This is a genomic window from Nocardiopsis nanhaiensis, from assembly GCF_054778635.1.
Genome location: NZ_BAAGZJ010000059.1, coordinates 1 through 47,543 on the forward strand (window position 1 = coordinate 1; position 47,543 = coordinate 47,543).

A 47,543-nucleotide genomic window follows, 5' to 3' on the forward strand; every position below is an offset into this window, starting at 1 on the left:
CCACTGACGCGCGAAGCGCTCGATGGCGACGACCTTGAGGCGCGTAGCGGAGACGGCCACCATCGGGCGGCAGGAAACGGGGAAACCACCCGCACAAGACCAACACCCCCACGGGCACACCCCGCACACCCCGCCGCTAAGAGCACCGAATACCCAGCACCGAACACCCAGCACCACGACCCATCGAAGCGAAGCAGAATCACCCAGCGCCCTCGGCGGCCTCAGCAGCCTCAGCAGCCTCAAAGAACCACGCCACCGAAACCGCGCCCGGGTCCAGCACGTCCTGTGCGCGCTCCCCCAGGTAGCTGGCTCGGCCGCGGTGGGCGACCATGCCACGCGTCGAGTCAGCCCCCGCGCGGGCCGCGCGGGCCGCCTCGCGCACGGCCTCGCCCCAGGACACCGCGCTACTCGTGGTGAGCGCCTCGGCAGCAGGGGCCATCGCGTCAACCATGGTCTTGTGTCCCACCTCGGCCTTGCCGAGGCGGCGGACGGCACCGGTGGCGGTGTCGAAGGCTTTCGCCAGGTCAACCACGGACCAGGGGGCGGACGGGCCCGCGCCGAGACGGCCGAACCAGAGGCCGAAGAGGGGCCCGCTGGTACCGCCCGAAGCAAGGAAGGTATCGGAAACAGACTGGAAGACCCCGGCCGGGTTCCCGCCCTCCAGGTTGGTGCGGACCCGCTTGAGCGCGGAGCTGATGTTCCAGCCGAAGTCGCCGTCACCTGCCTGTCTGTCGAGTTCGGTGAGCTCGTCCTCGTCCCTGATCACCCGGTCGGCGAAAGCCAGGAGCCAGGCCCTGGTCTCCGCTCCGGTGAGTTCACTGGTTTCCGTCATCGTCATTCCTCCGCTCACCAGACCAGTGCGGGCGTGCGCACCGGTGCGTCCCAGAACTTCACGAGGTCGTCGGTCAGCACGGTGAGCGTGATCGACAGCCCTTTCATGTCCAACGAGGTCACGTAGGGACCGACCAGCGATCGGGCAACGTTCACGCCCAGACCGTCGAGGACCCTGCGTGTCTCGCGGGCCGCAACCCCGAGCTCCAGGCCGTGGGTGGCGCCGAGGCCGTTGACAATGGCGAGTACCGAGTCCCCGCGCCGGATACCCACGGACTCCACGATCGGGTTGACCAGGCTCTCCACCAGGGCGGCGGCCTCTGTCACGGGGCGGGTCTCGATACCGCGCTCCCCGTGGATGCCCACACCGAACTCCATCTCGCCCGGTTCCAGCTCGAAGGACCGCTTTCCGGTCATCGGGTTGGTGCACGCCTCGAAGGCAACGCTGAGCGTCGCCGAGCGGTCCACCACGTCGCGCCCCAGCGCCCGCACGTCGGCGATGGGCGCACCGGCCTCGGCCGCCGCGCCGCACACCTTCTCCACGGCGACGACGGCCGCGGTTCCCCGGCGCCCTGGCCCACCGTCGTCCTCGCTCTGGGTGGCGAGGTCGTCGTCGACCAGTACCTGTTCGACCCGGTGCGTCTCGGCGAGGAGTTCGGCGGCGATGCCGAAATTCAAAACGTCGCCGGTGTAGTTCTTCACCACCACCACCGTTCCCTCGCCGGAGTCGGCGGCCTGGATGGCAGCGCGCACTTGGAGGGCATTGGGGCTGGCGAACACGTCGCCGGGCACGGCCGCGTCGAGCATGCCCGACCCGACGAACCCGGTGTGCAGCGGTTCGTGCCCCGAACCCCCTCCCGATAGCAGGGCGACCTTGCCGGTGGCGGGTGCCCGCCGGGTGACGAACAGGGGGTCGGTGTGGACGTCGACCAGGCCGCCGTGGGCCTCGACGAGTCCCTCCAGTGCCTGTTCGACCAGGGTCTCGCGTTCGTTCATGAAGAACCGGCTCATGCCGCCTCCTGGGTTCGGATCCCTCGGCCGGAGCACAGCGCGACGGAGAGGGCGCCGTGTCCCATCCCCGGCCTACCCACTTCCGGCGGTGCCAGTGCCGACGCCGGTGCCCCCTCTGGAGCCGGTCGGACCCGATCGGGGCCGACCGGACAGGCGGACCGGCCGACCGGTGGTCACGGGACCGCCGATCGGCTGGCCGGTCAGCCGATGCGGTCGGCACCCCTCCAGCTGGAGACTGGATGGCGCAGATCTCCCAAGCGCATGGGCCATGACGGAGCAAGCGGGTCAAGAGAGAGGACAAGTCGACATGTCGGCCACAACGGGGAGCACACCCCCGAGAGCACCGCGCAAGCTGGCGCCGGACCTGGCCCGCGGCTTCATGCTGCTGCTGATCGCCATGGCCTACGCGGGCGTGTACGCCGGGGTCGGTTTCGGCACCGAGATAGCGGACGAACCGCTACAGGACCGGGTGGCGTCGGTGTTCACGACGCTCTTCCTGGACAACCGGGCCTTCCCGATGTTCGCGATCCTCTTCGGCTACGGCATGGCTTGGATGGTCTCGCGACAGCGGGCGCGCGGCACCTCCGAAACGGAGGTCCGGCGGCTGCTGCGCAGGCGCGGCGGCTTCCTGCTGCTGTTCGGCTTCGTGCACGCCTTCCTGGTCTTCCCCGGCGAGATCCTCACCTCCTACGGCCTGGCCGCCCTGGTCACCGGCTGGTTGCTGCTGCGCCCCAACCGGACCATCGTGCGCGCGGCCGTGGTGTTCGCTGTCTTCTACGCCGTCACCGTGCCCGTCGCGATGGTCTTCATGAGCGTGGGCATGCGCACCGAGGGCGCGGAGGCCTTCGCCATGCCCGGCTACCTGGCCCTCGACGACTGGATCGAGCGGCTCGTCGGCCTGCCGTTCGGGCCGGTCTTCATCGCGGTGGCCTACCCGCTGCTGCTCCTGGTGGTCATCGGGTACCGGGCCGGTCGGGCGGGGCTGTTGGACGATCCCGCCGCGCACCGGTCCTTCCTCACCAAGGTCGCGGTCGTCGGTATCACGGTCTCCGTGTTGAGCGCGGTGCCCAGCGCGCTGACCGCGCAGGGCGTGCTGGCGCCGGACGTGGTCACCGAGGGCCTGTTCATGGGGCTTCAGGTCCTGACCGGGGTGTTCGGTGGCGCCGGGTACGCGGCGCTGTTCGCCCTGTGGGGCACGCGTCTGGAGCGCACGCGCGGGCCGCTGACCCGGGCGGTGGCCGCCATGGGCGAGCGGTCGCTGACCTTCTACATCCTGAACTCGGTGCTGGTCGCTGTCGCGCTACAGCCTGACCTGGTGGGTCTGGGGACCGTGGTGGGCGGCGCGGGCGCGCTGCTGGTGGCGGCGCTGGCCTGGTCGGTGAGCCTGGCCTTGGCCGCGTGGCTGGCGGTCCGCAACCGGCCGGGACCGCTGGACCAGATGATGCGCCGCTGCGTGTACGGGGGCCGTAAGGCGCGGCGCCGGGAAGAGGCCGCCCACGGCGAAGGCCCCCGGTCCGCCTGACCGGAGCCCCGGTGCTGCACGGCCGCCTCGGACCTGAGCGGCGGCCGCGTCGGCAGAGGGTGTTCCGACGGGGGTGGGGGCCTCTCGGGTCCTCCCCTTTGACCCGGGCCCGCACCACCCCCGTCGCTCAGCCCGAACAGTCTCCGGTTCGGGCGAGTCCGGGTCAGGCGAGTTGCCTGCCAGAGGGATGGCCGGACACCGAGACGCGCAATACGGTCGGCAGCCGGTCAAGGTCCAGGGATGTACGCAGTCTGACCAAGGCCTCGTTGCGACACCGTTGCCACACGGCCACCGGGTCGGCGTCCTCGGCGAGGACGAGTTCCAGATGCAGGCAGGGTTCGCGCGCGGACTCGGTCATGTGCGCCCTACTCCGGCGAACCCCCGGATAGGCGCTGACTTCCCTGTTCAGTGCTTTGCAAGCGGCGCGGGCGAGGATGTCGGTGCGCCCCCGGTCGCCTTCGTCCAGAAAGAGCGCCGGCACCCGGGCTGAGCGCCCCTGGACGAGCAGCCAGCGGAAGGCGACCAGGGTCACCGCCACGGTCAGTCCCGCGGCCGCGTATGGCACCCAGGGTGCCGCCAGCAGCGGGGCGAGGTCGCCCCACACGGTGTCTTCCGCGGCGAGCGGGCCGAGGGTGCCCGGGGGGCCCAGGACCCCGAAGGGGTCGAACAGCAGCACGGGTGCCACCGCTCCGATGGCGATCAGCAGGAGCCCGACCAGGGCCAGTCCCTGCCGGTTTCCCCGGGCGGTCCTGCGTGCGGCACGGTGCGGATAGCGACTCACCGGAGCTCTCCCTTCACTCTGCGGATCCGGGTGCGCACGCGCACCGGCCGGGCCGGGGCGAGCTCGGCGACCCGTTCCCGAACTGCGCTCGCCACCCTCGTCCGCAGTTCGGGGTCGGGGCGCTCGGGGGCGCGGGCCACGACGCGGACCGAACGGTTCCGCACCCGGGCGTGGACCTCGGTGACCCCGTCCACATCGCGGGCGGCGTGCTCGACCACTCTGCGCAGTCCGCGCTGGGAGAGGCCGACGGCCAGGTCCCGGTCGTCGGTGCGCAGCACCATGTGGCTGCTGACCCCCGGGATGAGGGCGGTGAGGAGCAGGTACAGGCCGACCACCGCACTGACCGCGGACCCGAAGAGCATCTCGGGGCTGTTCCAGTGGGCGTGGACAGCCGGCTCGGAGACCGTGTCCAGCGGGACGAACCGCAGCGGGGCACCGGCCAGCGAACTGATCACCTCGGCCGCGGCCAGGCCGGCGACCAGCACGGTCACGGTACTGACCACCACCGCGGCGAGGGATCGCCGCGGGCGGAAGGTACGGACCGCGACGCGGTGTGCGGCTCGTGCTTCGCTCGGGCTCACGTCGGGCCAGGCGGGCCCGGCCCCGGGCGTGTGTTCTCCGGGCGCGGGGCCCTCGGGCCAGGTCTCCCGGCTCTCCGCCGGCCCTGCTCCGTGGACCGTCGGGCTCACCATCGTGAGCTCCCGTCCTTGCGCGCGAACAGGGTGGACAGGTCCGTCTCCCCCTCATAGGCGCGGCCGACCAGGAACCCGGCGATGCCGAGCGCCAGTACGAGGAGGAAGGCTCCGAACCCGCCGAAGTAGGCCACCAGGCCGAGGAGGGACCCGTAGGCCAGTCCGACGATCGACCACATCGTTCTTGCTCCTTAGTTGTTCAGGGGGATGGTGTTGGGCGTCAGCGGACGCGGGGCTCGGAGGGGGTCTCCTGGCCGCGCACCTCGTCGTCGGGCAGGTGGATGTCGTCGACGGTCACGTTGACCTCGGTGACCTCCAGCCCGGTCATGCGCTCCACACCGGCGGTGACGTTGCGGCGGACCACCGAGGCGAGGTCGGGGATGGAGATGCCGTACTCGACGACCAGGTTGATGTCGACGGCGGCCTGGGTCTGGCCGACCTCCACGGACACGCCGCGGGCGGCGTTGCTGGTGGAGGTGGAACCCGGGATCCGCTCGCGGACGGCGTCGAAGGCACGGGCCGCTCCCCCGCCCATGTGGTGGACGCCGCCGACCTCCCGGGCGGCCATCCCGGCGATCTTGGCGACGACGTCGTCCGCGATCTCGGTGCGGCCGCTGTACTCGGTGCGCGCGGTACCGCGGTCGGTGCGGGCCACATCAGTGCGCGGTGCGTCCGTGCGGGGTGCGTCCGTGCGCCCGGCCGGGGTGTTGTCCAGGACCGCCGGGGTCGGGGCCTCGTGCAGGTCGGCCTTGGCGGTGGCGCTGTTCTTGTCGGCCATCGGGTACTCCTGTGGGTTGTCGGGGGCTCCGGTGTGGTGCCCGTCGTGGGGAAGACACGAGAGGGGCCGGTTGCCTCACGCGAAAATCAATGTGATCTGAGGCACATGTTCCAGCCAGAAAAGAGCTGCGGAATGTAGTTCACTGTTGTCGACAAGTAGTTGCCCCGGCTTCGGGAAAGCTGGACCCGCGTAGATGCACACGGACACCGAACTTCCGGAGAGCGTGCTCGTGGAGCGGGCGCAGGACGGCGACGACGGAGCCTTCGAGTCCCTCGTCCGCCTGCACCAGGACTCCGTGTACCGCATCGCCCTCCGCACCCTCGGCAACGCCGCCGAGGCCAGGGACGCCGCGCAGGAGGCCCTCATCACGGCCTGGCGCAAACTGCCCGAACTGCGGGACCCGCACACGTTCCGGGCCTGGCTCCACCGCATCGTCGGCCGCCTCGCCCTGAACTCCGTGCGCGCCCGCAGGCCAGAGGAGCCCGCTGAGGACGACCACACCGGCCTCCGGGAACGGGAGGCCGGACCCGCCGAGCGGGCCCTGGCCACCGATCTGAACGAGGCCCTGAAGGAAGCCCTGTCCGGATTGCCGCCCCCGCAACGGATCTGCTGGGTTCTGCGGGAGATGGAAGGCTTGAGCTATGAGGAGATAGCGGAGATCGTCGACACGACCCCGACCGCCGTACGCGGCCGAATACACCGCGCACGTACCTATCTCGTGGAGGCGCTTGAGTCATGGCGGTAGACCCGTCCGACGACCACGACCAGCTGCCCTGCGGCACCTCCGCCGACATGCTCTTGGAACACCTCCGGGCGGGCACTGCCACCGGGCACGAACGCACCTGTCCGCACTGCCGTGCCGCCGCGGACGAGTTCCGGCCCCTGCTGGCGGCGTTGCGCGACGCGCCGGAGGTCACCGCGCCGCCCGGCCTCCTGGACGACGTGATGCGGGTGGTGCGCTCCGAGGGTCGTTCCAAGGAGACACTCCAGCTGCCCGGGGGCGGCCCAGGAGACACCCGCATCCGCCATTCCGCCGTGTCCGCGATGCTGCGCTACTGCGTCGACCCCGCGGACGGCCTGGTCCTCGGCCGCTGCCGCATCGAACGGACCCCCGACGGCCTGGTCATCGCCGCCAACGCCCGGGTGCTCGCGGGCACCGTCATCCCCGAAGCCACGGCGGCGGCCCGACGGACCATGTCCGCCTTCGTCGAGGACCGCCTCGGCCTGCGGGTCGCCCGGATCGACATCGACGTCACCGACGTCATCAATCCGCGCTGATCCCCGGTGGTTTTTCTTCCCGAACGGTGAACGCGGAGCGCTCCGGTGACGTAGACACTCTTCCAACACACTTCAGTGGGACCGACCGGCGACCAGGGACGGGGGACGGATGGGCCGTGTGCTTCGACGGCGCCGTCAGCGCGGAGACGGTACCCCTGAACCGGACCTGCGTGACGAGGGCGGTGTCCAGGCCGCCTACAACGCACACGGGCCAGAGCTGTACCGGTTCGCACTACGCCAGCTCGGCGACGAGGTCGCTGCCCAGGACGTGGTGCAGGAGGTCTTCCTCCGCGCATGGCGCGCCGCTGACCGGTTCGATCCAGAGCTGGCCAGCCTGAGGGTCTGGCTGTTCGCCATCGCCCGAAACGTCCTGGTCGACGAAATGCGTCGCGCCGCCAAGCGACCGCTGCCCATGCCGCCGGGCGGGGGCGGACAACTCCCGGAACGCTCCACCGGGCGGAGTCTCGACGAACAGGTGATGCAATCCTGGCTCGTGGAGGAGGCGCTCCAACGGATCGGGGCCGAGCACCGGGCCGCCCTCGTGGAAACCTATCTGCGGGGCCGTCCCTACGCCGAGGTCGCCACCGAGCAGGGCATCCCGGTCGGCACGTTGCGCAGCAGGCTCTTCTACGGGCTCAAGGCCCTGCGCGTGGTCATGGACGAGTTGGGGGTGCGCGAATGAGCAGGGACTCCCACCGAGGGGTACGCGACCTCCTAGGCGCGTACGCACTCGACATGCTCGACGGCGAACAGCGGGCGTCGGTCGCCGCCCATCTCGACGGCTGCGACGAGTGCCGCGCCGAACTCGACTTCATCGGTCCCGCCGCCGAACTCCTCCCGTTGGCCGACTCCGACCGCGTCGCCCAGCAGCCCGCTCCCCCGCCGGAGCTCGGCGAGAGGGTTCTCGCGGCGGTGCGTACCGAACGCGCGCCCCGTCAGCGCGCCCACCGGACCCGCCGTCTCGTGGCCGCCTGCGCCGCCACCCTCCTCGTCGGGATCGGCGCCGGGGTGGCCGCCGGTCACGCCGCCTTCGCACCGGACCCGGTCCCGCTGGAGAGTGTGGCCACCACCGTGCACGACGGTCAGGTGGACGCGGACGCAGAGCTGATCCCGCACACGTGGGGTGTGGAGATCCGGCTGACCGGTTCGGGTTTCGCGGAGGGCGGCACCTACCGGGCCACGCTCCACGACGAGGACGGTGGTACCCACCCGGCGGGCGAGTTCGTAGGGGTGGGCAGCGAGCCCATGGTGTGCAACCTCAACAGCGCCCTGCTCCGGGAGGACGCCGTGGGGTTCGAGATCACCGACGAGAGCGGCGAGCCCGTGATCACGTCGTCCTTCTGAGGGGCGGGTTTCGGGAGCAGCCTCTCCGGAGCGGCCTCTCCTCAGCTGGGCGATTTCGGGGGCAGTCAGGGAGCGTCGCGGCGACCACGCCCCCCGAAGTCACCGCGACGCCGTCTACTCGGCCTCGACCCAGGCCCTACTACCGGGACGAGCCGGGCAGCAGGGATCCCATGCCGCCCTTGCCCTTGTCGTAGCCGCCGTAGCCGTGGTCCACGAGCTGGCCGCGGACCGCACCGGCCGGGAAGTCGGCGGTATGGGTGTCCGCGTAGTAGCTCTCCGGGTCGTCCTCGATCTCGGCCACGGTGAAGCCCAGGCCGGTGTCGTTGCCGTCGTCGCCCTCGAGGCCGGTGGTGAACGGCCCCTGCATACAGCCGGAGCTGCGCAGGACGCCGTCACCGTCGTCCACGGGGTCCGGGAAGGCCAGGCGCGGCGGGCCGAACTCACCGTCGGCGGCCTCGTGGATGTGGGTCGCGGTCTTGGCGGGGCTCTCGTAGGGCGGGGTGACACCGGTGAGCGCGATGTCGTAGCAGATGATGTCCGCATCGCTGTTGAGCCGGAACGCGAACGATCCCCAGGTGCCCTCCTCGCCGACGACCGGGTTTCCCTCGTCGTCGACGACCTCGTCGGGCATGGCCTCGACCCAGAACTCGCTGGTGAACATGTCCGGCTCGGGGACCTCCTCTCCGGCGTGCGCGGCCGCGCCCTGCGTCGCCACCAGGATCCCGGCCGCTGCCGCCGCCACCGCGCCGGCCGTGATCCGCCTCGTCGCTGTTCTCGTCAACTGGTTCCCCCGTATGTCACCGACCGCGAGATCTCCGCGGACACCCCTGCATACGAATGCCAACTACCTTGTGTTCAATACCAAGCACAAAGAGTGCGCAAATTCGTGAGGGGTATCACTCTCCGTCGTTACAGCCTCGACACAGAACAACGATCGGGCGCAACGTCGGATTGGCACCGTCGAAGGCATGGACGTTTCCAGTAGCAGCCATGGAACCGACGACCGCCACGGATTCTTCGGCCGAGAGGTGCTGGAGATGGGGACACTCCTGTTCGCCGCGGGCGCGGCGCACCTGGTGGTGGTCTCCTTGGGACACAGCGACAGCGGTATGCGGACCCTGATCGCGTTGGGGGTCCTTCTCCTCGCGTTCTCCGCGCTGCACCGCTGGCACCGGCACCGCCGGACACGCCGACAGGACACCAGCCGGGCGACGGCGCCCGAACACCCGCGCTCCGCCTCCCCCGTCGAGGACCGGCTCTGGAGTGTGCGGGTCACCGTCGCCGACGTGCCCGGCGGGCTCGCCGCCCTGACCGGCCGGTTCGCAGCGCTCGGGGTCGATATCCGCCTGATGCAGGTCCACCCCGACGGCCCCGACGCCGTCGACGAGTTCTTCGTGAGCGCACCAGCCATCGTCGGCGAGACCGACCTCCACCGGGCAGTGCGGGACGCCGGAGGGCGCGACGCCGTGGTCCGGACCGCCGACGTCCACGAGCTCAGTGACACCACCAGCCGAACCCTCACCATGGTGGACGCACTGATCTCCGGCACGGCAGACCTGGAGCGCTGCCTCCTCGCCCTGGCCGCCGCCCAGGACGTCCGCCACGTCGATTCCTCGGACGGTCACATCCCCCGCGAGGAGCTCTCCGGCACCGCCATGACCCTGCCCTCGCCCGACGGCGCCCTGACCGTCTACCGCGTGGGCGTTCCGTTCACGCCCGTGGAATTCGCCCGCTGCCGCGCGCTGGCCCAGGTGGCGTGCTCCCTGCGCGACCGCGCACCGGAGCGGACGGACTGAGTCGCCGATGACCACCGTGACGCGCCACCGAGCCTTGGGCTCCAACGAGACGGCCGCGGGATTCCGCACCGACCCGGATCCGGTGCACTGCCGAGCTTGTGGGTAAATGGAGCCTATGGTTTCCCCTCGATCGCTCCGCGCCATGCACCCCCTCCGCACGACCACCCTCACCTTCGGTGCGACCTGCGCCCTGACCGTTGGTGCGGCCCTGCTGGCCGCTCCCGCGCAGGCCGCGCCCACGGCGACCGCGCCCGTTTCGGCCGCGTTCGCGACCGCCGCGGCCCCCGTTTCAGCCCATGCGGCCGCTGCACCCAGCGCCCCGGCGGTGACCGAGGACCTTCGCTCCGGTGACTCCGGCGCCCAGGTGACCGCGCTACAAGAACAGCTCGCCGAACTCGGCTACTGGATCGACGGCACGGACGGCGAGTTCGGCCTGCACACCGAGCACGCCGTGCTGGCGCTGCAGAAGGCCGCCGGGATCGACCGGGACGGTGTGGTCGGCCCCGACACCAGGGCCGCGCTCGAGGAGGGGACGGTCCCGTCCGCCACCACGGAGTCCGGTTCGGCGGTGGAGATCGACCTGGAGCGGCAGCTGCTGCTGGTCGTCACCGATGGCGAGGTGGAGAGCGTCATCCACACCTCTACCGGTTCCGGCGAGCCCTACGAGGGCTCCGACGGCTCCGAGCGGATCGCCGCCACGCCGACGGGCACCTATGAGGTCTTCCGCGAGGTCGACGACTGGGACCCGGGTCCCTACGGGGCGCTGTACAAGCCCAAGTACTTCAACGGCGGCATCGCCGTGCACGGGTACCCGAGCGTCCCGGCCCAGCCCGCCTCCAAGGGCTGTGCCCGGGTGAGCCTGGCCGCCATGGACTGGTTGTGGGAGCACGGCCACCTGGACGTGCACGCCACCGTGGTCGTGCGCTGAGTCGCAGGCTCGTGCCCCCGGGCCCCGCACGAACCGTCCCGAGGAGCAGTCCAGGAGCGGTTCGAGAACGCGGGGCCCTTCCGTGTTTCCGGGCCCTGGGCGGGTAAGAGGGTGTCCGTGCCCTTTCTCCTCGCCACCGAACCCGGACGCGCCGGCCACCCGAACGAGGACTTCGCCGCGGTCACCGACACCGCCGCGGTCCTGCTCGACGGCGCCAGCGCCCCCAGCGACGTGGACAACGGCTGCACACACGGGGTGGCCTGGTTCACGCGGCGGCTCGGCTCCCTTCTACTGGCCGGTGCGGACTCCGGGGCGCCCCTCCGGGAGGCGCTGGCGGAGGCGATCACGTTCGTGTCCGCCGCGCACGAGGGGACGTGCGACCTCCGGAACCAGGAAACGCCCTCGACGACCGTGGTGGCGGTCCGGATCGGCGGCAACATGCTCGAGTACCTGGTGCTGTCCGATTCGGTACTGCTCGCGGAGGAGGACGACAAGGTCCGACTGATCGCCGACACCAGACTGGACGAACTGCGCCCCAAGGCGGGTCCGGGGACCGCGATCCGGGAGTGGCGCAATGTGCCCGGCGGGTTCTGGACGGCGGGGGCGGACCCGAGAGCGGCGGAGGAGGCACTGACCGGGGTGCTGCCGATGGGCGCGTTCCTGGCGATGAGCGACGGTGCGACCCGTTCGGTGGAGGTGTTCGGGGACCTGACGTGGGAAGGCGCCTTCGGCCTCGCCCGGGACCGAGGGCCGGGGGCACTGCTGGAGCGTGTCCGTGCGCTGGAGGCCGCGGATCCGACCCGCGAGCGGTATCCGCGCGGCAAGGGCAGCGACGACGCCACCGCCCTTTGGTGGGCCCCACAAGCCCCTCCCTCTTAGTTACGGTCACCCGCAACTCCGCTTTTCGGTCCGGTCATTTCCCGCAGCCAAAAGATCACTCCCCCACCCGTGCCCGAGTGAACAGGGAAAAGAAAGTTTCCGGCATTGCCGACGTTTTTCCTGGGGCTCAAGATCACCTTTGGTCCGCTTTCTGGGAAAAATCCCGAACGGGACAGCACGTGACGAAGGGACCGTGTCGGAAAGAGACGCACGCCTCCCGCAAACCTGGACACCAGGCGCTTCCCCGCACCGACTTCGTCCGGTAGATTTCGCCTTAACCGATCCGTGGGAGTTCCCGCCCGCACCGACCCCCGACGTTCGGCCTTCTTCGAACCCCCTCTTCCGCACCCTCCCCGCAGAGGTGCCGGACCACTTTTCTCATGACACTGGCCGTCTTCTCGACCGCCGAAAAGGAGACCGTGTGAGTGCCCCGGGCGTCCTCGAACCGACCGGCCCCAACCGCTCACTCCTCAAGGACTGTGGGCTGGACCGCGTCCCCTCCGGGCCCGTGCCCTCCCCCGAGGCGGTGTCCCCCACCACCGCTGGGCCCTCCACTGATTCCGGGCGCCCGGCCGAGACCGCACGCCCGGAGCCGGAGCAGCGTCCCGACCCCATGAACTCGGACTCCCCCGCAGAGTTCCTGCTGACCATGCGCCGCTACCTCGCCTGGGCCGGAGACTGGTCGTACCTGGAGCTGGAGTACAAGTGCGGCGGTGTGGTCAGCGCCGCCAAGTTCCAGCGCGCCCTCGAGGGCACAGAGCTGCCCGGATACGTGTTCCTGATGGCCTTCGTGACCGCCTGCGTCGGCACCGACGAGGGCGAACGCCTCCGCTGGGCCACGTCCTGGCACCGCCTCCGCCGCGCCGCCCGTGCCGAGGAGGACGCCCGCCTTCGCGCCTTGCGGGAATCGGGAGCGGAGCAAGCGCTGGATCCGGCCCCGCTGAACCGGCCGGACAGCCGCACTTGAACATCCCGACCATCCGGGGCTCACGGGGCTGACCCCGGGAATCACGGGGACGGAAGAGCGAACGGAACTGCGGGGCGCACGGGCCCGCGGAGCTCACCGGGCCCGCGGGGCGAACGGCCGCACCGACCATGGGCTGGCGGCGGTCTCCGGTAGGTGACAGAGTCGCCTACCGGACCGTCGGGTCGGTGCGCGCCTAGGCTTGGGTGAGCGCCCTCACGGAGCCCGGAAACGCCCACTGGCAGGGGCTTTCGGGCTGTGGTTCGGATCACCGGCCAACTCGGGTCAAGCGGGGATTGCCCTTCGGGGGGCATCCGTTGCACGCGGAGTGTCCCCGCTTGGGACACACATGAGGTGCCCCACCCGAAGGTGGCTCACGGCGCCGCACACCCGCCCCCAGGTCGTACCCGACCTTCCCATGCTCTGGAGAGCTCGTGAGCCTTACCGCCGTGCGCCCGAACGCGCGCCAGAACAGCCACGCGGACGCCGTCGGCGCGACGCCGCGCCGTTCCGTCGTCCTGCTCGTCTTCGTCCTCGGTGTCCTGTCGGCCATCGGCCCGCTCGCCACCGACCTCTACCTGCCGGCGCTCCCCGAGATCGCCGGGGACCTCGGGGCCACCGAAGCCCGGGTCAAGCTGACCCTGACCGCGGTCATGGCGGGTCTGGCCCTCGGACAGCTGGTCGTGGGCCCGCTCAGCGACCGCTGGGGCCGCCGGGCACCGCTGCTGGCGGGGACCGCCGTGTTCACCGTGACGACCCTCGCGATCGTGTTCGTGGACTCGGCCGAAGCGTTCATGGCCCTGCGCTTCCTCCAGGGCCTGTCTGCGGCGGCCGGGCTGGTGGTCTCGCGTGCGGTGGTCCGGGACGTCTTCCACGGCGATACGGCGGCGACCTTCTTCTCGCGGCTCATGCTGCTGACCGGCCTGGCCCCCATGCTCGGCCCGGTCCTCGGCGGTCAGCTGCTGCTGTTCGGCCCGTGGCAGCTGATCTTCGGGGTGCTGGGGCTGGCCGGGGCGGCGGCCTTCGCCCTGGTCCATTTCGCCCTGCCGGAGAGCCTGCCCGTGGAGAAGCGGCAACGGCAGGACCCGCGCGTCCTCGTCCGCACCTTCGCCCTTCTGCTGCGCGACCCGAAGTTCATCGCGCCGACCATGGTCCTCGCGCTGAGCTTCGGGATGAGCTTCACGTACATCTCGGCCTTCTCGTTCGTGTCGCAGGCCCAGCTCGGGGCCAGCGCCCAGCAGTTCAGCCTGATCTTCGGCGTGACCACGCTCGGCATGATCCTCGGCAACCAGGTCAACGTGGCGCTGATCCGGCGGATGGAGCTGCGCCGCCGCCTTGGTCTGGGTCTCTTGGGCGCGATCGTCTCTGTGCTGGTCCTGGCCGCTCTCGCCGCCACCGACTGGGCCAACCTGGTGACCGTCACGGCCGCGCTGTTCGTGATGATGGTCTTCACCGGGCTCATCTCGCCCAACGCGACGGCGCTGGCCCTGTCCGGGCAGCCGTCCGAGATCGCCGGGACCAGCTCCGCCCTGCTGGGGACACTCCAGTTCGGCGTGGGTTCGGCGCTGGCCGCGACCGCCGGGATGACCGGTGCTGCCACCCTCGGGAGCATGGCGGCGGTGATGCTGGCTACGGCGGTGGCCGCCGCGCTGGTGTTCCTGGTCGCCACGGTGCGCGGGCACACGGTGGTCCCGGCCGCCTGAGCCCTGTTCGCTGAAACCGTCCGCTGCCGCCCCGCCGTTTCCGCCAAGGGCCCTGGCCACACCCGCCAGGGCCCTTGGCGCTGTCCGGCTCCGGCCAACTATACACATGGGGTATACTCCGTGTGTATAGTGAGCCCCATGTCACTCGGTCAGACGTTCCTCGGACTACTGGAAACGCGGCCCCAACACGGATACGACCTCAAACGGGCCTACGACGAGCGCTTCGCCACCAAGCGACCGCTCGCCTACGGCCAGGTGTACGCCACCCTCTCCCGACTCCTGAAGTACGGACTGGTCGAGGTGGAGTCGGTGGAACCCGGGGCGGGCCCCGAACGCAAGCGCTACGCCGTGACCGACGCCGGGATCACCGACGTCGCCCGGTGGCTGGCCCAACCGGAGAACCCCGAGCCCTACCTCCAGAGCACCCTGTACACCAAGGTGGTGCTCGCGCTGCTCACCGACCGGTCCGCCGACGACGTCCTCGACATCCAGCGGGCCGAACACCTGAAGCAGATGCGTGTCCTCACCCGCCGCAAGGCCGACGGGGACCTCGCCGAACAGCTCATCTGCGACCACGCCCTGTTCCACATGGAGGCCGACCTCCGGTGGCTGGAGCTGACCGCGGCCCGGCTCAACGACCTCGCCGGGGAGGTGGTCCGCCGATGACCTCCGACCCCCTGCTCTCGGGCACGCCCGGGCACGCCGTGCCCGGGAACACCGGTGCAGCACTCATCACCGCCTCGGGACTGAGCAAGTCGTTCGGCCTCACGCAGGCCCTCCAAGACGCCTCACTGTCCCTGCACGAGGGCGAGGTCGTGGCCGTCATGGGCCCCTCCGGATCCGGAAAGTCCACCCTCATGCACTGCTTGGCCGGCGTGGTCCGCCCGGACGGCGGCGAGATCGACTACGACGGCATCGACCTCGTCGGTGCCCCGGACACCCTGCTCAGCACCCTGCGCCGCGGCGAGTTCGGCTTCCTGTTCCAGTTCGGCCAGCTCGTCCCCGAACTCTCCTGCGTGGAGAACGTCGCCCTGCCCCTGAGGTTGGGCGGGGTGTCCCGGCGCCGTGCCGAACGCTCCGCGACCCGCTGGCTGGACCGGCTGGACGTGGGTGACGTGGCGGCCAAACGCCCCGGTGAGTGTTCGGGTGGCCAGGGCCAACGGGTGGGCGTGGCGCGCGCCCTCATCACCCGGCCGCGCGTGGTGTTCGCCGACGAACCCACCGGTTCGCTGGACTCGCTGAACGGTGAGCGCGTCATCCGCCTCCTCACCGACGCCGCCCGGGAGAGCGGGGCGGCCGTGGTGCTGGTGACGCACGAGCCACGGGTCGCCGCCTACGCCGACCGCGAGGTGATCGTGCGCGACGGCCGGACCCGTGACCTGGGAGGGACCCGGTGAGCCGCGGCGAGCATTCCGAGAGGCCGCACCGGGAACCCCGGCCCTCCGCACTGAACGATCTCCGGATCGGGCTCCGCCTGTCCATGACGGGCGGACGGGAGAGCGTGCTGCGCACCCTGCTCACCGCGGTGGGCGTGGGCCTGGCCGCGGCGATGCTGCTCCTGGGCGCGTCGCTGCCGACCATCCTGGACAACCGCGCGGAGCGGGCCGCCGACCGCCTCGACTACGAGGTCGCCGAACACCCCCAACCGCCCGCCGCCGACGGCACCCTGCTGTCCGCGGTGGCCGACGACTGGTACCTCGACGAAGACATCACCGGGCGGGTGGTCCGTTCGGAAGGGCCGGACGCGCCGCTGCCTCCCGGTGTCGAGACCCTGCCCGGCGACGGCGAGATGGTCGTCTCCCCCGCCCTGGCCGACCTCCTGGAGGACCCGGAACACGAGGTCCTCGAGCGCCGGTTCGACGCCGAGGTGGTCGGGGAGATCGGGCCCGAAGGGCTGGGCGGACCGCAGGAGCTGGCCCACTTCACCGGCAGCGATGACCTGGATGAGGAGCGGGGCACCCGCCTGACCCACTACGGCGGCGAGCCGGATTCCGGCCAGGACGAACCCGTCATCCTGTTGCTGGGCGTGGTCGGGACGGTCGTGATGCTCACCCCGGCCCTGGTGTTCCTCGCGGCGGCGGTGCGCTTCGGCGGAGATCAGCGCGACCGGCGGTTGGCCGCGCTGCGGTTGATGGGCGCGGACCGCGCGGCGACCCGGCGGATCGCCTCCGGGGAGACCCTGGTCGGAACGCTGGCCGGACTGGCGCTCGGCGTCGTGTTCTTCCTGTTGGGACGCCCGATAGCGGAGGTCGTGCCGATCGCCTCGGGTGTGTTCGCCACCGACGTGGTGCCGCGGCCCGTGCTGGCGGCACTGGTATTCCTCGTCGTGCCGGTGCTGTCGTTGTGGGTCGCCCAAGCGGCGCTGCGCAACGTGGTCGTCGAACCGTTCGGGGTGGTGCGCCGGGCCGAGCGCCCCCGGCAACGGCTGTGGTGGCGCCTGGTCCTGCTGGCTCTCGGGGCCGCCATGCTCGTCTACGGGCTCGACGGAAGCCTCCACGGGGTGATGTGGGCCCCCGTGGTCGCCTTCGGTGTCCTGGCGGTCCTCCTGGGCACGACCGCCGTCCTGCCCTGGCTCCTGGACCGGCTCTTCGACCGGGCGTCCGGAGGCCCGCTCTCGCTCCAGCTCGCGCTGCGGCGCTTGGGTACCGGGGGCGGTGGCCCGGTACGCGCGGTGAGCGGGATCGTCGTCACCGTGGCGGGCGCTATCGCGCTCCAGGGCCTGTTCGCCAGCGCCGAGGCCGACATGGAAATCCCCGCCGAAGTCCTCGCGGCACAGGCGTACGAGGACGCGGAGTTCGGCGGCGGAAAATTCAACCTGACAGCGGATCTTCCGTTGCGGGACGCCGACGATCCGGGCGCGCGCTTCGAGGACACTCCGGGGGTCGAGGCGGCGCTCGCCTTCACCGGGAGCGGAGGGAGCTTCGGCGCGGACGGGCACGCGGCCCTGCGGGTCGCGGACTGCTCCACGCTGATGCGCATGGCCGACCTGCCCGGGTGTTCACCGGGTGACGCGTTCTCCGCGTCCGAGCAGCTGGCCCCGGGCGACACTGTCTCAGCCAGCGACCCGGAGGACGACACCGCGCTCTGGCAAGTACCGGAGTTCACCCCGGTCGACGAGGTCACCGTGTCGGCCGACAGCACGGACGCGGAGGTCGTCCTCGCCACCCCGCAGGCGGCGGCCGCCTCCGGGGCCGAGGTCTCCGGCGGTGAGCTCTCCGGAGGGGACACCAGCACCGGTATCTGGCTCCGTGTCGACCACACGGCCCCGGAGATGCAGGAAGAGGTCCGGGCGACCGCGACCGCTATGGATCCGCTGGCCCGGGTCGTCTTCTACGACAGTCCCGGAACCGCCTCGCCCCTGGACGGAATCCGCGACATGCTGCTCGCCGGTGCGGTCGCCGCCGTCGTGCTGGTCGCGGCCGGGATGCTGGTGGGCACCATCGAGCAGGTCCGTGAACGCAAACGGGTGCACGCGGTCCTCACCGCTTTCGGTACCCGGCGGCGCACCCTGGTGGCCTCGGTGCTGTGGCAGACGGCGCTGCCCGTGCTGTTGGGTATCGCCGTGGCGACCGCCGTTGGAACGGCCCTGGGAGCCGCGCTCATGGGGCTGACCGGGCTGCCGGTGGGTTTCGACCTGACCGCCGTCCTGCTCATCGCGGGTTCTGGCACCGGCGCGGTGTTCCTCGCAACCCTGCTCGCCGTGCCCGCACTGCTGCGGACGATGCGCCCGGAAGGGCTGCGTTCGGAGTGAGGGAGGGGCGGTCCCGGACGTCGGACATGGGGTCCGGGGCCGGCCAGCTGCCCCGAAAGGGGCGGGGCCGCCCTCCGCCGCCCGGGTTCGGGACGGTCCGACCTAAGCTGGGTGGATGTCCGAGACGGCACCACCGCTGGCCACCGCAGCCTGGCCGGGCGAGCTCCGCCCCTACCAGCGCGAGGCGCTCACCGCAGTGGACGAACGCTGGCGCGACGGCGGGCGGCGGACGTGGATCGTGCTGCCGCCCGGTTCCGGTAAGACCCTCGTCGGATTGCTGGGCCGCCGCACCGTGGTTCTGGCACCCAACACCGCCATCCAAGGCCAGTGGGTCCGGCACTGGGAAGCCTTCGACCGGCCCGCTGACTGCACCGCCGGGAGCGACCGCGACCTCGGCCACGCCGTCAACGTCCTCACCTACCAGTCCCTCGCCGTCTTCGACCCGGACGCCGAAACGGACGAGGAGGGGCGTTCGGCCACCCCCGTCCGGGATCGGCTGCACCCCAACGGACGGGCCCTGGTGGACGCGCTGCACGCAGCGGGGCCGCTGACCCTCCTCCTCGACGAGTGCCACCACCTCCTCCAGGTGTGGGGGCGCCTGCTCGCCGAGATCCTCGACGAACTCCCCGACGCCCACGTGATCGGGCTGACCGGTACCCCCGCCGGGAGCCTCACGGCCGCGGAGAAGAAGCTGGTCGACCGGCTCTTCGGCCCTCCCGTCACCGGGGCGTCCATCCCCGCGCTGGTCAGGGACGGGTACCTGGCACCGTTCGCCGAACTCGCCTTCGTCACCGAACCCACCCTGACCGAGCACGAGTACCTGGCCGGGCAGGGGGCGCGGTTCGAGGCGATGTGCACGGACCTGCTCGCCCCCGGGTTCGCCACCACCGACTTCCTCCCCTGGCTGGACGCCCGTTTCGTCTCCAGGGACACACGGGAGGGCGGCCGGATCGGATGGACCACGCTCGCCGCCCGCGACCCCGAACTCACCGACGCCGTGCTGCGCCTGCACCACCAGGGACTCATCGCGCCGCCCGACGGCGCCCGCCTCCACGAACGGCACCGGCACCCTCCCCAGGCCGAGGACTGGACGGCGCTGATCGGCGACTACGCCAAGCACTGCCTCGACCCCGACTCCGAGCGGGACGACGAGGCCCGCCAGCGGATCCGTGCAGCGTTGCCGTCCGTGGGCTACCACCTCACCCGGAACGGCATCCGCCGGGGCGCCTCCCCCGTGGACCGGGTCCTCGCCCGCAGCGCCGCGAAGTCACTGGCCACCGTGGAGATCCTCGCCGCCGAGAAGGACGCGGTGGGACCCCGGCTGCGCGCCCTCGTCCTGTGCGACCACGAACGCGCCTCCGCCCGCGCACCCGCCGCACTCCGGGGTGTGCTCGCAGATGATGCGGGTTCGGCCTGGCTCCAGGTGGGCCAGCTCGCCGCCGACCCGCGCACCGCGGCACTGGACCCGGTACTGGTCACCGGGCGCACCGTTGCAACCGGACCGGCTACCAGCGCCGCGTTCCTGGACTTCGCCCGCGAGGAACTGCCCGGGGTGGATCTGTCCGTCCGCGAGACCGAAGGCCTGCACGTGGTGGAGGGCGCCTGGACCTCACGCACCTGGGTGGGTGTGGTGACGCGGTTCCTGGAGTCCGGCTGCTCCCAGGTGCTGGTGGGCACGCGCGCGCTCCTCGGTGAGGGGTGGGACGCGCGCGGGGTGAACACCGTGGTGGACCTGACCACCGCCACCACCCCCACGTCCGTGGTGCAGAGCCGGGGCCGGGCACTGCGGCTGGACCCGGACTGGCCGGAGAAGACCGCGCACACCTGGACGGTGGTGTGCGTCAGCCACGAACACCCGCGCGGGGCGGCCGACTGGGGCAGGTTCGTGCGCAAGCACGAGGGCTACCTCGGGGTGAGCGCCGACGGCGAGGTGATGAGCGGGGTCGCGCACGTGGACCCCGAGCTGTCCCCGTACGAGCCGCCCGCCGAGCCGAAGGCGGTGAACGCGCGCATGCTGGAGCGTGCCGCCGACCGGGAGGGAACCCGGAACCGGTGGCGGCTCGGCGAGGGTTACCAGGACCGGTTGCTGACCACCCTCCGGGTACGCGGGGTCCGGGACGCCGCTGTGGGCACGGACGCCGGGGTCACGGGCGCGGTGGGCGCCGAAGCGTCGGCGGGCGTGAAGACGGCGGGTGTGGACCTCCAGCCGCCGTTCCCGCCCCGGGTACTGACCGGGCCGGACGGGGTCGAGGTTCCGGGCGGAGCGGGCCCGCCCGCGGTAGCGGTGTTTCTGGCACTCGCGACGGCAGTGTGCCTGGTCACGGCGCTGGTCGCGCCCTGGCTGCTGGCCCCGGCCCTCGGCTTCGGGGCAGGCGCGGTGTGGTCGTGGCTTCGGCGCCGGAGGGAGTGCGCGGAGTTCCGCCGGGAAGCTGCTCTGCCGGTGGAGACGGCCCGCTACGCCTGTGCCGTGGCCGACGCCCTGCAGAACGCGGGCCGCTCCCGGGCGGGCGCGGATCGGGTGCGGATCCACGTGGACACCGACGGCGTATACCGGTTCACGCTCGCCGCCCCGGACGCTTCAGAGCTGTTCGCCGAGGCGCTTGACGACGTCCTCGGACCGCTGCTGGGCAGCCCTCGCTACCTGGCGCCCCGCTACGTTCCCGCGGAGCAAGGACCACCGAGCGCCGTCTACCACGCGGTGCCCGCGGTGCTGGCCCGCAACCGGAAGGGGGCCGACGCCTTCGAGGCTGCGTGGAACCTGTGGATCAGCCGGGGACGGGTGGTCCACACCCACACCGACGAGGGCCGCGTACTCCTGTCCGCGCACTTCGGCAGCTCCCCGGTGGAGGTGTCCACGGCCCGCCGCCTCGCCTGGGAGTGAGACCCCGGCGGCCCACCGGTGCCCCCGCATCCCTCCTGAACGGACGAGTGCCCGTGGGGGTAGGCGGGGGCGGACCGGCGCACACCGGGCCATAGCATCGGGCACATGCGCACGTCCCCCGTATACGCCGTGGTTCCGTTGGCGCTTGCGCTGTCCCTCACCGGGTGCTCGGGCACCAACACCGCCGGCTTCGACAGCGCCATCACCGTCTCCCACCCGAAGGGCGCCTACGAGTCCGAATTCCAGTGGGGAAACAACGCCCACGTGCACTACCTCGTCCATGAGGTCACCTTGACCGAACCCGGCCGCGCGGACTTCGAACTCACCGTCACCGTGCCGCGGCTGGGACGGATGTTCGGCTTCGTGAACCTGGACGTCACCTGCGAGGTGGACGGCGAGACCTCGGCGGCGGACACGGACGAACGCCTCGGTGAGGAACACGAAGGGGTCTTCGAGTTCCCCATGTGGTGCGCCGTCCCCGAGAGCGCCGAACACCTGGCCGTCGAGATCGGCCACCACGACGAACACCTGCGCTTCGAGGGCCCGCTCGACTGACCGGGGAGGCAACCAACCCTGAAGCGGTCAGCCCCGTGGGAAGTAGTCGTCGGTGAAGGCGTTGCGGAACTTCCCGGCCGGGTCGAAGCGCTCCAGGAGACCGGCGAAGTCGGCCGCTCGTTCGTAGCCACCGATCACGCTCCGCGGCTCCAGCGTGGTGAGCTTGCCCCAGTGCGGACGGGCTCCCAGCGGAGCGAGCCGTTCCTCCACCGCCTTGAGCACGGGAGCCACCGCGTCCGGTTTCCGGTGCCAGGTGAAGTGGAAGGTCACCGAGTCCCGTCCGTGAGCGGGGCTCAGCCACAGGTCGTCGGCGCGCACCGTGCGCACTTCGGCGATGTACAGCACGGGGGCAACCAGGGAACCGATGCCGCGCAGCGCCGCGAAGGCCTCCGGGGCCGCCTCGCGCGGCAGGTAGAGCTCCGACTGCAGCTCCTCGCCCGCGCTCGGCGGCAGTTCGGGGCGGAAGTGCGGCAGGCGTTCGAACCACGGGGCGCCCACGCCCAGTTGCCCGGTGGCGGGCTCGGGCGGCATCCCGGGTACCGGGTGCTCCGGGCCGCTCGCGGGGCTGCCCCCGCCCCAGGGGCCCTCGGGCTGTCCCACGCGGCGCTTGAGCCACACCCGGCCCGTGTCCCCGGCCCAGTCGGTGAACAGGCTGACGCTGTAGGCGGAGCCGAACACCCCGTCGAAGGCGGCGGCCACCTCGTCCAGAGGCACGTTCAGCCGGACCCGCTGGGACATCTCGAAGGTCGGCTCGATGTCCAGGGTGAGCCGGGAGACGATACCCAGGGCCCCGAGCGCAACCACGGTCCCCGGAAAGGTCTCCGGGTCGCTCTCGCGGCTCAGCCACACGGCCTTGCCGTCCGGACCGATCAGCTCCAGCCCGCGCACGGCGGCGGACAGGCACCTCTGCCCGTCCCCGGAGCCGTGGGTTCCGGTGGCGCAGGAACCGGCCACCGAGATGTGCGGCAGCGAGGCCAGGTTGCCGAGGGCGAAGCCCCGCCGGTGCAGTTCCGCGGCGAGCTCCGTGTACCGGGTCCCGGCGGTGACCGTCACGGTGGACTGGTCAGCGTCGACCTCAATCTCCCGCGGGAGGGCGTCCAGCCGGACCAGGTCGTGCCCGGAGTCCGCGACCCCGTTGAAGGAGTGCCCGCTGCCCAGGGCCCGGATACGCGGGCTGTCCCGGACCAGAGCGGAGAGTTCGTCGTGGCTGCTGGGCCGGTGGATCCGAGGGCTGGCGAAGGTGAGGTTCCCGGCCCAGTTGCGTGCCGGCGCGGAAGAGGTGGGCATGGGGGTCTCCGGAGGGGGCGGTGGCGTGGGGCGACGCCCGAGTCGGCCGGGAGCGATCCCACACCCGGGGACCGCTCACGCTACCGAACCCGGCACCGGAAGGCTGCGGCGCGGGGCGGATAGGCACAGGGTGCGGGTTATCGGTTCTTCACCGCGGTTACCTTCGCCCGATATCTCTTGGAACTACGGTCGACAACCGGTAGAGGCAGGCGGGCCACCCCACGCCTACCGCTACCCAGCACCCCGGCCCGTCGGAGGCCCGTGCGTCACATCCCCCTTCCGGCCGCTCCTCAGGACGCGTCCGGATCCGATCCGAACAAGGATTCTCTTGATCAACTGTTCCCAGAGCCGTGCCCGTCGAGTGCTCCGCGGCGGGATCGCCTTCGCAGCCTTCGGCGCCCTCAGTGTGGCCGCCGCGCTGCCCGCCCAAGCGGACACCGGAGAGGTCGGGTACGTAGCGGCCAACGTCGCCGAAGAGGGGTCCCTCAGCGCGCATTACTCCCAGGGCGGAGACGTCCACGGCACCAATAAGTACCTGGATGCCTTCAACGGAGAGATCTTCGCCGAGTCCAGGACCCACATCCATGCCGACGTGGTGGAGGACGAGCTCCTCGCAGCCGTGTCCTTCGAAGAGCTCCGGATCGAGCTCACCGAGGCCAACGTCGAGGCCATGCGCGATGCGGCCGAGGACGGGGTCTCGCAGCCGGGCCTGGAAACCCCGGAGGACGCATCCGACGAACTGGTCCTCGAGGCCTCCTTCTTCGACGAACAGATCGAGGTCACCCAGAACTGGGCGGGCGAAGAGGTGTTCACCCACACAGAGGGATCCGAGTCCGTCGGGGTGAACGAGGTCGGCGCAGGGTTCTCCCTCGTCACGGACGAGGAGCTCTGGGAGAGTTCCTACGAGGGCCAGGACTACTGGGGTGCCACCCACAGCCTGGACCTGGTCGTGGACTTCCCCGACGAGGGGTTCAGCGTCACCTACGAGGTCGGCCAGGGCTGGGTCGGCGCGGACATCGAACCCGGGGTTCCCGAAGACGACGAGGACGGCTCCGGGGACAAGGACGAGGGCGGCAAGGACGAGGAGGACCAGGGCGAAGGCGACGACAACGGGTCCGGTGGCCAGGGCAGCGACAACGGCGAGGGCCGGGACGAGGGCTCCGAGGGCGGAGCTGCCCCGGACGGCAAGGACTCCACAGGCGAATCCGGCACCGAGTCGGACGACCTGGCCGTGACCGGTTCTTCGGTCGTCGGCCTAGTGGCCGCCGGTGCCGCGATTGCCGCTGGCGGCGGCGCGGCCGTCTACCTGGCCCGCCGCCGGAAGGGGTCCGCGGGCGAGCCCGCCGGGGAGCGCACCGAAAGCTGAGCGCGGGCGACTGTCCGCCACTGAAGCGGCATCCGGGATCCGCCCCGGGTGCCGCCTTCTTCCCTTGGGTTCCCCGGCGGCTACCGGGCTGGGTTTGGGGCAACACAAGAAGAGACCCGGCTTGCCAAAGCAAGTGCCGGGCTGGGTTTGGGGCAACACAAGAAGAGACCCGGCTTGCCAAAGCAAGTGCCGGGTCTCTCCTCCACTGTCTCAAGGTGGCGCACTCGGGAGGACTCGAACCCCCAACCTTCTGATCCGTAGTCAGATGCTCTATCCATTGAGCTACGAGTGCAGGTCTTCAGTTGTGTGTCGCCCGGGTGAACCCTTGGGCTCTCCCTTGCGACGTCTCCGACTCTATCACGGTGCCGGAGTGCCTTCGCGCCCATTTTCGGTGTGACACGGGCCATGCGGACGCCGCCGGGGGTCCGGCGGCGTCCGGCGGCGTCCGGGCTGGTCAGGAGGTTTCCTCCACGGAGGCCGCCCACAGCTCCAGGGCGGTGTCGACCTGGTCGGCGTTGACGACGAGCGCCGGGATGAAGCGCACGACGTTTCCGGCGGGACCGCAGGTCAGGAGCAGGAGACCGTTCTGGGCGGCGGCCTGCTGGGCCCTCTGTGCGGCGGCACCGTCGGGGGTTCCATCGGACTTCACGAACTCGTTGGCCTGCATCAGGCCCCGGCCTCGCACGTCACCGATGGCCGGGTGGGCCTCCGCGATCTTGGCGAGGCCTTGGTGGAGCCGCTCTCCCTGGCGGGCGGAGTTCTCCACGAGGCCTTCCTCCTGGATCACGTCCAGTGTGGCCAGGGCGGCGGCGGTGGACACCGCGTTGCCGCCGTAGGTGCCGCCCTGGGAACCCGGCCAGGCCTTGTCCATGATCGACGCGGGCGCGGCGATGGCGGAGAGCGGGAAACCGCTGGCCAGGCCCTTGGCGGTGATGACGATGTCGGGACGCACACCCGAGTGCTCGTGCCCCCAGAAGGTGCCGGTCCGACCGAAGCCGGTCTGCACCTCGTCCATGACCAGCAGGAACCCGTGCTCGTCAGCCCGCTCGCGCAGGCCTTGGAGGAAGGCGTCGGGCACCGGCACGTAGCCGCCCTCGCCGAGGACCGGTTCGATGAACACCGCGGCGGTGTCCTTCGGGGAGGTCACGGTGGCGAACTGGTAGTCGAGCTCGCGGAGGGCGTAGGCCACGGCGTCTGCCTCGGACATACCCAGCCGGTAGGCGTACGGGAAGGGCGAGACCACGACTCCCGGAACGAGCGGGCCGATGCCCGCGCGGATCTTCACTCCCGAGGTGGTCAGGGATGCGGCCCCCATGGTGCGGCCGTGGAAGGAGCCCTGGAAGACCACGGCGTTCTGTCGTCCGGTGGCCTGGCGGGCCAAGCGCAGGGCGGACTCCACCGCCTCACTGCCGGAGTTCACGTAGAACAGGCGGTCGACTCCCTCGGGGAGCACCTCGCCGAGTCGCTCGGTGAGTCGCAGGAGGGGCCGGTGCATCACGGTGGTGTACTGGCCGTGGATCAGCGTCGCGGCCTGCTCCTGGGCGGCGGCCACCACCTTGGGGTGGCAGTGCCCCGTGCTGGTGACACCGATCCCCGCGGTGAAGTCCAGGTAGCGGCGATCGTCCTCGTCGTAGATGTAGACACCCTCGCCTCGTGCGGCGAGGACCGGGGTCGCCTGCTTGAGGGCCGGGGAGAGCTCCGCCATGCGATGGCCTCAATTCCTTGTATCGAGTTCCGTAGGATTGTTGACAATCGACGCTGCTATGGAAACATCCGGGGCGCGGCGGTGTCCAGCGGGCACACGTCGGGCAGTTCTGACCACAAGGCCACCCGTACCGGGTCGGCCCGTCGACGGAGGAGAGAACATGTCGGATCAGGAAGCACGGGTCGTCGCACAGGTGGACAAGAGGGTCTTCCTGGGTGGGAAATGGCGGGACGCTTCCTCCGGCGCCACCTTCGGTGTCGAGGACCCCTCCACCCGCAAGGTGCTGTGCGAGGTCGCCAACGCCGGCAAGGAGGACGCCCTGGGCGCCCTGGACGTGGCGGCACGCACCCAGCCGAGCTGGGCCAAGGTCCCGCCCCGCCAGCGCAGCGAGATCCTCTACCGGAGCCACCAGCTGCTCATGGAGCGCCAGGATGACCTGGCGGTGCTGATGACCCTCGAGATGGGCAAACCCGTCACCGAGGCCCGCGGCGAGATCGCCTACGCCGCCGAGTTCTTCCGCTGGTTCGCCGAGGAGGCCGTGCGGATCGACGGCGGGTTCTCCACCTCGCCCGACGGCAAGTCACGGTTCCTCGTGATGCACCAGCCGGTCGGCCCCTGCATGCTCATCACCCCCTGGAACTTCCCAATGGCGATGGGGACCCGCAAGATCGGCCCCGCCATCGCCGCCGGGTGCACGATGATCCTCAAGCCCGCCCAGCAGACACCCCTCTGCGCGCTGGCGCTGGCGGACATCCTCGCCGAGGCGGGCCTACCCGAGGGCGTGCTGAGCGTCCTGCCCACCACCGACGCCAGCGGGGTCACCGAGCCCCTCCTCACCGACGGCCGGATCCGCAAGCTGTCCTTCACCGGGTCCACAGCCGTGGGCAGGAAACTGCTGGAGCAGAGCGCCAGCCAGGTGCTGCGCACCTCCATGGAGCTGGGCGGCAACGCGCCGTTCCTGGTGTTCGACGACGCAGACCTGGACGCGGCTGTAGACGGGGCGATGCTCGCCAAGATGCGCAACATCGGTGAGGCGTGCACGGCGGCCAACCGCATCTACGCGCAGACCGGGATCGCCGAGGAGTTCTCCCGGCGCCTCAGCGAGCGCATGGGTGCGCTCCGCCTCGGCCGGGGGCTGGACGACAACGCGGACGTGGGCCCGTTGATCGACGACAAGGCCCGGCAGAAGGTGCAGGACCTGGTGGACGACGCCGTGGAGCGGGGCGCGCGCGTGCTCGTGGGCGGCGGCCCGGGTGACGGACCGGGGCACTTCTACCAGCCGACGGTGCTCGCCGACGTGCCGTTCGCCGCCGAGCTGTCCAACACCGAGATCTTCGGCCCGGTGGCGCCGGTGCTGTCCTTCGAGACGGAGGAGGAAGCGGTCGAGGCCGCCAACGACACCGAGTTCGGGCTGGTCAGCTACCTGTACACCCAGGATCTCAACCGGGCGATGCGAGTCAGTGAGGCCCTGGAGACCGGCATGGTCGGGCTCAATCAGGGCGTGGTCTCCAACCCCGCGGCGCCGTTCGGCGGGGTCAAGCACTCCGGCCTCGGCCGGGAGGGCGGCCGGGTCGGTATCGACGAGTTCCTGGACACCAAGTACGTCGGAATCGGCGGCCTTACCTAGTTCTCGTTCTTACCTGGTTCCCGCTTTTCCGCGCATAGCCCTCCCGACCCCAGAAATAAGGCACCGCAAAAGAAAGCGGGAATGGTCCGTATTTCGAGAAACGGGTCATGGCACCCCGGCTTTCGGGGTGCCATGACGGGGCACGGCCCCGGAGGAGGAACCTGCGTTACCCGCCCAGGCCGCAGACCTCCGATCCCCCTCCAGGGCCGCTGGAGGCACCTCGGACGACGGGGACTCCTCCCGATCCCCGGACCCGCCGGTACGCGCCGTGGACCCCCACGGTCCCACTGGCGCCGCCGTGAATGCGGGCCCGTCCCTGATTGCCGTCCGAGGCCGTGTGCCCCGCCCCAACAGCGGGGGCACACGGTCTTGGGGTGACTAGACCAGGCCGTCGACCAGGTCGGTGTCCACAGCGCCGGTGTCCACGGCGTCCGTGTCGAGGACCTCGGTGTCCACGGCGTCCGTGTCGAGGACCTCGGTGTCCACGATGTCGGTGTCCGCGACCTCGTCGGTCAGGCCGTCCACGTCGGCGCCGCCGACGGTCTCCTCGACGTCACCGACGGCGGGGACCTCGGTGTCCGCGATGTCGGTGTCGACGTCAGGCACGTCCGCCACCTCAGGCACGTCGGCAACCTCGGGCACGTTGGGCACGTCGACGTTGTCCACGACCTCGAGGTCGGCGTCGACGCCGTCCACGGTGCTGCCCGCGGCGAAGGCGGCTTCGGCGACGAGGAATTCGACGTCACGCTGGGCCTCGTTGACCAGGAACTGGGCCGGGAAGGTGGTGGCCTCGGCCGCTTCCAGGTAGGTGTCGGCGTCGATCTCGGGGACGTTCACGCGCGGCACGGTCACGTCGACGCTGTCCACCTGGCTGTGGGCCAGCCCCAGGACGTCGTTGGCCTGCGGGGCGTCGAGTGCGGGGGCGTCGACGGCGCCCAGCTGGGGCAGGTCGGCGGCGGGAACGGCGGTGTCGACGGCGGGGAGCTCCGCCGGAACGCCGGTGTCGATCCCGCCCGCGACGCCTTCGAGGGTGTCGGCGGCGGCGAAGCCGTTGCCCAGGGCAACGAATCCGGCGGCACCGGCGGCTACGAAGAGGGTCTTGGCGGAGGTACGGGCGTTGATGAGCATGAGGATCCTTCCGGATTCCGTTCGCCGGTTCGAGTGGGTGGTCCGGCCGGGGCCCGCGAGGTTGGACGGAAGCGGGGCGTTCCCGGCCGGGGTTTCAGTCGGTGGCCTGGCTGGCCGCTGACTGACGTGGGATCCGCTTTCTCGGGAGAGCGGAGCCCGCGTCAGTCCCCAGAGCTGTCGGCCGGTCGCTCACCGTGGCGGTGCGGGCCGTGGCTGGGCAGGGGCGCGTGCAGGCGGAATGTCGCGGGAAGGCGACGGAGAGAGAGGAGAACCCGTTAGTCGGGTGCGAACGTCGGCTCGTCCGCGCCGGCGCTGGGCACCGCGTACAGGACGTGCCGTGCGGCCTGGTTCAGGCCGGGCTCCGGGGCGGGGGCGCCGGTGACGGGCAGGAAGCCCGCGACGGCCGCGCCGGGCGCCGCGCCGCTGTTCGCGGCGGCGGTGGCCGCGCTGATCTGCGCGGCGTGGTGGTGGGACCCGGTTTCGGCCCCGGAGGCGTCGTCGGTGGCGACGGCCTCGGTGGCGGTGTCGACGGACTCGGGGAGGACGTCCACCACGTGCGGGCCCTCGTGCGGGCGCACAGGGGTCTCGGGCTCGGGCTCGGCGCCGGACTCCTGTGCTTGCTCGTCCCCCTGGTCCGGGTGCTGGGCGGCCTCTTCGCCGTCCTGACCGTTCAGGCCGGTGACGGTGTCGTCGATGTGGCCGTCGAGTTCCGCAGTGACGCCGTCGAGGGTGTCGTGGACCGGATCGACGATGTCGGTGCCCTGGACCGAAACCTCGGGGACGACCGTCTCGGAGACGTCGCGCGCGGTCTCGGTGGTCTCCTCAGTGACGCCGGTGAGGGTTTCACCGACCGGGTCGGTGTCCTCCAGCGGCTCTGTTTCCAGCACCGGCTCGTTCCCTGCCGCCGGTTGGGCGTCCTCCGTCGGCTGGGCCTCATCCACCAGTTCAGCGTCCCCGAACAGCGGGATCTCCTCGGCCTCTGCGGTCGAGGCCCCCAGGATCCAAGCACCGAGGAGGGTCCCCATGAGGAGGCCGACGAGCACCAAGACCCGTCGGAGCGGCGCGGACAGCACGGCGGCACGGGCGCCGGGAGCGCTCGCGGGTCCGTGGGGTCCAAACACCGGGGGTTCCTTCCAGAGGCAGGGGAGGACGGCGTCGCCTGAGGCCCGAAATGGCCTTTATGCGCCGCCCGAAAAGGACGCTAGCACGGAATCCCCACCCCTACGCAACCAATACGGCACATTTCCTCGCAGCGAGTCACCGGGAATTCCCGCGCGGCCCCGGACGGGCCTTGCCGGTCGTTGCAACGGACTCAGGCCCCGGCCTGTTCGTCGTCCTCCTCCGACGACAGGGCACCGGTTGCGCCCGCCGTCTCGGCGTTGATGCGGTCGACGGTGTCGACCATGTGCGACTCGATGAGCTCCAGAAGGCGGTCCTCGGCCCCGTCCACGATCGCGTCGAGAATGCGCTGGTGCTCATCCAGGAGCTCACCGGGTTCGGGGTACACCTCCTGCATCACCGTCAGGCACATCCGGGTCTCCACCAGCAGCGTCTGGGCCATGCGCTCCAGGCGCGAATTGCCGGCGCAGCTCACCAGGGTCTGGTGGAACTCCTGGTCGGCGTCGCTCATCGCACCCCGGTCGGCCCCCGAGGTGGCCTCGGCCAGTCGGCCCAAGGCCGGGGTGAGGCGGGCCAGGGCCTCACCCCGGTTGCCCCGCATGATCAGCTGGCAGGCGGTCCGCTCCACCGCGAGCCGGGCGACGTAGATGTCCCGGACATCCTCCGGCGCCAGCTCACGGACGAACAGGCCCCTGTGCCGTTCGCTGCGGAGCAGACCCTCCTGGACCAGGCGCTGCATGGCCTCGCGGAGCGGACCCCTGCTGACCCCGAGCTGCCCCGCGAGTTCGGCCTCACCGAGCTGGTCCCCCGGCGAGAGGGAGCCGTACATGATCGCCGACCGCAGTTGGTCGGCGATCAGTTCGGCGGTGGACCTCCGGGGAACGGGTCTGAGCTGACCGGGGGCAGACATGGGGTTTCCTTCCCTTGGGTGCTGGGTGTCACGGCCCTTGGGGCTGGGCGGGACTCGGGTTGTACCTCGGGCTCGGGATGTACGTCGGGCTCGGGTCCTACCTCGGACTCAGGATGGATGAGGACACGAGCGTGCGAAGCGGACAGAAACCGAGGCTAGGTCCTGTTCCGGATGCCCCCGCGCCTTCCGCACCTTCTGCGTCATACACCTCATACGCCCTAACCGCCGTCGAAGACGCTCCGGACCGCGGCCGGGCCGGAGCGGAACAGGGCGCCCGGGCCGGGCCGGGCACCGCACTCACCGGCGAGCCGGATCCCCTCCCAGATGCTCACCTGGTTCGCGGTGAGCACCGTCTTGCCCAGGAGGGCCTCCAACGGATCGATGAGGTCGGCGCTGTGCAGGGCGGTGTCCGGGACGAGGACCGCGTCGGCCTCCATGTGGTCGTTGGCGACGACGAAGTCGACCGCGTCGTTGGGGTCGAGTCCTCCCACCTCGGCCGCGGTGGCGATGCCGTGGCTGCCCATGGACAGCACGGTGACGCCCGCCTCGGTGAGGAACTCCACGAAGCGCTGGGCGACGTCGTCCGGATAGGTCGCGGCGATCGCGACCCGGGACGCGCGGAGCTGGCCCAGGGCGTGCACGAAGGCGAAGGAGGTGCTGGACGCCGGGACTCCCGCCACCTCGCTTACCCGTTCGACCTGCTGCCGGGCGCCCTCCCAGCCGAACACGAAGCTTCCGCTCGTGCAGGCCCACACGGCGGAATCGACGTCCATGGCGGCGAGCTCTCGGGCGCCTTCTGCGAGCACGTCCTCGCTGCCCACGTCCAGCAGAGCGTCCACCCGGTGGGCGTCCTCCCGCATGAGGGTGTGCACCACGGGGAGCTCGACCTCCCCGCCGAGCAGCCCCGTGAAGGTCTTGTAGTCGTCCTCGGCGCTGTAGCCGGGGTAGAGGAATCCGACTCGGGTCATGTTTCTCCTAGCTCCGGGGCGGGCGGTCAGACGACGCTGGGCGCCGCCGAGTCGATCAGCCGCTGTCCGTGGGCGACGGCCCGCCGGTCGGCGGCCCGCAGCAGCGCCCACATGGTGACCTGGTTGGCCGCGATCACCGGTTTGCCCAGCTCACGTTCCAGGGGCGCGATGATGTCGTAGGTGAGGACGTTGGTGCAGCTGATGTACACGGCCTGCGCGTCCGGGCGGTCCACCTCGTGCACCGCGCGGGCGACCTCGGCGTAGGTGACCCGCCAGATGTGGCTGAGCAGGCCGAGCCCGACGCTGGAGGTGACTCCGATGTGGTGCTCGGCGAGGTAGTCGAGCAGGCGGTCGGTCACACTGTCCACGTAGGGGGTGACCACCGCGATCCGGTTCACGTCCAGGCTCTCCAGGGCGCGGATCAGCGCCCCGGACGTGGTGGCGGCCGCCGGTGCGCCCGCGTCCACGATGGTGCGGTGGAGCTTGCGTTCCCCCTCGGCCCCGTGGACGAAGCTGCCGGACGCGCAGGCGTAGCCGACGGCCAGTGGCTCGGGGGCGAGGAGCGCGCGTACTGCTTTGGTCACCGCCTTGCCCTTGCTGAGGGCGGCGGCCTGGTCGACCGTCACCGGCACGTGCACATAGGGCAAGCGGGTGACGTGCAGCGAGATGTCGTCAGGTGCCCACCGCCACAGTTCGCGGTCGAGCGCGAAGTCGTAGGGCGCGATCACGCCGATCCCCGACTGCCACGGGGGCATGCTCGACCCCGGGAGTTCGACGACCTCGTTCTCGACGCCCAGATCGGGTACGTGCGAGTTTGCTTGTCCGGCGTCACCTTCAGGGGCCGGTCGGGTTCCTTCGGTCCACATCGGTCACTCACCTCCCAGGCTGTGCTTCTCGTGTCGGAGTTGTGAAACGGCATGCGTGGACACGTGCGCGGCGGCACGTGTTCGGAGGGGTCGTGTTCGGAGGGGTCGTGTTCGCGGACACGCGTTCGTGTCTCAGCGGTCGAGCCGGTCGTACAGGAGGCGCTCGCCGACACTGCCAGAGCGCCAGACGTCGTTGCAGGCCTCGGCCATGGCGGGCAGGTTCTCGACGACGGTGGCGAACACGTTTCCGGGCACCCAGCCCACGTCACCGTTGAGCAGGAGGTTGTTGCGTCCGTAGAAGAGGGCGAGGTCGATGACGCCCGGCAGGTGGCTGATGCCCTTGTCCTCCTTGAAGGTGCGGTCGAGCATGCCCCCGTCGAAGGAGAAGTAGACGAGGTCGCCGGGGATCGGCGTGACGGTGGGGTTCTCCTGGCCCGGTTCGGGATCGGCGAACCTCGGGACCATCGTGTAGACCTCGTTGCGCGCGTACTTGGCGTGTTGGACGGCGTCGCCCTGCGGGAGGGCGTTCCACACCGCCTCGCAGGTACGGGGGGCGTCCTTGTCGAGCAGCTCGGCGACGCAGGAGACCCCGCGTTTGGCGAGCGTGACGGTCATGTACCTGGGCAAGTCGGGCCCTTTCGACGCTTGGGTTCGGGATCCTTGGCATCCGGCCGCGGTCGTGCGACCGTGGATTGTCTACAATATTACGATCCATCTGCCAGGGGCGGCAATAGACCTCCGGACGTGCGGGTACTCACCTCAGCGTCGGGAACAGTGTGCAATGCCCCTTACGCACCAAACAACCGCTTTGTGGATTGTTGACAATCCCATGTCGGCTCCCTAGCGTTTCTCGTGCAAGGGCGAACCCACACCCCCGGCGGCCAGGCAAGTGACCGTCGCAACCGGAAAGCGCGCGCCCGTGAACAGTCCCACCACCCTTTCTGCACCAGATCGCCCCCGTCTCCTCGTGCTGCACGGCGACGACCTCCCCCCAGGCCACGAGCGCATCGACGGCCATCCAGGGCTCGGGGAGGTCGTCTACGCCACCGCCGACGAACTGTCCGCCAAACTGCCGGGCACGGACGCGCTGCTCGTCTGGGACCTGTTCACCGAAGCGCTGTCCACCGCCTGGCCCAAGGCCGATTCCCTGCGCTGGGTGCACGCCGCGACCACCGGCGTGGACAACCTGATGTTCCCCGGCCTGGTCGAGAGCGACGCCGTCGTCACCAACTCCCGCGGGGTCTTCGACGAGCACATCGCCGAATACGTCCTGGGCCTGGTCATCTCCTTCGCAAAGGACTTCCACCGCACCTGGGAGTACCAGCACGACCGCCGCTGGAAGCACCGCGAAACCGAACGGGTGACGGGAAAGCGCGCCCTCGTCGTCGGCACCGGGCCCATCGGCCGCGCTATCGCGCACAAGCTCCAAGCGGTCGGGATGGAGGTCAGCGCTTCGGGCAGCCACGCCCGCGGCGGCGACCCCGACTTCGGCACCGTCGCCGAGTCCAGCCTGGCCGAGCGGGCGGCAGACGGCGGCCCGACCCTGCACGGCGAGCTCCCCGAGGCCGACTACGTGGTCGTCGCAGCCCCGCTCACGAAGGCCACCCAGGGCTTGGTCGACCGGCATTTCCTCGACCTCATGAAGCCCACCGCGCGGCTGATCAACATCGCCCGCGGACCCATCGTCGTCCAGTCCGACCTGGTCGCCGCCCTGGACCGGGGCGCGATCGCCGGTGCGGCACTGGACGTCTTCGAACGGGAACCGCTCAAGGCCATCAACCCGCTGTGGGGCCTGCCCGGATCCATCGTCTCCCCGCACATGTCCGGTGACGTGGTCGGTTGGCGCGAGGACCTGGTCGAGCTGTTCCTGGACAACCTCGCCCGTTACCTGGACGGGCGGGAACTGCGCAATGTCGTGGACAAGAGCCGGGGCTACGTGCCCGGCTGACCCTTCGCGTGACTTGGGAGGCTGAAGTGACGATCCGTTCCGACCGGGCCGAGACCGACAACGCCGGCACGGCCGTCGGTGCGGCCGCAGGCTCCGCCGGAGCCGACGCGGGGGCCGTTCGCGGCGTCCCGCTGGCACGCTCCGGAGATCCCGTGACACCGGCCGACCTGTCCGCCGAGCAACTGCTGCACGCCTACTCCACCGGGGAGCTCTCCCCGGTGGAGGCGGTGGAGTCGGTACTCGAGCGCATCGAGCAGGACAACCCCGCGCTCAACGCGTTCTGCCTGGTGCGTCCGGAGGAGGCGAGGGAGGCCGCGCGCGCCTCCGCCGAACGGTGGCGGCGCGGCGAACCCGAGGGGCGGCTGGACGGCGTGCCCGCCTCGGTCAAGGACATCCACCTGACCAAGGGCTGGCCCACCCTCAAGGGTTCGGTGACCACCCCCCAGGAGGGCCCGTGGGAGGAGGACTCCCCGGTCGTGGCCCGGATGCGCGAGCACGGTGCGGTCTTCGTCGGCAAGACCACCACCCCCGAGCTGGCCTGGAAGGGTGTCACGGACAACCCGCTCAACGGGATCACGCGCAACCCTTGGGACCTGTCCACCACCCCCGGCGGCTCCAGCGGGGGCTCCGCGGCGGCGGTGGCCGCAGGGATGGGCCCGCTGTCCACAGGGACGGACGGGGGCGGGTCCATCCGCATCCCGGCCAGCTACACCGGGGTCTGCGGGATCAAGCCCACGTGGGGACTGGTCCCGCACTACCCGGCGAGCCCGTTCGGGTCGCTTGCCCACACCGGGCCGATGGCACGGACCGTCGGCGACATGGCGCTGATGCTGGACGTGACGTCCGGATTCGACTCCCGGGACTGGATGGCGATGCCGACGCCGGGTCCCGGGCTGGCCGACGCCGGTCGCGGCACCGACCCCGAGGAGCTCGTCCGGGGGTTGCGCATCGCCTACAGCCCCACACTGGGCGGCTTGGCCGTGGACCCGGAGGTGGCCCGCGCGGTCGACGCGGCCGTGCGGGTGTTCGAGTCCCTGGGCGCGAAGGTGGAGGAGGCCGATCCGGGGCTGCCTGAGTCCGTGGAGGAGTTCAAGGTGCTCTGGTACTCGGGCGCGGCCAAGGCCACCGAGCACCTCACCGATCGGGACCGGGAGCTCCAGGACCCGGGGCTGCGGGAGATCATCGCGGAGGGGTTGACTTACTCCGCCCAGGACTACCTGACCGCGATGGCGCTCCGGATGGCGATGGGCATCCGGATGGGGCACTTCCACGAGACCTACGACCTGCTGATCACCCCGACCATGCCGAACGTGGCCTTCGAGGCGGGGCTGGAGTCGCCACCGGAGCTGGCCGGGCGGCGGTGGACCTCCTACGCCGGGTTCAGCTACCCGTTCAACATGACGCAGCAGCCCGCCGCGAGCGTGCCGTGCGGGTTCAGCGAGTCGGGACTGCCGATCGGCCTGCAGGTGGTGGGGGCCCGCCACTCCGACCGTCGGGTGCTGCGCGCCTGCCGCGCCTACGAGTTGGCCAGCCCGTGGTCCGGGCAGCGCCCCTGAGGCCGACGCACCCCGTGCCATGGCGGGAACCACCGTGGCACAGGGAGGTAGCCCGCCACGGCAGGCGGGATCCTTGGTGACGGACTGGTGACGATAGGGCGCGAGTGGTCACACCAGCACCAGCCGTGATCAGGCACTTCACCCCCGGGCAGGATTTTTGTCCGATTCCAGGACCTTTGCCCGGGGGGTTTATTGCCTTAGGACCCCCGTCGCCCCCCTCGGAGGTATTACGGTCTTCCTGTGGTGTCACGTGCGCACAGACGCGGGATGAGGGAGGACCGATGACGGGCGATGGAGCCGAGAGCGCTCGGAGGCAGATCCGGGTCTTCCTCGTCGACGACCACGAGGTCGTACGGCGCGGTGTGGCCGCGCTCCTGGAGACCGAAGACGACATGACCGTGGTCGGCGAGGCCGGAACGGCCGAACAGGCGCTGTCACGGATCCCCGTCGTCCTGCCCGACGTCGCCGTGCTAGACGTGCGGCTCCCCGGCGGTTCGGGCGTCCAGGTGTGCCGCGAGATCCGCTCCGACCACCCCGGGATCGCCTGCCTGATGCTCACCTCGTTCGCGGACGAGGACGCCCTCTACGACGCGGTCATGGCCGGTGCCGCCGGGTACGTGCTCAAGCAGATCCACGGCGCCGACCTGGTCGGCGCGGTGCGCACGGTCGCCGCGGGCGGTTCCCTGCTGGACTCGGGCAGCACCGGCGCGATGCTGGACCGGCTGCGCGGCTCGCAGGCCGAACCCGACCCGCTGGCCGAGCTGACCCCGCAGGAACGGCAGATCCTCGACCTCATCGGCGAGGGCATGACCAACCGGCAGATCGGCGAACGGCTCTACCTGGCCGAGAAGACCGTGAAGAACTACGTGTCCGCGCTGCTGGCCAAGCTGGACCTCAAGCGCCGCACCCAGGCGGCCGTCCTCGTCGCCGAGCTCCGCGGCCGCCGCTACTAACACCCATAAGAAGCGCGCAGCCAGCCCTCGACCTGCGAGAATGAAGAATTCCTCATGTCCGCTTCATGCGGACGCCGCCTTCCCCGTGGATGCTCGTCTGGTATGAGATCACCTCTGGTGCCGCTGGTCTTCGGGACGTTGACGGTCCTCGCCGTCGCGGCCGTCGCCCTGCTCTGGGCACTGTTCATCCGAGGGCCCGAGCCCCATCCGCCGAGCGAGGTGGTGGTCGGCGAGTCGCCCGACGCCCCCGCCGTCGAATCCACGGACGACGGCGTGGTCGAAGGGCCCCCTGCCGTCACCGACCACGACGGGGACGGCACACCCGACGAGGACGACCCCGACCTGTCCCCGACCGATCCCGCGGCGGACACCCCGGCGGACACCCCGGCGCCGGAAACACCGCCGACCACCGATCCCCCCTCCGCCTGTTACGACGGCAACGCGGACTACGACGGCTGGGGTGAGGACGAATGGGACGACTGGTGGGACGACTGCCTGGAAGACAGGTTCGAGGACGACGACGATGACGACTGACCGCCCCTCGGGAACCGGTGGCTCCGATCCCGACGCCACCACCGTCCGGGTCCCGCCGCCCGGCACCTCCAGACCCTCGCGTTCGGGCGCCACCTCGATCTTCCCGACGCTGGTCCTTCGAGGCCCCCAACCGGAGCTGCCCCAGCACCGCAGGGTCCCGGCGCGGCTCATCATCATGGGATGGGTGGTCCTCCTCATGGCCGCCGTCCTCGTGCTGGTCAACCTGGTCACATGGAGCGCTCTGACAGCACGCACGGACGAGCGGGTCGACCAGGCTCTCTCCCAAGAGATCGCCGAGTTCGAGGAGTTCGCGGCGGTCGGTGCGGACCCCACCACCGGTGAACCCTTCACCGACCTCGCCTCCCTCATGCGCGTCCACTTGCAGCGCCAGTATCCGGAGGACTCCGAGATCCTCTTCGGCTGGGTCGAGGAGGCGGAGTCCACCAGGTCGCGTGCCGGTGGCCCAGGGGACGGCGGACCCACCGAGGCCGGGCGCATCCGCCAAGGGCAGGAGCCGCCGTACGACCTGTCCGCCGACCCGGCGATGACCGAGGAGATCCTGGAGTCCCCCGGCGCCCGGGGCGTCCTGGACACCCCCGCCGGTCCGGTCGAGTGGGAGAAGATCCGGGCGCACCCGCCGGAGGGCCAGGACAGCGGCGGCGGGTGGTTCGTGATCGGCTACTTCACCGCTGAGGACCGCGCCAACACCGCCGGGACCATGGGCACCCTCGCCTTGGTGAGCGCCCTCGGGCTACTCGCCGCAGCGACCGCCGCCTGGTGGGTGGCCGGCCGTATCCTCGCCCCGGCCCGCCTGGTCCGACAGACCGCCGCGGAGATCTCCGAAGAGGACCTCACGCAGCGCATCGAGGTGTCCGGGCGAGACGACATCGCCGCGCTAGCCGAGCAGTTCAACAGCATGCTGGACCGGTTGGAGGGCGCGTTCACCGCGCAGCGCCGGTTCGTGGACGACGCCGGGCACGAACTGCGCACCCCCATCACGATCGTGCGGGGGCACCTGGAGCTCATGGGCGACGACCCTGAGGAGCGCCAGGAGGTGGTGCGGCTGGTCACCGACGAGCTGGACCGGATGGGGCGCATCGTCGAGGACCTGCTGCTGCTCGCCAAGGCCCAGCAGCCCGACTTCGTCCGCCCCTCCCCCGTCTCCCTCGCCGAGCTCACCAGCGACATCGACGCCAAGGTCCGCCAGATCGGCGACCGCCGCTGGAACCTGGAGGCCATCGGCGAGGGCACCGCGCGCCTGGACCCGCAACGGGTCACCCAGGCGATGATCCAACTCGCGGCCAACGCCGTCCGGTACGGTCCGCCCGACTCCAGCGTGCGGATCGGCTCGGCGATCCGCGGCTCCGAGGTGTACTTCTGGGTGTCCGACCAGGGGCCCGGCATCCCGGCAGAGGACCACGGCCGCGTCTTCGAACGCTTCTCCCGCGGCGGGCGCACCGCACGCGGCGACCGGGGCGCCGGGCTGGGCCTGGCGATCGTCCGGGCCATCGCCGAAGCGCACCGGGGCCGGGTCGACCTGCGTTCTGCCCACGGCGCCGGTTCCACCTTCACCCTGGTCATCCCGATCGACCCCCGAACCGGAAGGGAGCACCTGTGAGCCGGGTACTCATCGTCGAGGACGAGGAACGTATCGCGTCGTTCGTCCAGAAGGGCCTGACCGCCAGCGGGTTCACCACCACGGTGGTGGGCACGGGTGCGGAGGCCGTGGACTACGCCGTCACCGGCGGTTTCGACCTGATGCTGCTGGACCTGGGCCTCCCGGACACCGACGGGTTCGACGTGCTCCGGAGGCTGCGCTCGCTGGGTGTGGACATCCCGGTGGTGATCCTGACCGCCCGGGACGGGGTGCGCGACACCGTGACGGGGCTGGAGATCGGGGCCGACGACTACGTCACCAAACCGTTCAGGTTCGAAGAACTCCTGGCCCGGGTGCGGTTGCGGATGCGCACGGAGCGCACCGCCGACCTCACGGTGCTGCACGTCGGCGGACTCTCCCTGGACCTGAGGACCCGCCGGGTGGCGGTGGGCGAGCGCTCGGTCGACCTCACCGCTCGGGAGTTCTCCCTGATGGAGCTGCTCATGAGGCACCAGGGACAGGTCCTGAGCCGCCAGCAGATGCTGTCGCACGTGTGGGGCTACGACTACGACCCCGGATCCAACGTGGTGGACGTGTTCGTGCGCGCGCTGCGCCGCAAGGTGGGTTCGGAGCGCATCGTGACCGTGCGGGGCATGGGCTACCGGCTGACCGGCTGACCGGCCGGGTGACCGGGCGGCCCGGACCTCCGGGAACGGTGACAAGTCTCCATGGGAAAGATGAGGGTTCCTTCATCAGACACTCATGAAGGCCTCACCGGAGCGGCACAGGATGGTCACCATGCTCTGGTTCGCTCTTGCGGTCGACCTGACCGCCATCACGCTCTTGTCCTACGTCCTGTATTTCCGCCGGCACGGTCGGCGGGACCTGGTGCTCGCCTACGTGGCACTCAACGTCGGCATCTTCGCCGTGGTGTCGATGCTGACCCAACAGGAGGTGGGGCTGGCCGTCGGCTTCGGCCTCTTCGGTGTGCTCTCGATCCTGCGGCTGCGCTCGGACACCATCAGCCAGGGCGAGATCGGGTACTACTTCATCGCGATCGCGCTCGGCCTGGTGAACGCCGTGGCCGCCCCGACCCCGTGGCTCCTGCTGGGGCTCAACGCCCTGCTGCTGTCCGCCCTGTTCGTGGCCGGGCACCCCAAGCTGTTGGCCCGTACCCAGCGCCGGATCATGACCCTGGACGTGGTGCACGAGGACCCGGTGGCGCTCAGGCAGGACCTGGAGGGACGCCTGCGCGGCCGGGTGCAGCAGGTGGACGTCACCGAGGTGGACTACGTGCGCGACCTCATGGTGGTGGACGTGCGCTTCCAGGAGCCGAAGCTGGAGTCCGCACCGGGCCCGGCCGCCGGACGCCGCCAGCCGATGCCCGCTTGGTGGGGTGGCCGTTGATCCCCGCGACCGCCGCTCCGGCGATCCCCCGTACGACCGGCACCACCAGACCCGACACCCGTCCACCGGACACAGGCACACCCGCCGGCCCGCCGGGGTTGGCGCACCTGCCTTCCGTGTCCCTCGCGGAAGTCAACGAGCGCGCCGCCCTGGTGACCCGCACCTGCCGCAAGTACCTGGTCCCCACTGAGCTGATGCCCGCCCTGTTCGCCGGGGCCGAGGAGCGGTTCGCGGTGATGGAGATCGGGGGCCGGACCTCCTTCCTGTACTCGTCCACCTATCTGGACACCCCCGAACTGCGGACCTTCCACGACCACCGCCAGGGGCGCCGGCTCCGCTACAAGGTGCGGACCCGCACCTACGTGGACACGGACACGAGGATGTTCGAGGTGAAGCTGAAGGGCGCGCGCGGAATCACCGACAAGGTGCGCGCCGAGCTGCCGATGAGCGCCCCCGCCGACCGGCTGACTCCGGCGACCCGGAGCTTCCTCGACCGTGCGCTGAACCGCTGCCGACTGAACCCTCCGGACGTTCTGACGCCCTCCGCGGTGACCGACTACCGCCGCACCACCGTGGTGGACCTCTCCGGGGAGGAGCGGGTCACCATCGACCACGACCTGGTCGGGTACCGGGACGGCTGGGCCGTGCAGATGCGGCCGGACATGATGCTCTTGGAGATCAAGACCAAGGGCGGGCTGACCTCCACGGAACGGCGACTGCACGAGCTCGGGGTCCGCGAGGCCCGGTTCAGCAAGTACGCGGCGGCCCTGGCCGCGCTCGAACCCGCCCTGCGCGGCAACAGGTGGCACCGCGCGATGGGCCACTGCCTGGACCACCCCGCCCCTGTGTCCGCGCGCGAGAACCACTCGCACCTTCGAGCGGACACGGGCTGGGGCGGTGAGTGACCAGGTGTTTCACGTGAAACCTTTGGCGCCTCCCCCAGAGCGGGGTGCCCCGGGAAGGAGAGTGGCCGCCGCCTCGTAACCGGTCGAGGCGGCGGCCTTCGTCACGAGCCCTCTCCCGCTACAAGAGGGAGTCCGCGACTCTCTAGATGTTGCCAGGCCCGGCACCGGAAGTCACGATGTCGGGGATGTCCTCCGCCGGATCCACGGTGTAGTCGTAGGGGATCGACTCCACGCTGCCGCCGACCTCGGGCTCACCGGAACCGTCGTAGACGTTGTCGCTCTCCTCGATCGCGCCGTCGTCGGAGTCGGCGTACCCGGTGTGCGTGGGGTTGTCGACGCTCTCGAAGTAGTTGCCCTCGACGAGCACACCGGCGTCCATCGTGGAGGCGACGCCGTACTCCTCGTTGTCCCGGTAGTAGTTGTTGTAGACGTGCACGGGGTTGCCGAAGCGGACCCGCGGGTGGCGGGTGTCGGTGCCGTCGAAGTAGTTGTGGTGGTAGGTCACCCGGAGGTAGCCCTCGTCGTCGGTGTGGCCGTCGTCGTGCCCGACGATGGACGTCTTGTCGTGGTCGAAGAAGTGGTTCCAGGAGACGGTGATGAAGTCCGCCTCCCGCTTGATGTCGACGGCCCCGTCGTAGCCGTTGGTGAAGCTGTTGTGGTCGACCCAGATGTTGGTGGCGCCCTCTTCGACGTTGACGGCGTCGTCGTCCCAGTCGGCGAAGGCGATGTTGCGGATGATGACGTTGCTGACGTCGCTCACGTTCAGGCCGCCGCCGGTGATCTCGGCGCCGTCCTGGCCGACGACCGTGGTGTCCGACGAGACGTTGTTCATCCCGGAGATCTCGATCGAGCCGCTGACCTCGATGACCTGCGGTCCATCCGCTTCGAGGGCGTCGAGGAGTTCGTCGCCGCTGCTGACGGTGACGGTGTCGCCTTCGGCGCCGCCGGTGGTACCGCCGTTCTCGCCGGCCCAGCCGGACGGGGCTTCCTGGAGCGGCGCGGAGTCCCCGTCGGTGGAGACGGTATCCGCGGGGGACTGCCCGTCCGGCACCGCGAGGAGGCCGAGGGCCAGTGCTCCGGCGCCGGCTCCGGCCGCGATGAGGACGACCGCCGGGGAACCGGTGCGCCGAGTTCGTGTGGTGCGCATGTTAACGCTCACTCCTTGATGTGGGGGTGGTCGGCCACACCATTGTGGCCGCGGGGCCGGGCCCTACCCCGGAGGCAGAACAGTCGGCCCCTCCATCGGAAAGCGCTTACCGTTGCAGGGACGATATGCACCGTCACCACACGTGTCAACACCCCTCTTTCCCCTCTCTTTCGAAGCCCTGGCCACAGCCGTCTCGGTGTGACCCGGGGCGAAACCCTGCCGCCCCGGGCCCGGATTCCCGGTTCAGTCGGCGGGGCGAAGGTCCAGGCTCCTCAGGACTTGGGCGTTCAGCGCGACGATGATGGTCGACAGGCTCATCAGCACGGCGCCCACTGCCGGGGCGAGGACGATGCCGATCGGGGCCAGCACACCGGCGGCCAGCGGGACCGCCGCGATGTTGTAGCCGGCGGCCCACACCAGGTTCTGGAGCATCTTGCGGTACCCGGACTTGGACAGCCTGCGCACCGACACCACGCCACGCGGATCGTCGGAGGCCAGCACCACGCCCGCGGACTCGATCGCCACGTCGGTGCCGGCACCGATCGCGATACCCACGTCCGCCCTGGCCAGTGCCGGAGCATCGTTGACCCCGTCGCCGACCATGGCGACCCGGTGGCCGCGCTCCTGCAGATCACGGACCACGGCATCCTTCTGGTCCGGCAGGACCTGCGCGAACACCTCGTCCAGGCCCAGCTTCCCGGCGACCGCGTCAGCCACGTTGCGGGCGTCACCGGTGACCATCGCCACCCGGATGCCCTGACCGTGGAGCTGGCGGACGGCCGAAGCCGACTCGGGCCGGACCTCGTCGGCCAGCGCCACGGCACCGACCACCGCGCCGTCAGCCACCACGTGGAGGACGGTCGCCCCTTGCTCCCGCCAAGGACGCGTGCGCTCGACCAGCTCCGCGGGTTCGGTGGCACCGAGCCAGTCCAGCAGCGACGGTCCGCCCACGTACGCGTTCGTGCCGTCCACGGAGGCTCGGACGCCGCGACCGGTGAGTGACTGGAAGTCCGTGGCCGCGGGCACGGGAGCCGACTGCTCGGCGGCGCGGACGATCGCCTTGGCCAGGGGGTGCTCGGAGTCAGCCTCTACCGCTCCGGCCAGCGCCAGGACCCGTTCCGTGCTCTGCCCGTGGACGACCGCGGTGTCGGTGACCGCCGGGGCGCCCTTGGTCAGGGTTCCGGTCTTGTCGAAGAGGACCGTGTCCACCAGACGAGTGCGCTCCAAGGCCAAGCGGTCCTTGACCAGGATGCCGTTGCGCGCGGACAGGGTCGTGGAGATCGCAATGACCAGCGGGATGGCCAGTCCCAGCGCGTGGGGGCAGGCGATGACCAGGACGGTGACGGTCCTCTCGACCGCCTGGCCCGAGTCCCCGAGGAGCAGCCCCCAGACCACGGAGGTGATGGCGGCCGCGGACAGGGCGAACCAGAAGAGCAGCGCCGCAGCCCGGTCGGCCAGTGCCTGCGAACGCGACTTGGACTCCTGCGCCTCGCTGACCAGGCGCTGGATCCCGGCGAGGGTGGTGTCGTCGCCCACCGCGTCCACCCGGACCCGGACCGCTGAGTCGGTGGCGACGGTCCCGGCGACCACCCGGTCGCCCTCGTCACGGGTGACCGTGCGCGACTCACCGGTGATCATCGATTCGTCCACGGCAGCGCGCCCCCGGACGACGGTGCCGTCGGCGGAGACCCGGCCTCCGGAGCGGACCAGGACGGTGTCCCCGGCGCGTAGCTCGGCCACGGGCACCTCCTCGACCTCCCCCGACGGGCCGACGCGTTCCGCCCGGTCCGGCAGCAGGGCGGCGAGGGCTTCCAGGGCACCGGACGCCTGCCCGAGTGCGCGCATCTCCAACCAGTGGCCGAGGAGCATCACCACGACCAGGAGGACGAGTTCCCACCAGAAGTCGAGTTGCATGCCCACCACACCGAAGGTGGCCAGCAGACTGGAACCGAAGGCGACGGTGATCGCCATCGCGACCAGGGTCATCATGCCGGGCTTGCGATCGCGCAGTTCGGCGGGAACCCCGGCGAGGAAGGGCCAGCCGCCGTACAGGTAGACGACCGTGCCCAGTACCGGCGGCATCCAGGCGAGGGCTTCGGGCACGTCGTAACCGAGCCACCCGGCGATCATGTGGCTGGTGAACACCACGGGAACGCTCAGCAGGAGGCTCCACCAGAACCGGGTGCGGAACACCGCGGCATGGCCACCGTGGCCCCCGTGAGCCCCATGGCCCCCGTGAGCCCCATGGCCCCCGTGATCCGCGTGGTCCCCATGCCCTTCGTGCGCCGCGCGGTCCCCGTGTTCGTCCTCGCCGTGCCCTCCGCCGGGACCGGTCGGATCGGAACCGTGCTGACCTGTACGCATGTTGATCCCCCTCCGATTTCGAAGATACCCATGCCGGGTATCTGGCCGGCGGATGCCTGCCATGTCCGCGCGCCCTTGGAACACATATACCCCCTAGGGGTATTACAGGCAAGGCCCCAGACGCGAAGAACGCCCGCCGAGCGTCTCGACGGGCGTTCCTCTCAGGTCATTACACCTAGGTCTTGACCTCGGATCCTCGGCCGTACCAGGGCCACCACTGGACGGTGTGACCATGCGGGATCATCCGGTCCAGGCGGATCGTGAGCCTGAGCGCGAACCCGCCCGCGATCATCCCGGCCACCAGGTCCGTGAACCAGTGGAAGTGCAAGTAGATCGAGACGGTCGACTGCAGGATCGCGATGGCCACGATCGTGTAGGCCAGCCGCCTGATGATGTGTGGTCGCGCAGCGCCGAACCTGATGATCAGGAACAGCACCAGCCCGTAGATGAGGATCGCGTTGGCCCCGTGGCCGGAGGGGAAGGCCACATTGCCCGCACCGGAGAAGAAGTCCGGGTCGAAGCTCTTGGCGTGGCCCCGGTTGAACAGCAGCTTCATCACGGAGACCATCGACATCATCCCGAAGACGCCGCCCGCCCCCAGGATGATCGGTCTCCAGCTCCGGTGCCAGTAGGCCAGCTGCAACGTGGTCACGCCCAGCACCGGAAGCGCGACGTAACGGGACGCGACGTTGTCCGGCCAGTAGATGAGCGGCACGCGCAGCGTGTCCCAGTAGGGCCGGGTGAACTCGTTCAGGAAGTTGTCGACCGGGTGCAGCGGGCCGGCCGCCAGCATCGTCATGACGATCAGCGCCACGAAGAGCATGATCGCGATCCGGTCCGATGCGAGACCCCACGCGATCTCGCTCACACTCGGCCACTTGATCGCGCGCACGACCGGTGGCCCCGGTGCGTACTCCTTGGCACGCACCACGGGAATGGGGCCACTGTAGGGGCCGGGTTCGGGCTTGCGCCGCTCCGGCTCCTGTGGCGTCTGTCTGGACCTCGAGTGCCGGGTCCGGGAAGAATGCGTCATGTGCTCAGTGCTGTCTCACACGTTGTGGGCTTGCCTGTGGCACTGCTGAGGCGTGGGGGGACGGGCTAGCCGCGGTTGTTGGGACTGTTCCTGGCCCCTCGGGGCCGACACCGGGTGGCTTGTCGGGGCTGTGTCCCCGCACTCGGTTCGACGGTCGATCCTTCGGACTGGTTCACGCTGGCCGTGACCGGTCGCCGTGCAGGATCGACATCCGGGAAACGGAACTGGTCGACGGTGGCGTCTGCGTTGGCGGTCTGCGACCGCGTCTGTTGTTGTCTCAGCGCGGGTCAGTGCGCTGCGGTTGGTCCATCACCGTGACGTGGATAACGCCCCGTACGGCTTTGGGTGGCTTGTTGCCAACACGCGAGCCTACCCGGACACTCCCCCTTATGAGTGGTATGCCCAGTCAAGTGTGACTCTTCCACCTCGGACTTTGCCGGAAGCCGCTCCCGCGAGTCCTGCTGATACAACCGTGCGCGACCGGTTCGTGAGGCTTCCGTTAGCTGTTCGAGGCCGGCCGTCCGGCCGACCCGCGCATGTGTGGCAGTCTTCAAGGAGCTTGTCAGAAACTGGAGCATGTCGCCCCGTGTGCTGGTCGCGCACGGGTCGAAAAACGGAAGGGCCCTGGATGGTCGACCTCCCTCAGTTGCCGGATGACCCCTCTAAGTTGGCCCGCGAGCCACTGAGGGAGCAGATCCGGCAGGTACTGGTCGAGGGCCTGCTGTCCGGGCGCTGGCAGCCAGGCGAGCGCATCGTGGAGCGCAGGGTCGCGACGGAGCTCAACGTCAGCCAGGCGCCGGTCCGCGAGGCTCTGCGCGAACTGGAGACTCTGCGCCTCATCGAGACGGTGCCGAACAAGGGAGCCAGGGTCAGGGCCTTCGGTGTCCAGGACATGGCGGAGATCTACCCCGTGCGCGCCGGTCTAGAGCTGGTGGCCGCGCAGTTGGCCGCGCCCCGCCTGGAAGCCGATCCCTCCCGTCTGGAGCGCGAGGTGGAGGCCCTGCACCGCGCCACGGCCCAGGGCGACGTCACCGAGCAGATCCGGCACAGCGTGGAGTTCCACCGGGAGGTCGTCCGCGCCGCGGACAACAGTGTGCTTCTCCACACGTGGGAGTCGCTGGGTGTCGAGGTGTGGACGGCTCTGTCCGTGCGCTGGCTCAACATGGAGCTGCATGCCAAGGCCGGCGACCACCAGCAGATAACGCGGGCCTTCCGCGAGGGGGATCCGGCGGTCGGCCAGATGCTCAGCGACCACGTCATGAACTACGTCGAGGCCGCGCTCAAGACCCACGGGGGCGGCAACTAGCTTGTCGTTTAACCTTGAGCCCGTGACCGGATACCGTCCTGGTCACGGGCTTCATCGTTTCCCGGACAGCACAACGGCCTTCGCGTGATCATGTGCTTCAACCACGAACACACGTGAACACAA

The 47,543-nt window shown here is 70.5% G+C and carries 44 protein-coding genes and 1 tRNA gene; 26 read left to right on the forward strand and 19 right to left on the reverse strand.

The window, feature by feature from the left end:
* Positions 1-199: 199 nt before the first annotated feature.
* Both dhaL and ACYVD1_RS23940 read right to left on the reverse strand, forming a co-directional pair.
* Positions 200-838, reverse strand: coding sequence for a dihydroxyacetone kinase subunit DhaL (gene dhaL / locus ACYVD1_RS23935; RefSeq protein ID WP_460776732.1), 639 nt, complete (start codon positions 836-838; stop codon positions 200-202).
* Positions 839-846: 8 nt separating this feature from the next.
* Positions 847-1,842: a dihydroxyacetone kinase subunit DhaK gene (locus ACYVD1_RS23940; protein ID WP_460776734.1), complete on the reverse strand. Its 996-nt coding sequence runs from the start codon at positions 1,840-1,842 to the stop codon at positions 847-849.
* 307 nt (positions 1,843-2,149) lie between these two features.
* On the opposite strand from ACYVD1_RS23940, the gene ACYVD1_RS23945 reads away from it, so the two are divergent.
* Entirely contained in the window at positions 2,150-3,364 is a 1,215-nt protein-coding gene (locus ACYVD1_RS23945; protein ID WP_460776735.1) for a DUF418 domain-containing protein, read from the forward strand.
* A gap of 163 nt (positions 3,365-3,527) precedes the next feature.
* On the opposite strand, the gene ACYVD1_RS23950 is transcribed toward ACYVD1_RS23945, so the two are convergent.
* The 4 genes from ACYVD1_RS23950 to ACYVD1_RS23965 are packed head-to-tail and all read right to left on the reverse strand — an operon-like array spanning position 3,528 to position 5,615.
* Positions 3,528-4,145, reverse strand: coding sequence for an Asp23/Gls24 family envelope stress response protein (locus ACYVD1_RS23950; protein ID WP_460776736.1), 618 nt, complete (start codon positions 4,143-4,145; stop codon positions 3,528-3,530).
* Entirely contained in the window at positions 4,142-4,837 is a 696-nt protein-coding gene (locus tag ACYVD1_RS23955; protein ID WP_460776737.1) for a DUF6286 domain-containing protein, read from the reverse strand. The genes ACYVD1_RS23950 and ACYVD1_RS23955 overlap by 4 nt, the downstream gene beginning before the upstream one ends.
* Entirely contained in the window at positions 4,831-5,016 is a 186-nt protein-coding gene (locus ACYVD1_RS23960; RefSeq protein WP_460762201.1) for a hypothetical protein, read from the reverse strand. The genes ACYVD1_RS23955 and ACYVD1_RS23960 overlap by 7 nt, the downstream gene beginning before the upstream one ends.
* A gap of 41 nt (positions 5,017-5,057) precedes the next feature.
* The gene (locus ACYVD1_RS23965) at positions 5,058-5,615 is read right to left on the reverse strand and encodes an Asp23/Gls24 family envelope stress response protein (RefSeq protein ID WP_460776738.1); all 558 of its coding nucleotides are present in this window, start codon (positions 5,613-5,615) and stop codon (positions 5,058-5,060) included.
* A gap of 193 nt (positions 5,616-5,808) precedes the next feature.
* Here ACYVD1_RS23965 and ACYVD1_RS23970 point away from each other — a divergent pair, with 193 nt between their 5' ends.
* From ACYVD1_RS23970 to ACYVD1_RS23985, 4 genes are all read left to right on the forward strand, one after another.
* Complete coding sequence (locus ACYVD1_RS23970; RefSeq protein WP_460776739.1) at positions 5,809-6,360, forward strand: RNA polymerase sigma factor; 552 nt, start codon at positions 5,809-5,811, stop codon at positions 6,358-6,360.
* Entirely contained in the window at positions 6,351-6,893 is a 543-nt protein-coding gene (locus ACYVD1_RS23975; protein WP_460776740.1) for a hypothetical protein, read from the forward strand. The genes ACYVD1_RS23970 and ACYVD1_RS23975 overlap by 10 nt, the downstream gene beginning before the upstream one ends.
* 109 nt (positions 6,894-7,002) lie before the next feature.
* The gene (locus ACYVD1_RS23980; RefSeq protein ID WP_460776741.1) at positions 7,003-7,575 is read left to right on the forward strand and encodes a sigma-70 family RNA polymerase sigma factor; all 573 of its coding nucleotides are present in this window, start codon (positions 7,003-7,005) and stop codon (positions 7,573-7,575) included.
* Complete coding sequence (locus ACYVD1_RS23985; RefSeq protein WP_460776742.1) at positions 7,572-8,237, forward strand: anti-sigma factor; 666 nt, start codon at positions 7,572-7,574, stop codon at positions 8,235-8,237. The genes ACYVD1_RS23980 and ACYVD1_RS23985 overlap by 4 nt, the downstream gene beginning before the upstream one ends.
* Positions 8,238-8,376: 139 nt before the next feature.
* Here ACYVD1_RS23985 and ACYVD1_RS23990 read toward each other — a convergent pair whose 3' ends face one another.
* Positions 8,377-9,018 carry a CHRD domain-containing protein gene (locus ACYVD1_RS23990; RefSeq protein ID WP_460776743.1) on the reverse strand — a complete coding sequence of 214 codons (642 nt, stop codon included), beginning with the start codon at positions 9,016-9,018 and terminating at the stop codon, positions 8,377-8,379.
* A gap of 187 nt (positions 9,019-9,205) precedes the next feature.
* Here ACYVD1_RS23990 and ACYVD1_RS23995 point away from each other — a divergent pair, with 187 nt between their 5' ends.
* The 10 genes from ACYVD1_RS23995 to ACYVD1_RS24040 all read left to right on the forward strand — a co-directional run bounded on the left by ACYVD1_RS23995 (position 9,206) and on the right by ACYVD1_RS24040 (position 21,694).
* Complete coding sequence (locus tag ACYVD1_RS23995; protein WP_460776745.1) at positions 9,206-10,033, forward strand: ACT domain-containing protein; 828 nt, start codon at positions 9,206-9,208, stop codon at positions 10,031-10,033.
* Between the two features lie 115 nt (positions 10,034-10,148).
* Positions 10,149-10,961, forward strand: a complete 813-nt coding sequence (locus ACYVD1_RS24000) for a L,D-transpeptidase family protein (protein WP_460776746.1) — start codon at positions 10,149-10,151, stop codon at positions 10,959-10,961.
* A gap of 117 nt (positions 10,962-11,078) precedes the next feature.
* Complete coding sequence (locus tag ACYVD1_RS24005; RefSeq protein WP_460776747.1) at positions 11,079-11,840, forward strand: protein phosphatase 2C domain-containing protein; 762 nt, start codon at positions 11,079-11,081, stop codon at positions 11,838-11,840.
* A 421-nt stretch (positions 11,841-12,261) separates the two neighbouring features.
* Positions 12,262-12,807 (forward strand): hypothetical protein, encoded by a 546-nt coding sequence (locus tag ACYVD1_RS24010; protein WP_460776748.1) that lies wholly within the window; start codon positions 12,262-12,264, stop codon positions 12,805-12,807.
* Positions 12,808-13,238: 431 nt separating this feature from the next.
* The gene (locus ACYVD1_RS24015; RefSeq protein ID WP_460776749.1) at positions 13,239-14,507 is read left to right on the forward strand and encodes a multidrug effflux MFS transporter; all 1,269 of its coding nucleotides are present in this window, start codon (positions 13,239-13,241) and stop codon (positions 14,505-14,507) included.
* A gap of 138 nt (positions 14,508-14,645) precedes the next feature.
* On the forward strand, positions 14,646-15,173 hold the full coding sequence (locus ACYVD1_RS24020) for a PadR family transcriptional regulator (protein ID WP_460776750.1): 528 nt from the start codon (positions 14,646-14,648) through the stop codon (positions 15,171-15,173).
* A complete protein-coding gene (locus ACYVD1_RS24025) occupies positions 15,170-15,904 on the forward strand; it encodes an ABC transporter ATP-binding protein (protein ID WP_460776751.1) in 735 nt (244 codons plus the stop codon). The genes ACYVD1_RS24020 and ACYVD1_RS24025 overlap by 4 nt, the downstream gene beginning before the upstream one ends.
* The gene (locus tag ACYVD1_RS24030; protein WP_460776752.1) at positions 15,901-18,258 is read left to right on the forward strand and encodes an FtsX-like permease family protein; all 2,358 of its coding nucleotides are present in this window, start codon (positions 15,901-15,903) and stop codon (positions 18,256-18,258) included. The genes ACYVD1_RS24025 and ACYVD1_RS24030 overlap by 4 nt, the downstream gene beginning before the upstream one ends.
* Before the next feature lie 115 nt (positions 18,259-18,373).
* Positions 18,374-21,139: a DEAD/DEAH box helicase family protein gene (locus tag ACYVD1_RS24035; RefSeq protein ID WP_460776753.1), complete on the forward strand. Its 2,766-nt coding sequence runs from the start codon at positions 18,374-18,376 to the stop codon at positions 21,137-21,139.
* A gap of 105 nt (positions 21,140-21,244) precedes the next feature.
* Positions 21,245-21,694, forward strand: a complete 450-nt coding sequence (locus tag ACYVD1_RS24040) for a hypothetical protein (protein WP_460776754.1) — start codon at positions 21,245-21,247, stop codon at positions 21,692-21,694.
* Between the two features lie 27 nt (positions 21,695-21,721).
* Here the strand turns inward: ACYVD1_RS24040 and ACYVD1_RS24045 are convergent, their stop codons facing one another.
* Positions 21,722-22,981 (reverse strand): FAD-binding protein, encoded by a 1,260-nt coding sequence (locus ACYVD1_RS24045; RefSeq protein ID WP_460776755.1) that lies wholly within the window; start codon positions 22,979-22,981, stop codon positions 21,722-21,724.
* Between the two features lie 328 nt (positions 22,982-23,309).
* Here ACYVD1_RS24045 and ACYVD1_RS24050 point away from each other — a divergent pair, with 328 nt between their 5' ends.
* Positions 23,310-24,347 carry a hypothetical protein gene (locus ACYVD1_RS24050; protein ID WP_460776756.1) on the forward strand — a complete coding sequence of 346 codons (1,038 nt, stop codon included), beginning with the start codon at positions 23,310-23,312 and terminating at the stop codon, positions 24,345-24,347.
* A gap of 216 nt (positions 24,348-24,563) precedes the next feature.
* Here ACYVD1_RS24050 and ACYVD1_RS24055 read toward each other — a convergent pair.
* Together ACYVD1_RS24055 and ACYVD1_RS24060 are read right to left on the reverse strand one after the other, a co-directional pair.
* Positions 24,564-24,639, reverse strand: a tRNA-Arg gene (locus ACYVD1_RS24055).
* Between the two features lie 162 nt (positions 24,640-24,801).
* Complete coding sequence (locus tag ACYVD1_RS24060; RefSeq protein WP_460776757.1) at positions 24,802-26,052, reverse strand: aspartate aminotransferase family protein; 1,251 nt, start codon at positions 26,050-26,052, stop codon at positions 24,802-24,804.
* 160 nt (positions 26,053-26,212) lie between these two features.
* On the opposite strand from ACYVD1_RS24060, the gene ACYVD1_RS24065 reads away from it, so the two are divergent.
* Complete coding sequence (locus ACYVD1_RS24065) at positions 26,213-27,679, forward strand: NAD-dependent succinate-semialdehyde dehydrogenase (protein WP_460776758.1); 1,467 nt, start codon at positions 26,213-26,215, stop codon at positions 27,677-27,679.
* Positions 27,680-28,057: 378 nt separating this feature from the next.
* On the opposite strand, the gene ACYVD1_RS24070 is transcribed toward ACYVD1_RS24065, so the two are convergent.
* The 6 genes from ACYVD1_RS24070 to ACYVD1_RS24095 all read right to left on the reverse strand — a co-directional run bounded on the left by ACYVD1_RS24070 (position 28,058) and on the right by ACYVD1_RS24095 (position 33,285).
* The gene (locus tag ACYVD1_RS24070; RefSeq protein WP_460776759.1) at positions 28,058-28,807 is read right to left on the reverse strand and encodes a hypothetical protein; all 750 of its coding nucleotides are present in this window, start codon (positions 28,805-28,807) and stop codon (positions 28,058-28,060) included.
* Positions 28,808-29,082: 275 nt separating this feature from the next.
* Positions 29,083-29,928 carry a hypothetical protein gene (locus ACYVD1_RS24075; protein WP_460776761.1) on the reverse strand — a complete coding sequence of 282 codons (846 nt, stop codon included), beginning with the start codon at positions 29,926-29,928 and terminating at the stop codon, positions 29,083-29,085.
* Positions 29,929-30,119: 191 nt separating this feature from the next.
* Positions 30,120-30,836 carry a GntR family transcriptional regulator gene (locus ACYVD1_RS24080; RefSeq protein WP_460776762.1) on the reverse strand — a complete coding sequence of 239 codons (717 nt, stop codon included), beginning with the start codon at positions 30,834-30,836 and terminating at the stop codon, positions 30,120-30,122.
* 218 nt (positions 30,837-31,054) lie between these two features.
* Entirely contained in the window at positions 31,055-31,804 is a 750-nt protein-coding gene (locus ACYVD1_RS24085; protein WP_460776763.1) for a maleate cis-trans isomerase family protein, read from the reverse strand.
* 26 nt (positions 31,805-31,830) lie between these two features.
* Positions 31,831-32,670, reverse strand: coding sequence for a maleate cis-trans isomerase family protein (locus ACYVD1_RS24090; RefSeq protein WP_460776764.1), 840 nt, complete (start codon positions 32,668-32,670; stop codon positions 31,831-31,833).
* A 132-nt stretch (positions 32,671-32,802) separates the two neighbouring features.
* A complete protein-coding gene (locus ACYVD1_RS24095; RefSeq protein WP_460776774.1) occupies positions 32,803-33,285 on the reverse strand; it encodes a DUF3830 family protein in 483 nt (160 codons plus the stop codon).
* 304 nt (positions 33,286-33,589) lie between these two features.
* Here ACYVD1_RS24095 and ACYVD1_RS24100 point away from each other — a divergent pair, with 304 nt between their 5' ends.
* From ACYVD1_RS24100 to ACYVD1_RS24135, 8 genes are all read left to right on the forward strand, one after another.
* The gene (locus ACYVD1_RS24100) at positions 33,590-34,618 is read left to right on the forward strand and encodes a D-2-hydroxyacid dehydrogenase (protein ID WP_460776765.1); all 1,029 of its coding nucleotides are present in this window, start codon (positions 33,590-33,592) and stop codon (positions 34,616-34,618) included.
* A gap of 26 nt (positions 34,619-34,644) precedes the next feature.
* A complete protein-coding gene (locus ACYVD1_RS24105) occupies positions 34,645-36,174 on the forward strand; it encodes an amidase (RefSeq protein ID WP_460776766.1) in 1,530 nt (509 codons plus the stop codon).
* Between the two features lie 281 nt (positions 36,175-36,455).
* Positions 36,456-37,127, forward strand: coding sequence for a response regulator (locus ACYVD1_RS24110; RefSeq protein ID WP_460761847.1), 672 nt, complete (start codon positions 36,456-36,458; stop codon positions 37,125-37,127).
* Between the two features lie 102 nt (positions 37,128-37,229).
* On the forward strand, positions 37,230-37,661 hold the full coding sequence (locus tag ACYVD1_RS24115) for a hypothetical protein (protein ID WP_460776767.1): 432 nt from the start codon (positions 37,230-37,232) through the stop codon (positions 37,659-37,661).
* Positions 37,651-39,279: a sensor histidine kinase gene (locus ACYVD1_RS24120; protein WP_460776768.1), complete on the forward strand. Its 1,629-nt coding sequence runs from the start codon at positions 37,651-37,653 to the stop codon at positions 39,277-39,279. The genes ACYVD1_RS24115 and ACYVD1_RS24120 overlap by 11 nt, the downstream gene beginning before the upstream one ends.
* Positions 39,276-39,935, forward strand: a complete 660-nt coding sequence (locus ACYVD1_RS24125) for a response regulator transcription factor (protein WP_460776769.1) — start codon at positions 39,276-39,278, stop codon at positions 39,933-39,935. Before ACYVD1_RS24120 ends, ACYVD1_RS24125 begins: the two co-directional genes overlap by 4 nt.
* Positions 39,936-40,056: 121 nt before the next feature.
* Positions 40,057-40,665 carry a DUF4956 domain-containing protein gene (locus tag ACYVD1_RS24130; RefSeq protein ID WP_460776775.1) on the forward strand — a complete coding sequence of 203 codons (609 nt, stop codon included), beginning with the start codon at positions 40,057-40,059 and terminating at the stop codon, positions 40,663-40,665.
* 116 nt (positions 40,666-40,781) lie between these two features.
* Complete coding sequence (locus ACYVD1_RS24135; protein WP_460776770.1) at positions 40,782-41,570, forward strand: polyphosphate polymerase domain-containing protein; 789 nt, start codon at positions 40,782-40,784, stop codon at positions 41,568-41,570.
* Positions 41,571-41,712: 142 nt separating this feature from the next.
* Here ACYVD1_RS24135 and ACYVD1_RS24140 read toward each other — a convergent pair whose 3' ends face one another.
* The 3 genes from ACYVD1_RS24140 to ACYVD1_RS24150 all read right to left on the reverse strand — a co-directional run bounded on the left by ACYVD1_RS24140 (position 41,713) and on the right by ACYVD1_RS24150 (position 46,012).
* Positions 41,713-42,717 carry a pectate lyase family protein gene (locus tag ACYVD1_RS24140; RefSeq protein WP_460776771.1) on the reverse strand — a complete coding sequence of 335 codons (1,005 nt, stop codon included), beginning with the start codon at positions 42,715-42,717 and terminating at the stop codon, positions 41,713-41,715.
* 243 nt (positions 42,718-42,960) lie between these two features.
* Complete coding sequence (locus ACYVD1_RS24145; protein ID WP_460776772.1) at positions 42,961-44,910, reverse strand: heavy metal translocating P-type ATPase; 1,950 nt, start codon at positions 44,908-44,910, stop codon at positions 42,961-42,963.
* A 346-nt stretch (positions 44,911-45,256) separates the two neighbouring features.
* Complete coding sequence (locus ACYVD1_RS24150; protein WP_460776776.1) at positions 45,257-46,012, reverse strand: phosphatase PAP2 family protein; 756 nt, start codon at positions 46,010-46,012, stop codon at positions 45,257-45,259.
* Between the two features lie 730 nt (positions 46,013-46,742).
* On the opposite strand from ACYVD1_RS24150, the gene ACYVD1_RS24155 reads away from it, so the two are divergent.
* Positions 46,743-47,420, forward strand: a complete 678-nt coding sequence (locus ACYVD1_RS24155) for a GntR family transcriptional regulator (protein WP_460776773.1) — start codon at positions 46,743-46,745, stop codon at positions 47,418-47,420.
* Positions 47,421-47,543: the final 123 nt, after the last annotated feature.

Bases quoted from the DNA above. Each gene is read 5' to 3' on its own strand.
- dhaL (WP_460776732.1), bottom strand. From the start codon at position 838: ATGACGATGACGGAAACCAGTGAACTCACCGGAGCGGAGACCAGGGCC.
- ACYVD1_RS23940 (WP_460776734.1), bottom strand. From the start codon at position 1,842: ATGAGCCGGTTCTTCATGAACGAACGCGAGACCCTGGTCGAACAGGCA.
- ACYVD1_RS23945 (WP_460776735.1), top strand. From the start codon at position 2,150: ATGTCGGCCACAACGGGGAGCACACCCCCGAGAGCACCGCGCAAGCTG.
- ACYVD1_RS23955 (WP_460776737.1), bottom strand. From the start codon at position 4,837: ATGGTGAGCCCGACGGTCCACGGAGCAGGGCCGGCGGAGAGCCGGGAG.
- ACYVD1_RS23960 (WP_460762201.1), bottom strand. From the start codon at position 5,016: ATGTGGTCGATCGTCGGACTGGCCTACGGGTCCCTCCTCGGCCTGGTG.
- ACYVD1_RS23965 (WP_460776738.1), bottom strand. From the start codon at position 5,615: ATGGCCGACAAGAACAGCGCCACCGCCAAGGCCGACCTGCACGAGGCC.
- ACYVD1_RS23970 (WP_460776739.1), top strand. From the start codon at position 5,809: ATGCACACGGACACCGAACTTCCGGAGAGCGTGCTCGTGGAGCGGGCG.
- ACYVD1_RS23975 (WP_460776740.1), top strand. From the start codon at position 6,351: ATGGCGGTAGACCCGTCCGACGACCACGACCAGCTGCCCTGCGGCACC.
- ACYVD1_RS23980 (WP_460776741.1), top strand. From the start codon at position 7,003: ATGGGCCGTGTGCTTCGACGGCGCCGTCAGCGCGGAGACGGTACCCCT.
- ACYVD1_RS23985 (WP_460776742.1), top strand. From the start codon at position 7,572: ATGAGCAGGGACTCCCACCGAGGGGTACGCGACCTCCTAGGCGCGTAC.
- ACYVD1_RS23995 (WP_460776745.1), top strand. From the start codon at position 9,206: ATGGACGTTTCCAGTAGCAGCCATGGAACCGACGACCGCCACGGATTC.
- ACYVD1_RS24000 (WP_460776746.1), top strand. From the start codon at position 10,149: ATGGTTTCCCCTCGATCGCTCCGCGCCATGCACCCCCTCCGCACGACC.
- ACYVD1_RS24020 (WP_460776750.1), top strand. From the start codon at position 14,646: ATGTCACTCGGTCAGACGTTCCTCGGACTACTGGAAACGCGGCCCCAA.
- ACYVD1_RS24025 (WP_460776751.1), top strand. From the start codon at position 15,170: ATGACCTCCGACCCCCTGCTCTCGGGCACGCCCGGGCACGCCGTGCCC.
- ACYVD1_RS24035 (WP_460776753.1), top strand. From the start codon at position 18,374: ATGTCCGAGACGGCACCACCGCTGGCCACCGCAGCCTGGCCGGGCGAG.
- ACYVD1_RS24040 (WP_460776754.1), top strand. From the start codon at position 21,245: ATGCGCACGTCCCCCGTATACGCCGTGGTTCCGTTGGCGCTTGCGCTG.
- ACYVD1_RS24045 (WP_460776755.1), bottom strand. From the start codon at position 22,981: ATGCCCACCTCTTCCGCGCCGGCACGCAACTGGGCCGGGAACCTCACC.
- ACYVD1_RS24060 (WP_460776757.1), bottom strand. From the start codon at position 26,052: ATGGCGGAGCTCTCCCCGGCCCTCAAGCAGGCGACCCCGGTCCTCGCC.
- ACYVD1_RS24065 (WP_460776758.1), top strand. From the start codon at position 26,213: ATGTCGGATCAGGAAGCACGGGTCGTCGCACAGGTGGACAAGAGGGTC.
- ACYVD1_RS24070 (WP_460776759.1), bottom strand. From the start codon at position 28,807: ATGCTCATCAACGCCCGTACCTCCGCCAAGACCCTCTTCGTAGCCGCC.
- ACYVD1_RS24080 (WP_460776762.1), bottom strand. From the start codon at position 30,836: ATGTCTGCCCCCGGTCAGCTCAGACCCGTTCCCCGGAGGTCCACCGCC.
- ACYVD1_RS24085 (WP_460776763.1), bottom strand. From the start codon at position 31,804: ATGACCCGAGTCGGATTCCTCTACCCCGGCTACAGCGCCGAGGACGAC.
- ACYVD1_RS24090 (WP_460776764.1), bottom strand. From the start codon at position 32,670: ATGTGGACCGAAGGAACCCGACCGGCCCCTGAAGGTGACGCCGGACAA.
- ACYVD1_RS24095 (WP_460776774.1), bottom strand. From the start codon at position 33,285: ATGACCGTCACGCTCGCCAAACGCGGGGTCTCCTGCGTCGCCGAGCTG.
- ACYVD1_RS24110 (WP_460761847.1), top strand. From the start codon at position 36,456: ATGACGGGCGATGGAGCCGAGAGCGCTCGGAGGCAGATCCGGGTCTTC.
- ACYVD1_RS24115 (WP_460776767.1), top strand. From the start codon at position 37,230: ATGAGATCACCTCTGGTGCCGCTGGTCTTCGGGACGTTGACGGTCCTC.
- ACYVD1_RS24120 (WP_460776768.1), top strand. From the start codon at position 37,651: ATGACGACTGACCGCCCCTCGGGAACCGGTGGCTCCGATCCCGACGCC.
- ACYVD1_RS24130 (WP_460776775.1), top strand. From the start codon at position 40,057: ATGCTCTGGTTCGCTCTTGCGGTCGACCTGACCGCCATCACGCTCTTG.
- ACYVD1_RS24140 (WP_460776771.1), bottom strand. From the start codon at position 42,717: ATGCGCACCACACGAACTCGGCGCACCGGTTCCCCGGCGGTCGTCCTC.
- ACYVD1_RS24155 (WP_460776773.1), top strand. From the start codon at position 46,743: ATGGTCGACCTCCCTCAGTTGCCGGATGACCCCTCTAAGTTGGCCCGC.